This window comes from Paenibacillus aceti (assembly GCF_003614185.1).
GTDB classification, from domain to species: Bacteria; Bacillota; Bacilli; order Paenibacillales; family Paenibacillaceae; genus Fontibacillus; species Fontibacillus aceti.
On the sequence record NZ_KZ987724.1, the window covers coordinates 3,124,995 to 3,182,665 of the forward strand.

A 57,671-nucleotide genomic window follows, 5' to 3' on the forward strand; every position below is an offset into this window, starting at 1 on the left:
AGTCATCCAACTGCTCGGTATATTTGCCCACGATTGCTAACCCATTAATGAAAGATCCGGCAAATTTGTAACCCCTCGAGAAGGGAACTACTTCTTTCCCTCGATGATCCAAATATGCGTAGATACCGCTCTGATTCTCAACCCTAATCAAACCGTAATCAACCATCTGCAAGTTAAGATACTCGCATGGGATTATTAATTCGTCTTCCTCATTCACTAAGCCATACAGACCATACCAAGCCAGCCCTTCTTCATTGTCCTTGTTTACGACGATTCCTAACCCACCGATGCGATCAACTACTTCTCCGAACTTGGACTCTCGTTTTTCCATGCCATTCTTCCTCCTTGATATTTGTCATTAAAATTTGTTTCTACTCTTATGTCTACGACTCTTGAGCCAACTCCGTAAGTTGTTTTCAACTCACCCAATCAAAGAAGAAGTTCGCATGAAAAGATCGTGAAACCCCTATTGAAGTAGTACAACGCAAAAAAAAATCACACCTCGGTGAAGTGTGATTACCGTTGAGTCCGACTATCTAGTCGAGGATGGCGGGATGGAGGGGAATCGGAGAAGTCGTATAGATATCCTCAGGAGCTTACCTGTTCTGGATTGTTGTTCTTTCTCTGCTCGATCTTTGTTTGATTCTTTACAGTCGTTGTCTTGTTTATATGTTTTGTTTCTGCCATCATGTGCTGAAATTCATTTGAACTGTAGATTTATTAAAAATTCTTCAATGACCAACTATCTACCCGTCTTTTTTCTTAGGCAGATATTATGAAAAACTGGCTAAGAGCTTTAATCGATCAAGTAAAATAATCATCCGGCAAACGATAGATGAGGATTTTATCGACACCTTCAATTACCGGATAATTAGATTAAATGACCCCCATTCCAACAACCACTCTTCTCAATTGCATCCCGAACTCCATCGGTGCAGGGATGTTCAAATCCGACAAACTTATCAAATCGAATTCTTCCTTCCGTTTCCTTAGGTAATGTCTAATTTTTATAGCATCCTGTTTAATTGAAGGGCTAGTTGAAATTATGGGTAGTCCAGATGATGACATCGCAGTATAATTCTTGAGAACGTGATCCAAGGCATCAAAGATTGTTATCCAGTTTATCCTTACGTTCTCATTTGTTAATTCAATTACTTCCTTGAAATCCTTTTGGGTACGTATACAATTATGAAGCATGATACATAGATATCTGCTGTCCTCATAGTATTTTTGGAACCTCTCTTGATTGTTCAATAGATTTACATCGGGGCGGAACTCACTGTAGTTACCAACTAACGTTCCAGAATGACATCTCTGGTGCTTATCGATAAAAAGAGCTATCAGTAAATTATCGGGTCTTCCTTTCATTTCTGCGAACCCCTTTCTATAGATACTTCTTCTCGAACGAGAAAATCGGGCAACCATTACAAATAAAGATTTGCATTATCGTGTTCGGCTCAACTACATGTTTACAACACACTTTGCCGCATAATCGAATGAGATTCTGTAACCTTATAAAGTCCCATCCATCCATAAACCTTTTTATGTCATTATCCGTTCTGATTGATAAGACTCTTTCCTTTAATGCAGAAATATCGTACGGCTTGATTTCATCATTACTAATTCCAATTTCAAGTAATGACTCCAGCTTAGCTATTACGTTCAGGCACTCATCTTTGAACTCCTTTACACCACTTTCAGCCATAGTAACCTTCTCCCTTATTACGGTTTCATTTTGCTTCGTACTGCAGAACATTGATTTCAACGACCCCAAATTCATAAAAACTATCCGAATCAATATCCCCGCAATGAAGAATTACTCGGTACCGACCAGTCCTTGCATCCTCGAGTAGCCGGTTCCTTTCAGTCTCGCTTCCATCTCTTTCAATGTAAGAATCGATTAGGACGATGTTGTGCTGATCAGCGAAAGAATGTATCTGGTGGAGCTGCGCGGCGATAACTCGTTCAGCTTCCTCTCGATCCATGTTTACCACTGATATATAGACCGCCGCGGCGATTACTTCATTGTTTTTATGGAGTTGCCCCAACAAATTCATCCTTGATCACATCCCCTGTCACTGATAAGCCATTTAACATCTTGATAGCTTCAATATATTTAGCGCGAACGTCGAACTGCTCAACCAACATTTCATTTGCTCCAATGGCGTCCATAACTTTCTTACTCATCCCATCTTCAAGATGGTCTTTCCAGTACTCGATCATAGGTCGAGTGTACGTCAAATCTGGAATACGCCCTTTCAATCTGCCGAAGTGGAATTGAGCATTCTCGACCGAATTTTGGGTCAGGTACTTGATAAAAGAAAGGTAAATGATACTAACAACCTGTCCGAATGTAATCCCTACTAATTTTTGTAGGATCAACAGGCTATGAGCGATGCTCTCTTTATTTATCTCCAGCTCATAATCATCCTCTGCTTTCAAAATGTGATTGATTACCGTATCGCGAAACCTTTGTACAACATGGACGTCACCTTTATCAATACCGTAACCCCTCAGGGCTTTAACAATGCGCTCAAAATCAATCCGCATAACTACTTTGATAAATTCAGGACTCTTGATAAACTCATAACGGACACTCCGGCATACATTCTCAAATGACAGATACTGCGCCCACCCTGTCTTACAGTCTTCTGAAGCCTCATAAAATATCTGATGCCCTTTGTCGATTAAGTCGAACCCCCACTTGATAACCAAATTGATAGTAGGGATATACTTTTCAATAGCTTCAAAATCATTTTTATTAATGATCTGCTCTAACCGCTCAGTACGCTTTGCAACTACTATTTCATTCTTCAACTTGTTGAAATAATCCTGAAGGATACTTGAATCCATACTGTAGAATTGAGGACGAAGTGAAGTTCCAGACCACCAATCCTCTACATGAGGTTCGATGAAATGGTGAATCTGAATACCTTCTTCCTTAATTGCATCCAGTACTAATTCAGTTGGCTTTCTTGTCCTTTCAAGAAGATCCCACAGTTTTTCCACCGTGCATGAACAGTATGAAATATGCCGAAGTCTCGGAAAGCGAGTATTGTAATTCGTGTCTCCATCAAGCAGATCTTTGAGAAAAGTGTCACTGGAAAGCATTCTCTTGGGATATTCCTCAGTACAAAAAACGATCTCCTCAAGTGAAGAAAGAATACGCCCTGAGATAACCGAAGAAAGGATCGACTTGTATTTATGTGCTTCCGAATCTAATAACTCCTCATCCTTTTTACATACTGTTCTTAAATCAACACGTTCAATTAAAGTACGTGAACGCTGACTCGTAACAAAATGCTGAATAACTGCCCAGTCAAACCCAATGATGAGCCGACGAAAATTGTTCGGTGACCATTCATGTATGATCGGCTTAGGTTCAGTTGGTGAGGGCTTTTTGCGCTCGCCAGCTGCTATGCCTTTATTGATGGACTTTACAAGTTCTCGCAATCGATACATTGCCTTACCCCCTATCCAATCAAATTCACTCACCTCATCAACGCCCCGTTGTAATCAAGCTATCAAATAGGACTTCTCCTTCGTCGAAGCTCACGTTTCAGAGTACTTTCACTGATACGTGTTATGCCTACGACTTCATTCATGCTGTGGGTTTGGAGCAAATTAATCGCGTGATCCAACTGCAATTTAGTAAATTTAGGTGGACGACCTTCTCGAAAACCAACTTTCTGCTTAGCAATGGCTTTCCCTTCGGCAGTTCGCTCAATGATCATATTTCTTTCAAATTCAGCGAAAGCGAAGAATATGGTACGAATCAGAATACTAGTCGGTGTGTTGTCCAAAATCCCCATATTAAGAATGTGTATACGAACACCTCGCTCGATCAAATTCTTTACGATCTTTTCGCCTTCGACTGTGGAGCGAGCAAACCTATCCAGTTTGGTAACGACCAGAGTATCGCCAGCCTTTAAAATTTGTAAAAGCTTTGTGAATTGAGGGCGATCCATTTTCGAGCCAGTAAAATTATCTACAAAGATAAAGGATTGAGCGACCCCTTCCGATAGTAGTTGATTTACCTGATGCTCCAGACTATTACCATGCCTAGACTGACCAACGGTACTTACTCGGGCATACCCGTATTTCGGCATATTACAGACCACCACCTACAAGTTTTTAGATTTACTTATGACCCCCAGTTATGACACCGACTAAACCCGCATTCCACCGTCCAAAAATCGGGCGGAATTGAGAGGGGCAATACTCAAGAGTTATGACCCGAAGGACAAACCATTTTAATACGGCTCCGCTAACAAAGAAGGAAATGTGTTCTTTTAAAACAATCCTGATAACTATTGGCACGACCTGTTAGGAACGGAGAACGAATAACTTTCTTATATAGAAGAAAGATATTCGGGAGCCATCCCCCCCGAGGGGAGGGATCATTAGGATTGGGCAACCAAATGGCAATACCGCATCCATTACTTCTATATAGTTAATCTAGAAACCGATGCTGAATTCGGACTTGCCCTCGACCGTTCCAGCAATTATTTTTACGAGCTATAAAAGAAAGGCAGTATAAAACTCGATGAACGAGTCCTATACTGCCTTTTTCCAACTTATATGATATTTAACACTGACTCTTTTCAAATTCCTCGATTAACTCAAGCAAAGTAAGTTCAAGATCTTCGAGATCGGTTCGCTTAAGTGTGCGAACCGCATGATTCACATCAGTATCCATCAATATATTTTTCTCGTTTATTATTCTTAGACACGTCTCCCGGTACGGTTCCCATCGAAGCCCGTAGAACAAAGCCACTCTTTGTTTCAAGTCCACAGCGATCATCCTTTGCTCGATTCATACAATAGAAATTTGTTTGGTAATATAGCATGATTCGCTGGTTATTACCAACATAAAAGCCGACAGCGTCCCAACCGCAATTTAAACGCGTTCCTTCTATTGTAATGTAATCAGAGCCGAACCTGAACGACAACAAAGCAAAAAGCGATAAGCCTTACCCCATAATGAATTAAACGCCTTGTAATCGATTTAATTTCGATACCAAAGCCACCAGTACAAGAAAATCGATTTGTGAACCTCGTGGAGGAGACTTACAATTTTTGAAAATAAATTCTACAAGGCTACGTCGAGATCAGGAACTTTGAGCCGAGAAACCTTTCCAATTATTATGAAAGTGACTCATTGCACTTTGGATACCCCGAACCGTTTTTGCCCTATTTATATTTTCAATCGTCCTTTCGCCTACAAAGACGCGCATCTTATTATCGACTTCGGATAGGGTATTTCTTAATTGTTCTTCTGAAATGCGTAGCTGAGCTGCTGCAGCTTTAAGGTTACGCTTGTTTGAAATATAGCTTTTTACGCAAAGCTGAAATTGACCAGACAAGCGACTTGTGAAGTCATTAACCATAAAGAACGCAATAAATCTTAAGGCATTGAACTTTTCCGTAATGAGCGGTCTCAACATCGGATCAGCCCCACTTGAACTCATCAAATCCGAGTAGCGAATATAATTACTCTCAAGTCTCGATAAGAACTTCATTCGATCAAATCCTTTCTTCGGAAAAATATAGTAATTGAAGATCGAACCCCAAATGACGCAACAAAAGGGCATCGGCTACTTGTATAAGATTGATGTCGTAGCAACTGCCAAATTTGGATCAATGTCATGAATGAAAAATACACTTGCTAGAACAGTTATGCAGAAATAGAGTACCGTTTTAACATTTTATTGAAGCCCCTCATGGCTTTATGAATATCCCAAACAGTCCTAGCCCTGTTGATATTCTCGATTGTGCTTTTACCGACAGTCATCATCATTTCTACATCAACACTGGTTAGAATCTTCCTTAGTGTGTCCTCCGGCAAGTTGAGATCGGATGCCGATTCAGGAATACTGAATTTGTTCATTTGGAAAATCTCCACACACTTCTGATTATGAATTGTAGTGTTATCTAAGAAATCTCCGTACAGGAATATGATAATCCGTCGAAGGGCATTGTGCTTCTCACTGAGGATCATCTTCGTCCGTCGATCGATACCTTTTGAATGTAATAATCGCTTGTAACGCTTATAGCTCTTTTCTACGCTCATGAGGAACTTCATGGTTATCATCCTTCCTTACTCCAAGATTTGGAGGACAGTAATGTCCTGTACTTATAGGCTTAATGATTTATTAACTGCTAAATCAGAATCATCTCTGAGAATAAGAAAAAGCAGTACAGAACTCGACATGCGAATTCTGTACTGCTTTTCCAACTACTTTACCTGCAGTTACTACACTCGATTAAGGTTAGCTTTTCCTTGTAGCTAATATCGTAAATGTCTAGGGCTTCCTCTTTTGACCGAAACAGATTCCAGTTTCCTGACCCCTGTTGTTTCTTCCATCCAAGCTCGGTTCTCTGTTTCATTTCCGTGACATACTGACATAAATCATGGTCAAGGTGCACGGTGTACGTTTTCAATGGAATGTCGATATTTGCCCAGGCTTTCATCTACTCACCTTCTTTGATTTTACACTTCCTTCGATTAATTCTATGGCATGCTTAGCAAATGCATCGGTCAGTTGTATTCTGTCTGACCCACGTTGCAATGCTCTAAGTGTACTTCCGCCAACATTGGTTACAGGATTAACATGGTCATAAGATGCTACGACACTGGATATCGTATTATCAAATGTGACCCAAGATTCACTATACTCTGGACATAAGTTCTTTGCTTCTAATTCCCATGACCATCTGCTTGTGCTATCCCAAATGTAAGGATCGCTGACTACCTCAAAATAACCTAAGAGCTTCGTTGTGCCAACCCCATAACAGATTAAGATGTCTCCGATTCGGACAGGATTAGGTCTTCGAGCAAAATGCATTTTTTCTATACCGTTGTTCAGTTTCCTTGTTGTTGCGAATGGACGGTCGGAGTAACCGACAGGCTTAATGAAATACCGAACATCTGATTTAAGTTCCACAGTTTTCTTCTTAAAGAGATGACCCACCTCAAGGTCAATCTTTGTTTTCTGCTGAGCTGCTACATTTTCAGTATAGTTGTCAATCTTTTCTATGATGCCTTTAAGCTCCTCGTGAGTAAGAGCGTGGCTGCTAACATTGAAGATATCGGCAATAACCTTCTTCAACGATTCTTGATCCTCAATTAGTACGCCCCACTCATGATTTTTGTTTAGCCCACTATCTGTAAAGTTTGCAGAAGTGATAATACCCCTCAGAGGGATTCCATTCTTTCGTGCAATATAAATCTTCCCATGTAGCTTATTGTCTACATGAACTCGAAAAGCAATGGAATGAGTAACACAATTTAAAAGAAATGAATGTAAAGAATCAGCCTTTTTCAGCAGGTCAGGATCATTGTCCTTTAAGGTTGTTACCAGTACAACCCGCTTCACATCTGAAGAAGCGATAATCTCGTCAAAGAAAACATCAAATGATTCCATCAGGAACGGACTGACAATATGTAGCTCGTCCGTTCCATCTACAAGTTGCTTTAGCTCATCAAAATGTCTGGAATCAATGTTATTCAGAATCCTCATGTATCCTCTTCCTTTATGTTTGATTGTTCTAACCTACCTATGTATATTCCAGTCACTTTTGCATTATGACAAAACCTAATAAAATTTTATGAGACTCACTGAAAATCGGTACCTAACAACAAAAGTAGCAGTATAGATCCCATTAAAGAGTTCTATACTGCCTTTTATTTACCTTCTTGCTAAATAGATTACTTCTGAGGTTTGATGTCGAATAACTTATGAAAGATTTGAGCGCTTTTCGTAACGTACTCTTCCAACTTCACCAAAAGTGTGGCGGTGAATTTCAAATCATCTTCTTCTGCAAGCCAGTCAAACCGAAGATCAAAGTGATGATGTACATTGGCATAATCATAGAATGCCTTTACAGAAAGTTTATTTGTCTTTGGCAAATTAGCAAGGTATAAACGGGAACCAACCGGTAAAATCTTCTTGTCACCTGATTCCTTAAACTGACCTTTCAGTTCCGATGGAAGCTTCTTAAAATGATCCCCAATCTTCTTTAGAACATGGGTTTTACTATCTTCCTTTTCTTTGTTGAAGCTTACCCCTAACTGAGCATAATCTTCTCTATACTTTGAATCAATATCGTAATCCTCTGACATGAAATGCACCTGCATCGCTCGGGCATACTCTTTACCGAACTTCTCGATGTTATAAAGATTGATGTAGTCCTCGAGCATCGGCTTCAAGTAATATCTTTTAATCGAGTACAGGTCAGGCTCATCATGTAAGAGCGCACTGACTATATGAGATGAACTCCTTAATACCCCATCGTATAAGGAGCGACTGAAGGCTAACCGCTTGCATTCCATATTCTGCTTACTGTCAATATTCTTTTGAATAAACTCCGAATTTACTTCCATTAAAACTACCAATTCGCTTATTAGTTTCAATACCTGATTCGCCTTATCTCGCATAACCATCACCTCTCCTCACCCCATCCTAACATGATTTGGATGGTCATTCCACTTCGCTATCCTTTAGAAGAACTCCTTTTCAATTAACTCAGCTACTTCGTTAAACGGAATTACCCATAGGAATCCTGCTTCCTTATTCCCATTTGACAAAATACCGAGAAGTCTGAAAGGTGTCTCAGTATCCCGCCTATATGAATATGCAAAGGAACCGCTCATCCCATTGAAAGTGGGCAATTTATGCCCGTGTTGACCAAATTCGTTTATTCCATCCGTACCTGCTAGAAGCACGATCCTTTTAGATGCATCATCCACCCGTTCAATAAAAGTTGTATATGGTGTTGTTTCCATTTCAACAATGAAATCTTCATAGTTAATGTTAGTTTCTTCACCAGTAATACCGTGTAGAAAAACAACATCTGAGATTTTGTCAAAATAGCCCAGTGGATCTTCATCAATTAATGTATGATCTAAAAAACATTTTCTATTTTCTTGTTCCATTAACCGAGCCGATTGGGGATCTATCTCGATTACTGCAATATCGCTTTCTTTATCATCCACATGCTTAATAAGCGTCAAATACTTCGTTTCGATTCCATACTGATAGGGAATTACAACATCCGTCAGCCGTTCTTCTTCCGAGACTAAACTTAATACGTGACTTGCAGTTACCAAAAAATATCTATCTTGATATTTAAGAAAACCCGCTGACCCTAAAGAACCAAGTTCGAATCCTGGAACCCCAGTCTTATTAAATACGCGTGTGAGAATCGGTCCCGACCATTCTTTACACTCTACTGTTTTCTGTAACAGTTCTGCTTGCTCTATTATTTTTTCCATTCTGTGATGCTCCTTCTCGGTATAGCTTAATTAACCTCGCCATTTACAAGCTCGTTATTTACCCAAAGAATAGTACCTTTCTTATTCTCATGATCGAGTTGGCAGTCGAAACCATGTTTTCTGTAGAAATGTTCCGATCTATCGATATGATCCCAATCTACAGAGGAAATCCATCCTGTAATAACTTCGATTTGCATCTCATGGACAATCTTCATTAGCCCTTCCATCATGATCGACCCGTAACCCCTATTAACCCGCTCTCCTTCAATCTTTATATCCGCAATATCCATATGCTTGTTCTCAACATGCACGTGGACATTCGAATCAGGCACTTTTACCCCATCTTTAGATATGACCTTCACCTTAATATGAATGTTCACATCATCCATACCGTCATCATACATTAAGCGGTAAATCATGACGCTTTCCCCGAATCGGTTCTGGGCAACATGAATGACCTTATGCCCATCCTTTTCAAGATCAGCCGTGTGCCAGCTGACTTCATACTCAATATCGCCCTTTTTCTTCAACGGGAGCGGTTTGTACTCCCTTTTCAACACTGGAAACGGATCGCTGTCTCCAAACAAATCCTTAAATATATCGGTAAGCTGCTTTGAGCTCTTTTCATCAAGCGGGTCATTTCTCTTCATCATTTAATCACTCTTTTCTGCGTAGCTATTCATTGAATCTATAATAGTAAATATTCTCCACTTCCTTCTCGAACCCCTTCCTAATTTCGACTCGATTCTACATAAGGAAAAAGGTATGTGGCATTCAACTTTTACAACCATCTTGACTTTATAAAAACGTATTCTAAGCAGGCTAGTGGTTTATTAATTTTCAATTCGGAATTTATAAACCACTCATATTCCTAATAAATTTCTGTTCGGAGGATATAAAACACTCAAGACAAGTTAAAACCCCAAACCACATCGTGATTGGGGTTAATGTAAAGTTCCTTCCTGGGTAGACCGGGTAGGGTGGGTTCTGTGGTCAGACTGGACTATTTAATAATGTAGAAATCATTATCCGTTTTTACCACCGAAGTTCGATGATACTTCTTTATATAAGGTTACCAATACTTTCTTAACGGCTTCGTAAGCTTGGAATATCATATCCTCTGCAGACTGTCCAGAGTCTGAGAAGTTACCTATCAAAACGTAAAAACATACTATTAAAACGATACTGAAGAATCCCCATTTTAGCAAATTTCCGATTGAACTAAAGAAACTCTTTATTCCATTGTGTAATACTGTGAACACAACTTTTACTGGGTCTTTGACGAGTGTCCGAATCGTCCAATCTACTGCGATACCAACTCGGTCGGCTGCAGTTTTCTTGTTAGCTTCGACATGCTTCTCAACTTCAACCATTTTCTCTTTAACAGGAATGATCTTATCTTGGTACTCTTCCTCCAACTTCTCAAATTTTTGAAGGTCATCTATAAACAATGTGGGTTCAACATCATCATCAGCTATGTTATACAAGTCCTGGTTTGAAGGGGCTAATTTCTGAGCGATCATAGCGGAATCAATTCTTAAGCTGTCTACTACTAAACGAGAATCCACTGTATCCATTGCTTTACGCGTTTCAGCGAAAAGCTTGGTGCTCTTCTCGAAAATATTATCAGGTTCAGGCGGACTGGATTCAGTTTCTATTGACTCGTCAGAATGAATAATTAGTCCAGATGAGCGTTCTCTCTCCGGCTCTGCCGCGGGAGTGTCAGGTTCATCGGTTTGATGTTCGGGAGTATCGCTTTCTAATGTCGGTACAGCATCATCGACTTCGGCTACTTGAACGACTAATTCGGCATGGTCGTCAAATGGTTCAGTGTCACTCTTCTCCCGGTCAAAATTGTGACTCGGATCGATGCCCATCCCGATGCCAGCATTGATCTCGCTTTCGTCAGTGGAGAAGAACGAGAAGTGCAGGTCGTCAATTGTATCGGATTGTGGAGTATGCGTTTCGTCCTTTGTCTTGGTTAAGGTGCTTGCTTCATTCAGTGTAGCTGTCATTATCATCACCCTTTCCTCTTGTTGTTAATAAGATTTTTCTCACATCAACTCATGAAATCGTTAGAGGTCAAGAACGTATTGAAAAACTGTTGCCTATATAAAATACCAACTAGTTTCATCGGCTAATTATCGATGCTTTGTATTTCAAGAACACAAGAACATCGGTCAGACGATATTAACTCAAAAATTCTCGAAAACCTTCGCGCGGCGGGATCTATACCCCTGAACAGAAGAAAACACCTCGTTTAGCGCGAGGTGTTTCTGTATTGTTGTATTTAATTCTCTGGAGAAAACACGATGAAGTTTAGATCGTCTGCCAACTCGACTTGCGTAATGGTGTCGCCATATTTAATGTACAAATCAATATTCCTGAAGCTATTTGGCTTTCGGAAAACCACTTTGAATGCACTTGCAGCATAACCAGTAAGATCAATGACAGTTTCAGGCTTCGCCTTCACCCTAATCTTTTTAATCAGCAGATTAGCTCCGTTGTAAATCACCACATTCCTTCTTCTGGAATACGCCAGAAGAATTATGATTAGCGGGGGAGTCGCCACTATCGGAACGATAGGGAACTTCTTGTCAGGCGATACCGGTTCTGGTTGTTCAATGGCTTCAATAACGAAGTCAACCCGTTGAGTACTCATTGATTCATTTAATTCGATTGACCGTTTTACTTCTTCTGCTACTTGCACCGATTCAACCGTAGTCGAATCTGAGTCTCTGTAGTCCTTGTACGCAACAACGTTGATCCGAGAAATTTCTTTGTCGGTAAATGGATTTTTCAATATAACCGTATGCTTCCCAAGCTCGACATTCTCAAAGCGGTACTCGCCGTTCTCGTTGGTAAAAGTAATTCGTGGATCGGAATGAAGTTCGACTTTTACTCCCTGCATAGGATTACCGTTCGCGTCCTTCACAACCCCGTATACAACACCAAACAGTTCGTTCGGCTCAGCTTCTTTCAGATACCTGAAGGTAACTGTTAAAGATTCACCATTCTCGCTGATAAATACCGTTTGCTTATCCGATCCGATCAAAGAGTAGCCAGCGATAATGGGGGCTTTGACCTCATTCAAACCTAAGTGCAAGGTATCGATTTCCTCAGTTTGGAGAAACTCCTCGGACTCATGATCTACAGCTTCAACGAGCAAAGTATCCATTTTCTTTTCAACCACTGGAGCAGGCACTGTGCTCACATGGCTGCTTCCTTCTCGGTCTGGATTAAGATCCTGATCCTTTTCATTCGATTTTGTTTCAGGCTCCGGCTGTGACTCTACCTTTGGTAATTCCGTCTTGGGTGTCGGTTCAGGTTTCGGCTCTGGTTTCGGCTCTGGTTTCGGCTCTGGTTTCGGCTCTGGTTTTGGCTCAGGCTTCGGTTCCGGTGTTGGTTCTGGCTTCGGTTCTGGCTTCGGTTCTGGCTTCGGTTCCGGTTTCGGTTCTGGCGTTGGCTTTGGTTCAGGATCAGGGCTAGGTGTCGGTTCAGGATTTGGCTTCGGCTCTGGTTCAGGTGTCGGAATGACAACGTCTTTCTTATAGAAATAGGTCAGCTTTCCGAATGGCTCGGCTGCTGTTAGTACGACATTTTTAACAGCTTCTCCAATTAGCTTATATACCCCGATAAACGCATCAGCTCTATATGAATGATCACCTAACGGCAAATCCGACAGAATTACATCTTCTTTGAGCTTACTGTTCGTTTCCCAATCAACAAATTCAACTGCTATACTACCTTTCGGTTCTGGTGATGGAACGACTGGCTCGAAATAGGCTTGGACGATCTTGTCCTCATCCATCTTAAACGAGAGCGACTCTTCAACAATTTCCTGTCCATCCATCATCCATTTAGTGAATTTATGCCCCTTAACAAAATTCATTGATACGGATATTTCAGTGCCTTCCTTAAACTGTCCTACTGCGCCGCGCACATCTTGGAACACTTCTTTCGTTTCTTCATTTAGAACATTGACTGTACCTTCACCTACGACTTCAACGATCAGCTTGAATTCCTTGGGCGGTGATGTAATGGGGATGAAGTGCGCTATCGCTTCAACATTACGATCCATATACAAGGTGAGACTCTGATCGTCTGACTCTAGCCCATTCACGACCCATTTCTCGAACTTATATCCCGGCGAGGGATTAGCCATCAGGCTGACCGATTCAAACTCGGGAAAATTCGTAACACTGCCAGCTGCGAACGGAGTAACTGTTCCCATTCCAACTTGATTAACCGTTAGCGTATACCGTGTAGGCTGTGGTTGGTTTTGCTTGAAGTGAGCTATTGCTGTTTTGTCGCTGTCCATTTTCAAGCTTACCCCATAACCAAAGGCATCGAAGTAATCCTCGCCATCAATCACCCATTTTTCAAGTTCATATCCTGGTACTGTATTCCGAGCAGAGATGGAAACCCATTCTCCGTCATCGTATTCGTAAGTGCCAGTTGCAGGAAAGGTTGTACCTTGCCCTTCCATACCGACTGTTAACTTATGCTTCGCTAATGAAGCAGAAGATTGGTAATAGAAAACGATGACATTGTCCTTGCTTCCAAAGGTGTCGAAAGTGAGCGGATAAATGCCATGAGATACCCCTTCGCTATGAATATTAACCTCTGTAGTTCCTTTACCAACAATGTTGTATTCGCCCGCTGTATCGGTAGTGGTCAATATCCCTTCATCCGTAATTGAACTAGTCATATTATCTGGCAGTCCTACATTGGAGATCGATAACCCATTTCTTGAATTAACTAAGTGACGCTCTGTGCCGATTTTGGAAGTGAAAATATGATCTTTGTTTAAAACATACTTACCTGAATCACCAATGAGGGAATAACCTTCAAAATTCTTGGCATTGTACGTAATGGAAGCGTTCAAGTCCAAAGACTTGTCCGCTGTCGAATATTCCTCAAAAGATAGCAATTCATCTGTTCCTTTGACACGATGCTCGACTCTTAACGTGTCAGCACCTTTAACGAATCGATAATTGTATTGCGGAGTATTGGCTCGGTTGTCGCCCCTCGATAGACCGGATATTTCTAACCAATCGTTGTAGAACTGTTTACCTGCTGCCTGGTCGTCAATAAAAATATAATTGTAGTCGAACAGCAACTGAGGTTTTGCTACTTGGTCGAAAAGTTTGAACAGCTTCGATAAAGTGGGAATGTTACTATTGGTTAAGAAATTGTAACTGAAATCAACCTTATTTGCATTTAGTGTATCAAGCATGCTTACATTGTTTAGCCCCTCGATGTTGGAGAGCCGGTTATGACTGAAATCAAGAACACTGGTCGTTGTCGCCGCTGTCTGCGGCTCGATCAACCTTCTCAAATTATTCAAGCCATCTAGGTCGGTTAATTTGTTATTGGACACATCTAAGTGACTTAGCCTTTCAAGACCGCTTAGCCCGTCAATGTTCTCCAACTGATTATTACTGAGATCCAGAAAATTTACCCCATTCAGGAAGCTCAGGGCATTCACTTCACGAAGCTGATTGCCGCTAAACTGAAATACTGCATTGTCTGAGAACTTAGGGTCGCGAAGGATACTGTCCTTGAATAGCTGCAGACCCTCTAAGCTTGTGAATCCCTTGAAATCATCGGAGCCGAATGAGAAGTGTCCTTTATTCTGGTAAAACCTTTGCATCCTCATTTCGACATCACGCTTATTGATCGTATCGTTGATCGTCCCGTTCCAGACTGGTGTTGTCCATAGTCCCCAAAGCTCGCCCATCCAATGAACAAAATAATCTGCCAGCTCACTACTTTGGAACAGCTCGCTCACGACAACATCTTCACCTCGATGGAAGCGAGACATAGCATCTTGTGATCCATAGTCTGTTTCTGTAGTCCAAGGCTCATCAATACTCAAAAAATTGATGTTTCGTTTACGTGCAAAGCTTTCTGCGGTCGAATTGTTATGTCCGATAATTGTAGCTTGGTATGGGATCACAATGTCCCAATCAGACAAACCATTCTTGTCACCAATTATCGTATCAGGATTTTTAAATACAATACTTTTAATTCCATAGCTGTACGCAAACGCATTAACCTCGACTCGCTCAACACTTTCAGGTATAACTACGCTCGTAATACTTTGATTACCCAGAAATGCTGCTCCAAAAATCCTTGAAACGGGTCGCCCTTCGATTGTCGCGGGGATGACCACATCTCCACCTGGTCCGATATACTCTCGGATATAGGCATAAGGTTCATTCATCCATTCCGGATTTAACTCGTAAACGAAGTGACTCGGATCGGAAGCGTATACTGCATTCGTAACACTGGTTTCACCGTAAACGGCATCCGTTACGCTCACTTCATTTCCGTAGTCGCTGTCACTTGGTTGATCATCAGCAAGAGCACTCATTGGGAATAACCCGATGAGTAGAGCGATCACCAAGAGAACTGAGATGATCCTTTTTCTTTCCTGTTTACTGTTTGCCACATCCTTCATCTCCTTACTTGTGCTTATTCTTTTTCTCTTGGTCTTATAAATTTGCTCTTGCTGACTGTCTTGAAAATCATCTAATCTCCACAACATTTTGAAATTTTTCTAGTAACTAAATGCCAGCAAATCGTGCTTCGATTAGCATAAAAGAAAATGCAGTGACCCCTAACTGGGAGATCACTGCACACATAAAGAAAAGAGCCAGATGCTCAATGCATCTGACCCCAATTTGGAGAATTATTCTGATTTAATGATTGCAATAAAATTTGTTTGATCCCAACTTACTTCGGCTCCAATAGATTCACTAGCAAATCTTAAAGGTACATAGGTTGATGAGTTATTGATAAACGGTGCTGTCGAAAGTGTAATCGCCTTGCCATTGACATACGCAGTCTTACTGCCGATTGTCAGCTTAACTGTAGTACTTTCTCGAACAATAGTTACTTCTTGCTTGTCATTATTCCACTTTACTTCTGAGTTGAGCTTCTCGAAAACTCCACGAAGTGGGATGAAGGTGCTTCCGTTGACGATCTTCGCAGGAGGATTCAAACTTACCAAATCGCCATTAATTGTTACACCGACATTGTCCTTGTTAAAGTTACCCGTGATTGCAGAAGTTGAACCGCTCGGTGGAGGGTTTACATCTCCACCTCCAGTAGGAGGGGTAGTTACGTTCCCATTAGAGCCGCTTGCTACAGTTGTGAAAGACCAAGTCTTGTTGAGAGTTTTGCCTGCATACTCGTCCTCATACAACGGCTTGTAATTGACAGATACCGTGTAAGTTTCACTGTTTTTCAAAGGTTGCTTAGTGTAGAAGAACCAATAACCCATGTACCATTCAGAGAAGAAAGGTACACTAGCGCCCTTACTATCTTTGATAGTTGCATCAATATTTTTAGTGTCTAGTACATGGGGCGGATAGAACGAGATAACATAGCCCGATCTTTCAATACCAAACTTTCTTAGCGGGTTAGGGTCTTCATCTGCTCCGACAAACGTTGTAGGTACATTCTTTTGACCATTGTAAGGGTACATCGAAATATCCGTTGTATCCGAACTACGGGTTTTTGATACCATTGCGAATTTCTTTCCCTCAAGTCCCACGCCTACTTCCGATGCGTAAGGATCTAGGAACGGTGTTCTGTGGTACGCCGTATTGACTAGGGTATCAATTGCTGCCTTTACAGTGGAGTTATTAACTGTAAGAACTTCAACTAATCCTTGAGCCAATTGAGAATCCCCACCTACCGCAAGTACTCTGTCCTTGGGCGTTACACCAGTGAAGCCCTTCTTACCCTCAATTTCATCATGGTCATAGGGATTACCAGCATTGAGGTATTTCGCATGGTTTTCAGCCGCTTTCGTAAGGAATGGGTTCAGCTTTACTTCGCTGAGTCCTGCATCCTTGCGGATTTTGTTGATGTAATCTAAGGCTTCTTTTGCTTCTTTTGAGTAACCATCATTTGAATTCGATACTTTATTATCAGAACCACTGTTAGATGAGCTTCCTGCAGTTGTGAAAGACCAAGTTTTGTTGAGTGTTTTTCCTTCATACTCTTCCTCATAGAGAGGTTTATAGTTTACTGACACCGTATATTTTTCGCCATTTTTTAGCGGTTCTTTCGTGTAAAAGAACCAATAACCCATATACCACTCAGAAAAGAACGGTACATTGTTTCCCTTGCTGTCCTTTATAGTTGCGTCGATATTCTTTGAGTCGAGTACATGCGGAGGATAGATTGAAATCACATACCCCGATTTGCTAATACCGAACTTACTCAACGGGTTTGGATTTTCAGCTCCAGTAAACGTTGTTGGTACATTTTTCTGCCAGTCATATGGATAGACAGAAATCTTAGTCGAATTTCCAAAAGATGAGTCCAGCATAACGAAATTCTTACCAACCATGCCAATACCAATCTCAGTAGCGAATGGGTTGAGGAATGGAACCCTATGGTACGCCGTATCGACCATAAGATCGATAGAGCCTTCTACAGTTGTCTCCGAATACGAAATAACCTCACTAGCACCTTGTGCTATATTTGAACCTCCAACAGCAAGAACCCTATCTTTCGGTCCTTCACCAGTAAAGCCTTTCTTGCCCTTTACCTCATCGTGACCTGTTTCTCCATTCGCGTCTAAATATTTAGCATGATTCTCTGCGGCTTTTGTAAGGTAAGGATTAAGCTTAACCTCATCCAGTCCTGCCGACTTACGAATTTTATTGACGTGAGCCAAAGCATCTTTTGCTTCCTTGGAATAATCGAAGTCCGCAGAAGCAATTTGGACTGGTTTTTCAGACTGCGCCGCGAGTGCGCCTTGACCCCCTAAAATAATTGAGAATGCAAGTATTACTGCTGTTAACTTTTTCGTTTTCATATTGACCTCCGATCTACAGGATTCGCTAAACTTTAAAAGAAGGAACTGTGTATCTGTCCCTTATTCCCACTCCATTCCATTTAGAAGGCATCATCTTCATTATATAAAGAACCCGAATAATAGTCTGTTGTATTTAAGTCACATCGATCCTACAATTTCAAACTCTCGCTACTTACGTGATTAATACTCATGCGGAAGCATGAATGTATAATACTTCATCTTCCCCTCATCGCCGTATACTGCCCAAACTACTTCTGAAAATAACTTCTTGTTGTCGATAGTGAGTAAATGACCGTCATTCCCATTCGTAACTACCGTTTTCTTCCCAACAGTCTTAAAAGACAGAAACTCTTCTTTGCCATAAAAGTGCTTGATGATTAATGAAATAACCAGTTGCCAATCCCTACAGCCAATCTCTCGAACCCCATGAGTCATTACTATTTGTAGGCTCAAACACTTACCTCCTCCGTCTAGCTGTTCTATAACCTTCATAATAATCCGTGTCCCTATAATCGCTTTTAATAGCTGCAACAGAAAGGGGGCGAACATCAATGTTGTTCTGTTGGTAGCCTTCAAGAATAGTCTCATAGTATATCCGAGTAGGCGCCGATATTGGTCTTGATTCGGCATTCATGATATAAACCATCGCTCCTAGTTCAATTGGAAGATCACTTTCATTAAACACGTCATTTTTTACACTAATCGATTCTAACTTTATCTTAATGATCTCTTTTCTGTAGAGTCCAACTGAAACGCCTTCATAATGATCTAAAGCGATTTCATCCCTTTCGGAGATCATCCACAACACAACAGGTACAAATAGTCCGATATGTTTAGAGATGGTGGCTACGCGTTTAAACACTAGCTCATGATCTTCAATACACCCAATCCCGATGATATACGCATCAGGACAACGCATCTTCATTTGCTTAATGTGCATATTGCTCCCGTAAGCTACATAAGGCTTCATACTCGGTACCTCCAATATCAATAGTTAGTTGGTAAGTTTACCTTGGATTACGATTGGTTGTACAGTGTTCAATAACGGTCAGGATCGCCCAAGAATACCCCGAATGGGGCTTACTGCGCTTCGACGTCTGACAAGCCCCGAGCGTCATCATTCGTTGGCGGCTCCCTCCATGCAGAATTACCTTCAAGGTACTTAAGTAGGTGATAACGCATGGTTTTGAACTCATCACCAATACCACCAAGTCTGAGAAGCCATACACGAAATGAATACTTCTCATTCCCGTTGTCAGGCACTGTTACCCGACTGGTTGCTTTCTTTTGGTTAAGGGCTTGAGCCGCGATGAGCAAACTCAACTGGATACTTGCTTTCACTTTGCCGGCATGCAAAGTTCCATTGAATAAACGGAACTCTACTGTCTTTAATCTGCCGCTTAATAACTGGTGCAAATTCAGTATCCGGTACCTGGAGTCGTTATATCGATCGTTTCGACGGAAGGGTAAAGCATTGAATCCGTGATACCAAACTTCTGCAAACTCCCCCATCGTCTTCGGCTTCTTTTTATTCAGCTTCTTTATAAACTCATCCGAAAGATCCAAGCAGTATCTGCGCCGATCCTGTCTGCAATCCAATGCCTTGGTCAGCAAAGATTGTTTTGCGTAGATAATATTACAAAGAGTTCTCAAGTTATTTGGGGAGAATCTCTCAGCTCCTACATGTACATGTAATCCGCAACTCTTGTTTACTAATGCGCCGCTTTCCTTCAATTCTCGAATTAATCTCTGCAATAAAGGAATATCAGAATACCCCAAAACAGGGGATACAAGTTCACACTGATAATCATCCGATACGATTACTATTTCGGAGTTCTCTTGTCGAACCGCTTGAACTGATGCGTCCTTAACGACTCTCCATATCCGTCCGGATCGATCCTTTATTTCATAAGTATCATGACCCCATCCACCAATTTGTGTTGGTCTGCCTGTGTCGAAGAAGTCCGCAACAACATGAGCTGCCACTGAACGTTTTATCCCCGTGAATTCTAATTCAAAACCGAATGATAAACTTGTGTATTCAACATGCACTCCCTGAGCCTCCTAACCAACCACAATTAACTGGTTAGTTATGTAATTTTTCTCAGGTTTGAAGTTACTTTTTGACGCACTTTTCATAGGTTTTTTGAAAAAATGTTGAGCCTAATTTATCTAAAATCAAAAATAAAGATCACCTTAGTGAAAGGTGATCACTTTGTAAGCTATAGATTAGACCCATGCCCCCAATGCCCTTAAACGAACATCAACGGGAAATGCTGACGAATTTCTAAATCACATTGATTACAAACGATAAAGTTCTTTTCTCCTGTTCCTATAAATTTAATCTCAATCCGATAATCTACATCAGGCATCACTTTTTCAGGTAGAAAGCTGCCGCGGCAAACTCCGCATGATCCGTGTAGTTTCATGTAACACTCTACGCAAAGCGACCCAATATCATGAGTAAGGTGATTAAACAGTACTTCAGCTTCGCTAGAACAAAATGTACAACATTTCATAAGAATCATCCTCCAATTGTCATTGAACGCAAAAAACCGCAGACTACGCCCGTTAATAGGCTTGTCTGCGGTGCTTCCGCTTCCAAAGAATATTTTATTAGTTCCAATATACCCCATCCGCGCACAAAGGACAAGATATACCATTTCATCGAAATGAACGACTTAAATCAACTTTTACCTTCAAGAGCCAGAATAAAGAGTCACCTTAAGTCCCTTAGCTGGCTGTTTTTACTACTTCTCAAACAAAAAAAGTCGGAAACTCTTCTATTGAAAAATTTCCGACTGTTCCAATCTTTACTTCTCGGATTTCTTTTGCTGGCTTTGATCGGACTTTATATCTTTACCAACAGAATCACTTTTCTTAGTTTGCTTTCGCATCCCATCGTCTTTCCTATCAGTACTCTCTGCTCTTCGGGATGACAGATCATCAATATAATTCTCAAACTTACGATCTTTCTCATTAGGTAGTACGGCATTATTCGATTGCCCATCTCTGCCGTTCATCGAAGGGTTACTCTTTTCATTACCATCTGAATGGCTCAGGTTAAGCTGATCGTGGTTATACATAATTCCTTTTCCGAATCTCGATCTCAACCCTGAAGGCTTATTACCACCCATCGGTCCACCATTAACTGCATTTTCACCTTCTGTATCAAGAGCGTGACTTAGAGCTCCATCAAATGTCCTGCTCATCGATGAACGCATATATTGTTTAAATGCAGTCATTGCACCTACTGCAAGCCCTACAGTTGCAAAAACAGTTGAAATAACATGCGACTTCAATGATGCGATGAGTAACTTCGCAATTTTCCAAAGGATAAAGACGTACAAAACGTCAACAGCCACCATTAATAACATGACTATCGAAGGATCGCTAACTCCGAGTGATGGCGTTCTTCCTCCAACATATCCCGTTAACCCTTCACCCATGAATAGTGAGATCACAAATGCAAACCCAATACTCGCTGCCAAGAAGATCAGAGACGGTATAAACAAATTCTTACTAATGGTTCTTGTCAGTCTCTCTGGAGGAACCAACACACTTGATAAGCAAATCGCAATGGTTAAGAACAAAAGCAACAGCAATACGAATAACTTCGCTACTGGCACAACGATGACAGCCATCAAATCACACAGAATCAAAAGTAATCCTGAGAATATCGACGTCTTTTCAAGAACCCGTGCGTACAGGTCTTGATCGTCCATTAACGCTTCTCCAGTAGAATTCATTAAGATCAGTCTCATGAAAGCATCGTAATTAAAGTTTTTTAGCTCAAAATTTTGCGGGTACAACGTACTACTTTCTCCAAGGAGCCTATTTTCAGAGAATTCACGATTAAAGTTAAATGTCGCCATCATTGCTGCTGCAGTAATGAGAACCTCATTATCGAAATCGTAATAGTTCGTTAAATACATTAGATCCTTGTACGTTGATTTCAGTGTGGACTGGATTCTCCGTTCTACATCAGTAAGCTGAGAGTAATTATACCCCTTCGCATACATATCTGCCTCAGAAAAGATCATCGGTCTTCCGGCATCATCGTATGCACCTGGGTTAGCCGTATCAGTAACATACACTTTTTTATTGGCAATTGGAACTTGTTTCCCCATTACATCGAGAGAATAAATCTGGTCAACCCAAGGTGAGTACAACTTCCAAACAGCTTTTAAGTCTTCTTTACGTTTCGCTTCTTCGTTAAATTTTGCCTTCATCGCAGGATCGGAAGGCTCTAATGCGTTTTTGAAGTTAAAGGTATCGACACTCTTCCCATTCGTTGCCGTCCACCTATATACATAGTCATTTCCTTGGTATAAATACGGAATCACGTAAGTAAATAACCCCTCCAGATCGAGGAAATCCCTCATTGAATTATTTACCTTCAGGTTATCACTTGAAGCCCTGAACACTTCTTTGGAAAGTAAGGCTGATTTAAACTCTCCATCAACTCTTGAATATCTGCTCTTCAATGCATTGTAGAAGTAATAAAACGGACTTTCAGTTGATAACAGGAAGGCTTCGGAATGCTCATCTGTCGCGGCACGTAATCCTGCATTAGAGTTGATATCATTTCGGAAAATGGCTTTAGAAACATCGGAACTATTCAACGCCCAATACCTATAGCTCTCCTCCATTTCAGAATTATCGGTGACTGATAGTGTTGCACTCGATTTTATTAACTGATTTTGTTGATCAGAGTATTGAACTTTCTTATTGTCGTCCAATAAAGACTTAAATCTGTACTCAGGGAAAACGAAGGATGACTCTTTAGCGTTTAATAATTTGTTGGCAGACTCATTTCTTGATACTGCTTTTTCTGTAAGTTTGGAGTACGAATTTTTGGCTGCTGTAGCTATAGCGTTATATGGTCTATATAAGTAGGTGACCAGTGGATCATTGAAAACATACTCTTCTTGGTTAATAAAACTGCTGAATAACCACCTAAAGATGTTCAGATTTTCATTTAACGTTTGAGTTATTTTCCCTTTGTTAAACATATCATCGAAAACATCATCTTTCTTAGGTGACATCCATTTAACCCGAACTCCAACATCTGAGGAATATGCCTCCCTTGCTAACTCCATGTTTTGAGCAATAATATAGTTTTTCTCATCATCCATAAGCTTTACATTACGCATAGAAGACAGTGCTTGCTGATGCTGAGTAATTGCCCAATAATTAAACCTCCCAGAATACAGCTTATCTCCTGCAGTATTTGATAAATTTACTACACTTGAAATAAAGAACTGAGGAATTATCAGTACGAAAGCCATTACGATGAAGATTAATACCCCTTCTCTAATTGAACGCACATGTGTTATGACCATTATTATCACGATCATCGCAACAAATAAGATCAGCAACAAGTATATTGACATGTAATCGTCCAGTAACCAAGAAGTTATAGGTAACTCCGTCAGACTAGGCGTATTGATGTAACCAACAATCGAAGCATATGATTGGTTTCCGCCTGCACTTACACTTAAAATATTTCCGATCCACGAACCGGTAATGCTTCTATGGGTGGATATAATCCAGCTGTCTTGTGCAGATTTGATCAGCTTATCTCTGTACTGATTTGGACCGTCCGAGAGAAGACCATAAATCTTCTTAACGATATCGGTTTGCATTTCCTGCATGGTTTTTTCTTCGGAAGCAACAACCCCCGATCCTCCGATGATCGTAACAAGGTCTAATCCCCCACCCATCGTATTCAATATAATTGTGGGCAATAAATCATTCTCGAAACGTTTGCTATCCCATTTTTCCTCACCAGTTTTACTGTCTTTACTCTTTTCGATGCCGAGTAGTTGCACCATGTAACCCCAATAGATACCTGGGTAGTTATTGACATCATTCATGATCGCAGTCCGAGTAGTATATTTACCTAGAACGCCATCTACTTCTGTTCCAGCGTACATGTTGCTCGTTAATTGTCGGGTAAAGGTACTATTCATTCCAAATACCCGATACACCATAGAATTATAGAACAGAGTAGAAATTGCATTTTGTCCGTTTGTCCCAACAACCTTCTTACTCGATCCTTTGACAGTATCATGACCTACGATTTTTCCGCCATTTCCTGACTGAAAAAGACCAGCACCATTAAATTCAAAGTAAGAATAATCATCAAATCCGTTATATTGTTTAAAGAAAGCACTCTTTCTTATCGCAATTGAAATATACCCCAGAAAAGAATCATATTCAGTTAAACCAAAGCTAGTTGGAGATATAAGTTTTGGTTGGTACCAGTTTGATCGTATAAGATTATCCTCGACGAGTGTCGATGAGGGCAACACATTATAAACGAAATTATTACTGTCGAATTTCAATAGCTTTAGCGCGGCATTAATTGTATCAGGATCATCTGTCCCAAAACTTCCCGAATCCAAAAAACTCTTTAACGCTTTAAACTCAGCAGAAGTTGAATTTAAAGTTTTATTGGTCGTGTTATCTTGAAGCCATTTCACTAAAAAATCTACTTGATCCTGTTCGTTACCAGAACTCTTGCTATCGTAATAATAATGAAGAAAGCCGTTGAAGGGTGACGAGAAGTAAGAGCCTTGATAAAACTGATATTGACCCGATACTTCTTTGGCGAACATCTTCTGCCTCATCATCAAAGCATCATCATCGGTTTTCCAATCACCTTCACCGCCGCTGGCTCCAGTTGGTACGTTGAAATAGTACATATCGTCAGCTAATTCATCCAATGAAAAAACACTGCCACCGAATAAGTATTTGGACAAAGTATCCTTCTGATCACTGTTGAGTGCTTCTTCATCTACAAAATATTTTTGTCCATTGGTGAATTTACTTGCATCAATGGTCAAAAAGATAAACGAATTGTTACTTGAAAAAGTGCTAGATACGGTTTCGTTAATATACTTCTGAACATCTTGATACGGATTTGAGGTGACCTTATCACTGTTCATGATCAAAGTGTCTGAATCGCCCAGACTTCGGAATGCTGAACCCCCTGATAGCTTTGTCATACTGGAATGCGATTGAATACCAAAGATACTAAGCATATTACTTCTGTTCATTGTGCTTCCTGCCGAAGAACCGTTCGTAAAGTAATCCTTAATGTTATAGTACGGAGTCATGAAGGGTTTTCCGTCTAAAAAGTTTTCCGTAATCTTAACTATACCGCCCATAACAAATACGTTTGCGACCGGAAACTTACCCCCAGTAGCGGTTCCAGAGAACACAACCGGATTTAATGCTGCAGGAAGAATCAGTACATACTCTTCTATTGCGACATTATCGTAAGCCCCCCAAATGTTACCTAATCCATCGATATACATGGCGGTTAAAGCCCTAAGTCCTTTCTCCTTATCCAAAATCAACTCTGGCGAATAAGAGAACAGTACTTGAATAGCTGCTCTTGTTGCTTTATCGTTCAAGTCCATTACAACATTGTCGCCTGAACCATTCTTCGCATATATTTTTCGATTCGTGTCTACTCCTGCCAGTTTGTTGTAAAAATCTTCTCCTGACATTGGAAGTGACCCATCTTGAGGAACGGACTTAAACAAACCGAAGGATGACTTTGAGGATTGGAATACCTCCATGATCGCATTGTATAACTTCGTATTGACGTCCACGATCTGCTTATAATTATCAGGCGATCCAAAAAATTTATTGCTCACAATCCTTGGAATGGTGTCCTGCTTATCCGTTGAAGCATCGACCATATCACTTAACTTGGTCTTCCCTGGGATAAAGAAATTGGAAAGAAATACCCCATACACCATCAATTCATCTCTAGAAACCCTGTCTACAGCAAGCTCCGTTCTGTCTTTCCGGAAGAAGTCAATCATCGAACGTGCCATAGCATTTGGGGAGTCTGTTGAAGGAGTACCGACTGCAGAAGCCGAATTTAGCGGTATGGATGTTATTAGAAGAAATACGGCAATAAGCGCCGCTATAAATCGATTTATACGCTTAGGTTGCAACCTTTTCACCTCCATCCTTTTCCCTGGCTCTTATTTCGATTTTGAAGCTCGCTCCTCAGCCCAGTGCTGAACTCGATCCAACCATGCAGTTATTTTCTCTAAGCGATTTAGCCACTTTTCGGCTCGGATCATCTTTTTCTGAAACTTTAAAAACTCCTTGTCACTGAGTTCATCTGAATGCATATCTGCTTCGACACCTTCACCGTGATCAATAACGAACCCATTGACCTGACCGCTCTCAATACCCCTCATTCCCGTCATCTCCTTTTCTGAAAATCGTTTTATTTATGTGCTACTTTTGTAATCCTTCTGCAAAATCAGATGTCGAAGTTGTGTTAATCTCAAACGTCATACAAAGGTATTTCTAGGTTTCATGTGTTGCGGGGTGATAAATGAACCACTCGAGGCTTCTTAACTCGACGATTTCGGTATTACTGCTGCTTAATCTAAAAGAAAAATCCCCTCATGAAATGAGAGGATTAATGTTTTATACAACTCCACTTCCAAGACTCAGGAGCCATGCGATAAGTCCGCCAAGCTCTCCGCCGATCAGGTAGAGCAAACAGAGCGAGAGGATAATGTAGGTCAGAACCCTTCGTTTGAAGTAAAGCATGTACGCATTTTTATAGCTGCCTGTTGACTTTAATGAAGCTTCTGTTTCCCTAACAGCAGAAATAGCATCATTGCTAATTCCGAATGGCTTCTTTCGCCTTTTATTATTCGCCTTCATGTCCATTGACTCTCTTGCTACAGGTAGTCCAATGTAAAACAAATCGGCAATCGATGTTGCAATCAGATAAATTGTAAGTAAGATCGCCCCTATGCCGAAAACTACTCTAACGTAAGGCAAGATCGGATTGATCCATATCATTGCAGTATACATATCTGCTGAAGCACTTTCCGTAACTAAAGGGATCAGCAACATTGAAACTTCACTGTTCAAAGCAGATATTGAACTCATTATTACTTGTTGCGTTTGATCCGAGACTGCCGACCCCTGAAGCGCCTCAACGAATTCCCTTAGCACTCTTTTCCGTGATTTTTCAGTTGCATCCTGAAAATTGGTATTGTTGAATTTTACCGTTCCGCTCGTACCATCGTAGACAAGAAGCCGAGAATCGGGATGATCTCCTGTGTTAGCTTCAAAATCAAGGTTAAGACGACTTCCTGCATTCCCTAATTTGCCCCAAACGTCTTGCATATGCTTCTTATCGCCTGAAGGAATCTCAATAGATTTTATATCTGCATCTGCTGCGGCGATTACTCTAGAAGAACTTAAGCAGATGAATACGGCACAGATAATCAGAAATGAGACTCTTATCTTAAATTTCACTGTATCAACCCCCTTCGGTTTGAACATCGGAACGTGATCTGTATGATCATGTCACTAGTGGCTTATAGTTGTTGTAAGGTTTATCTGGTAACAACTCTTGAAATGAAAATGCTATATGCAAATGGGCAAAAAAAAAATTCCCCTCTGGAATTGAGGGGAGCGAATGACTTACTCAATATTAACTTGCTAGTCCAACACGAGCATACATTGTATAATCAAGTACTTTTGATTGTTTAAACGCCATTCCATGTTTCCCATCCAAAGCAAATACCTTTGTACCTAGCTGATCAATCCTCACTGTATCAATCACTGAACTCGGTTCTTCTGTAGTTTCTGCTGGCGACCAGTAGGTCTTGCCATCAGTTTTAATTCCAAGTGCAATTTCAGTTTCGGATTTTGAAGTAGGAAGCTTACCCCAATCTGGATACTTATCTGCATTTACAACCTTAGCTGTCGTTCCTTCTTTGGATTTGAATCCTAAAAATGCGATTTCTATAGGCGAGTTGGTCTGATTCTCTACACTAAATGGAGCACTGATAAACGGATCAGTTTCTGAATTAGTCTTGATTGCGAAGCTCAGTGTAGTAGGAACGGTTACCACAATTATCGACGCTGATACGCTTCCAGTAATATCAATATCTCGACTAGATTCAGAATCTGAATTTCCTTCATCCCCACCGCTTCCCATTAATGAAAATGTAGGGAAGCCGTTATTTGTGTTACTCGCTAATAACCATTCAGCCTCTAATGCACCTCGGTTACTATTTAACAATTGTGCAAAATCAGCTGATTTCATTTCAACAACCGTCTTTGCAATTGTCACAACATTGTCGCTGCCGACCCCAAGCTTTGGATTTTGAGGAATGTTACTCTCTTTTATGTCGCTATCTGAATTCCAATATGAGGACGTGATCCTCCCATATCCATCACTATTATATCCAGAAAAGCCGCCGATTTCCCCTTCTCCCGAAAGATTTCCTGTAGCATAAGAGTTAGAAATAAATCCGCCATTTACTCCGACAAAACCGCCCACACGGATTCCTCCTGTTACATTTCCAGTTGCATAGGAATTCCGAATGTCTGAATAATTATATCCCGTCAAACCACCGATATCTACGCTGCCTGAAACACTTCCCGTTGCAAATGAATTGTAAATTTGACCCCCGCTATTATATCCAACCAAGCCTCCAATATGCCTGTTCCCTGTGACAGTAGCTGTTGAATACGAATCATAGATTCTACGATTATTATCACCAATTAAACCGCCAATTTTGTCATTACCTGACACAATCCCAGTTACGTATGCATTTCTCACCTCTCCAAGTGTACGCCCGATTAGACCTCCTACGTTATCCTTTCCTGAGATGTTCGCATTTACAATCCCTATGTTCTTAATAGTAGCTAAACCACTCGAAACCCCGAATAAGCCAACATAATCAGATGAAGACTTATTGATCGTTAAGTTACTAATCTTGTGATTCTTACCGTCAAATGTCCCAGAAAACATTTTCGATTGGGTTCCGATTGGGGTAGCCTCCCAACCTGACGCATCAATATTCTGAGATAACTCCAAAAACTTATTTTCAAATGAGTTGCCCGAGTTAACTTGATTAGCAACCCATTCCAAATGACTTACTGAACTAATCGCATATGGATCACCTTCCGATCCCGAACCTGAAGGAACCACTGGAGCTGCGTGAGACTTCATCGGCGTAAACGATGCAATTACCATGAAACTGAACATTGACATAACGAGAAACTTTGCAATGGACTTCATTCTCTTCACCATCCAATTCAAATTTTCAATCAAAGTAAAATGTGACGGGATATACACTCCCGCCACGATTCGTTAACTCCATATTTTAGTTTTCAGTCAGTGCAACTCTCGTATAGAGCTTGTAATTCAAAGTCTTAGCCGAACCCCATGCGTTACCATGTTTCGCATCTACCATAATGTCCTCTGTGCTGTTCGGTTCGAGCTTGATTGTTCCGGCTACAGTTGATGGTGTGACTCCATCACTTTCGGCAGGCGACCAAATAGTTGTCCCATTTGATACCCCCTTAATACCGAGGGCGATTTGCGATTCTGTAGCTGCTTTACCTAAGCCCTGCCATTCTTGATCAATATGCATCGATTGATCTACAACCTTAACAGATGTACCTGGCTCAGAAATAATACCAAGAATCTGAAAATCAATTGGAGCATAAGTGCCATTAGTTACCGTTGCAGGAACGGATGTGAAAGGAGCCGGTGAGTTCGGATCGATGGCGAATGCTAAAGCTGTTGGTGTTGTTACCACAATAATAGTAGAATCGGCGGTACCTGATACGTCAATCGTAGATCCGTTCTCGGGATCGATCGTTTGGTCTGCCGCCGAAGCAACAGCTGAACTTAACAGCATCGTCATCAACATTGCACTAACTGTGAACTTCTTTAGCATTGATTTCATCATTGATTCTGCCTCCTGTATTTGTTTTAGGTTCACTTCTAACTTTTTGCTCTTGATTATTCAAGAGGTATCGAACCAAATTGGCATTCCTAGACCCCCTTAGATTTATTAACTGCTTGAATCGCAACCTCAACTACACCAATGATATTGTCCTGATAAACCTCGTTATACCGGACGATCAGCTTGTTTATGTCCTCAGATAGCACCTTGGAAAGCTCTGCACTTTGGATGTATTGCTTTGGTTTTAATAATGGGGAAGTGTAGATGACTTCTCCCGCGTCTACAATTTCGAAGTAGCAGTCCACTGAGTTCTTTTCAGGATTGGCAACCATCAGATTCAGTACATTGCTTCCAGTTTCAAAAGTGGCTTCCGCATTAACTGCAGTAGTAAAAAGTGAAGCATCTTGTTTCTTCTTTAAATACTCTCTAATTTGCTCGTCCGACATATTCGGAAGGTCGCCATCAAGTACTTCACCTACACCTGGTCTTGCAATAGGATCATTGCGTTCCACTGGAGCTACGGGATCAGAAGAACAACTCCGAATAATCATCAATAAAATCGCTATAAGAACAACGATTCCAATGAGTAAAGTGACCTTCTTTTTCTTCTTTTCTTTACTTTGATTTTGATCAGAATACTGTTCATTGTCTTTGCTCACCTTGATCATCCTTTCATATCTGTATTTGGTTCCCTCCATCATCCTTTGTGTTTCAAGAGCAATCATCAATTACTGTTGCAAACATCGATGAAGTGTTCTTTTAGAAACTTCCTAAAAGATCCCACATGCAGGAACTGCACATGGGCAAAGGAGATTGAAATGCGGCTAAGATATTGAAAATCGGACCAATGGCTAATCTGATGTTCAATATCCACTTAATATAAAATTGATCAGCTATCCACTCCTAAAATTCATTGGATCTCGAGACTAGTTTTCAAATTTTCCGTAAAAATAAAAAAGTGCATCATACCCCGAAGGGAGATGCACTTGAAGATTTAGCAACTAATGTGTGTTATTGAGCAAGATCAGTTTCAGGCTATTGAAACATACTCGCCAGAAGGAAACATAATACAAGCAAATCGGTTTAATTTACTTTGCAATGGAATTAAATCACTCACAAAAGCACAGATATTCTTGGCTTTAGGCGGAAGAACGACCATAAAATATACACCCTGTAGTCTTAAACTTCGAAAAATCATCCTAAGTCGGCTTATTAAAAACTAAACCTTGACCTGTATTGTTCGTGTTTAATATCTTTCACTTCTCTGCCGCTGAGTATCGCCTGGAAAAAATCAACTGGATTATAAAACAAGGTGGTCGTTACTTTACAGGATCTTATTTTTGCAACTGGAGGAAGTAATAGTTTCACTTGAGCAAAAGCAAGTTCCCATTTATCCGGCTTTACGACCGCTATGAGCAAACGATTGAAGGGATTGCCACTCTGGAGACAGTATCTTGCTATTGAGGTAATTGATCGTATCTTGTCTCCTGAAGTGCTATCAGAAGATAATTTAATCGTATATACCCCGATGCCCCCGAAGAAATGCTCTCCTGAAAAGAATTTGAATTCGCGTGAACAATCGCAAGTTCCTGGGGAACGGAACGAAGTGTCGAAATATAAGCAGTTTACAGACGATACCGCGTTGACTATCTTGCAATCCCCATAAGCGAATTGATCGACCGTTGACTTCCTCTCCACTATTTCTGCAAAGCTCTCATCAATATATGGACGAAAGGCTGTTATTGAAACAGAATATGCAAGCCTTACCCAGTTCTCATCTCGATATGGAGCTGCCGCTAACTCACTCATTTCATCATATTTCATTTGTTCAAGGTTGGTTTTGAGGAAATGAACAGAAGTATCAGCAGGTAATTTGTATAGCGGAATAGCCTTTAAATACATGTGCTTACCCCTCCTTGGAAGCCAACTCAAGCCCTGAACCGGCATCATGGAATATGTGTTGTCTCCGTACCTCATCGAGTGCTTTCTCGACTTGATACTTGTTACTTATGGGTTCACCATTGTCCGTCGTACTGAATTCTCCATTAAATAACTTCAAGATAGCTTGGCGTTCAATGGCTACTTTCTCACGGCTATGATGCCCATTCTCAAAATACGACTGAAGAACCTTATCATCGCCTGCTTCCTCAATCAATTTCTTAGAATTATCCGAAATCAGATAGAGAATATGTGCCAATTTCTCCTGATCACACTCCTCAATCGTGTTTTTCATTCCATGTTCTGTTAGAACATTTAAAAAACGAATCTCAGAACTGCATTCCTCTAGGGAACTGAACATTCGATACTTGGGTTCGGGCAAATACTTTGCCGCTTCCGGCAAGAAAAACCCCTTTGCTGATTCGTTTAATATCCCTGACCTGAATACTCTTAACGCCTCCGATACCTTATCTTGAAGTATCATGTCGATGGTCTCTTTACCGACAAGTGACTCTAACTGCCGCGAAACCCGTGATACCATAACATCAATCGAATTACGAGATGTCCCGAAGTGGGTCGCTGTTTCCTGATAATCATATTTGGATCGAAGGAAGAAGGAGAATTTCTCCTTTACCCTCGGACTTTTAATGTAATTCATCTGCTTTACAAAGTTCACGATCCCCATCAGAGCATCCAATTTACTTTGTTGGATTTGCGTTGTATCTGAGAAGGGGTCGCTCTCTGGCAGTTTATTTTTAACTGTAATAATTGCATTCTCCAGCTTTTTTGGGAAGATCACATAAACACGCCCTTTCTCTCCTTGGCATTTTGTATAAATTGATTCATTATTGCTACTAGCTGCTCTGCGGATGTAGCGGAAACTATTGAAGCAATAGTCTGATCACCCACCAAAACTCTGAGTTTGTTATCAAAGTAAATGATCTTGGATCGTAATGAGTCAGTCGTTATGCCGTACTTCGCTGCCTGTTTTGAAGAATTTCTGCCTGTGCTTTTGTTTATCCACATCTCGTACCTTAGTTTTGACTTCTCACTTAGATTGCTGAGTTCTCCTAATGATAAAATAATAGTTTGAATGGTCTTATACTTCTGAAACTCTAACTCCCTGTCTGCATCATTGAACTCCTTCGACTTTAGATTTTTCTCGATTGTCGAAACAGCTTCAGTTATCTGCCACCACAACATTTTCTTTGGCTGATCCATTCGATCAAATCCTTTCTTCATGTAATACTTTCGACTGGTATTCGGCTAAATCGGCGTGAAACGACATAATAAAAGCATCTTTCGTTAATTCCATACCGACTTACTTAAATTAGCCGCATATCGGGCTGACGTAAGTCCTCTGATTTTCTTTTGAAATGAAAAACCCTAGAGCCAGAGAGGAAAATCAGGGCTAAACTGAAAGCACAATCTGAATTTAAGTCAGTTTTGAGAAAGTGAGCTTGTAAGTACTGTAATTTTGCTTCATTTTCAATTCCTGAATGCGATCCTATTTCGTGAGTAAACCGAAATTATCTCAAGATTATTTTTGTTGCTGCACATTGGTTCGGATTAAATCAAATTATGTCAGGAAAGAGTAGAGGGATATTAATTCAACTGACGAGAAATCAACAGTTTTCCGAAGGGTTGGGAGGAAAATGGTTCTAGAAGGTCATGATTCAACTCTGGATTATATTTTTATTTCGACCTATCTAATAAACGGATCAGATAGAGACACACTAAAGCCTCGATTAAGAACATAATTTAGGGAACGAGTAGTCTAAACAAATCTTAGAACTGGTATTTGATGTGACAGCATAATAAAAAGACCTAGCTCTTCATATGCGTTTCTGACTCAGTTTTTGAACTGCTCATATCTTTTATAAAATTGTGTTCGGCTGGGTATATCGGCTCGACACTATATAAGGCTTCTGTTCGTTCCTTCTGAATCCACTTCGCCTTGTATAAAATTTCTGTTCGCTGTTCTAATTCCACTTCGCTTATTTATTCAATTTCTGTTCGGTTGGATAACCAAACTTCACTGTTTATGAAAAGTGGATTCGCTCTTCTAAATTAACTCAGTTATTTTCTCAGGAATTCACTTCAAATATCCCGTTCTTAAGCTACTCTTAAAAATCAAAGTTTTAATTAGAACCACGATAAAACCTTCGCGGCGGTGCATGTTAGTCCAGAATTTCCGATAAAGTTCGGTCAATACCCCTGAGAGGATAAAAATAGCGAGATCTCTGGATACGAGTCTCGCTACACTATAGACCATTTTCTTAACATTTAACTACTTCTCCTAATCATTCGTATATCTTAACCACACTGCTCATCTTCCGATTCGCCTAAACACCATTCAGCAAATACAACTTCTCCGTTACGAACTACTAACATTGGACGTTCTCTTAGATATTTTTCGTAATGTGTTTTATTATACGATCTAGTTCCGATCTCTAAGTTATCCAGTCGGCAGTTAGTTGGGTCACCATCAATATGATTAATATCAAATATCCGACCTTTTTGCCCCAGTGCATTGATTGCCATTTCCGATCCGAAACACATTAGAATGACCAATTGATGTATTCTGGGAATAAAATGTCCCCTCTTCCTAGTACCAAGTTTTATGCATTTGTATTTGTTGTTCCCTCCTGCTTTAGAATAGCCATTCAATAAAAAGCTTCTGTCAGTGGGATAAAAAACCCCATCTTTATAAACAACAAGAGATTTCTCTTTCTTAGCAAGTATCAATTTATTTTCCTCATATGTTGCTGAGTAGAGTCGATTGTTGAACCAATATGCTTCCCCGCTCTCCGGATGTACAAGAATTGTATAGTTTTCATATGTTGTCTGGGCAACTCCTGGAAAAACTTCAATTGCTCGGTTATATGCATATACCATCTTTTTCTGGCTCGGTTCCCACGAATGTCTAATTTTGATTTTCCTGCCGAGACATAAACCAGTTGATTTATAAGTTATGCTTCCATTCTCCATGTTAGTTATGATCACTTTTAACCCCTCCTCAACTATGAGTTAATCACATCAAGACAATCCAACAGCATCAGCTGCCTTTTTATTTGTAATGATATACCCTACTAAATCCCTTAAACTGTGTTCCTCCAAGTAGATGATTACTTTTTGAATCATGTTTGGGTTGATAAATGACTTGAAACACTCTTTATCTTGCGATACAAGCGGCAGTCTGCTAAAATCGTTGAATTCTTCAATCAATCTTCCAAGATAATCAATATCTTTTGATCTGCCTGTTCTTAAAGCAATTTCTATAACTAAGCGCAACCACTTTTTCTTATGGTTATATATCTCGGTCTCCACCAGTTCAAATACAGCCTTGATTACTTCGTAATCAGTGTCTAACGATTCAAGCCACCTGTCATTATCAGAAAAATCCTTTATCTTAAAGACTGCTTCCGATACCCCGCCTTTACGACCGGCTTCAATTTCATCAACCGTCAGAATCGGAACCTCCTTGCTGCTAATAGCCATTTTTGTATTTTTCTCAACCACATATCCAAATGCGCCTACTTTTATGGGCTGATCCAAATACCCATCAACCGTTTTAACAAAACCTTCGCTTATTCCTAAACTTTCAAAGCGACTGTAATGGGCTACAGGTTTCTTCCTAGGTACAACCCTTACTCCAGCATCTCCAATCCGCTCTTCTGTCGGATTCACACTAAAAGTTATCACCTCCAACTCTCTCCTTTCCAAATTAAAACCTAAATTCAAAAACAATAATCAAATCTCGAAATGTATTAACACTAATTTGTAACTTCTTTGCTGCTTCCAGCCTGTTATATTCCTTATTCCGATATCCCTTATATACTTCAAGGAAGTTGGGAGGGTAAGGTTGCACAGGTCTGCCTTTTCGCTTCTTCTTTTCCCGAATTTGTTCCTTTTCTTTTATGAAAGTATCTATTAACGTGAGGATCTTAAGTCCTTCATCCGAAAGGACACCTGTACTGACTGAGTTCAGAAGATGTAGTTCAGTACCTATATCACGCAAAGTCGCCATTAATGAACGTAATTCGGCTACGGTATCTGCCAGTTCACTCAACCCTCGAACAACAACCTCATCACCACTGACTAACTTTTCGAGCATTACTTCAAGCGAATTGTTCAAAGTAACACCGAATTCGTTAGCCAAATCAATAAATACTTCATCTGCCTGAGCTTGCTGCTCAAATTCTTCGATTTCCTGCTTGCGTTGACAGCGGATATAGGCAAGTCGTGCCATATTTTTACCCCTCTCTTATACATTAACCATGTACTTAGTCCCTTTTCTTAAATTGAAGCTGATGCCTTGAATGACTACATACCAATCATGGTCTAGCTCAAGCCGACATGGAACTTGATCACCACAAATGTAAAGCTCAAAGCCTTCACCGCAATGCATCCAGCATTTCTTATCATTGAGAATCACATACCACCGATCTGCATCAGCATCATATTGCATAGGAATTTTGTCTGCCATGAAGTTCGCTCCTCTCGTTCCATCTTGTTCTTTTACAAACTTCAAGTTCACTGTTGCAAATTACAAGATTAAAATCACGGCTAATATCCCAATCACTGCCGCTTCAATGATCAGTGCATATCCGGCAATGTGTCGATGAGTAATCGGCACTTCTCTGTTAATACCAATCTTCACAAGTTCCAAATTCAGAAGTACAAATGGCAGAAACAAAACAATCCCCAAAACCATCAAAGCTATAAACATCTTTATCATCCTCCCGATTATTTTTACTTAAATTTACTTTTTTAGTAAATTTAAGTTATTTAACGTGTATCAATAATAGCTTCATTTAGTGATTAATTCAAGTGTTTTTTGATCTTTTTTAGGGTTAATTTTTAGAACCAAAAAGCCCGAAAACCCTTGATACGACTGGAAAAACGAGAACCCCATACAGAGCGACAAGGCGACAACTGAGCAGGACGCCCTGAAAGCCCCTGTAAGCGACCGAAAGGGCAAAACTAAGGGGAATAGACCTGCCAAGGGAGTCGGCGGCTATACGAGCCGATTTAGACCGCCGAGCAAAAGCCGCCGCAGAAAGGAGCAGGGCGACCGATACTGGAATAGGTTTACATTCGGAGAAAATCAGGAGTTACGGAAAAACGGGATCACAGAATATCGAACTGATGTTGCTTAACTCAAAATTTCATCGACTCCTTCAACCGAACATGGAATCCCCTCGAAATCCCTTCTTCATCGTTCTTACTGACAGCTTTCGACACGAATTGCAAGAAATTCGCGTCAAATAAGGAGCGTAGTGTGTTTTAAGGCATACCTCGAGATAGTTCGAATGGTGTTCTGCTCAAAAAAGTGTGTTTATAGAAGGGTTTGCGACAACATGCTGTCAGTTGCAGCTCTCGTAATTGCAAAAATTACGCCCATTTTGTTCCTTTAGGCATAAGAAAAACACTCTCAGCACAGATTGCCTGGTCGAGAGTGTTTTCTGATCGTTACTGGTATAAGGCTGTCGTTATGCCGTTCTCAAGGATTATTGTGACAAATCAAGATAATTCAACAGAATCAGCATATTTCGAGTTCAACAGGTTGGAGGGATGGAGGAAGTTCAATCCTTCTACTCGGCATTATGTGTCCAGTCAAGAACCCAATCTGGAATCTTGATGTTACTCCAAATATACTCGGCAATCATCTTACCTATCCCTGAACTCGGGACGTGAACCGTTCCAACGAAATACCTGTAAAACCCATTCTGCTCAAGTCGCCTATAAGCATCATTTTTATAGCCACTTACAATAATCTTGTTCTTACATTCAGGTGACGTTATGTTGTCGATCATTAATTCATGATCCTCTTTAGTAAACGGATGGACATAACCGTTTGTAGCTTTTGTTTTCTTCCGATTACCCCTCTTCCCCTCAACAGCTTCCGTAGTCAGATACGGGGGATCTAACCACACAAGAAGGTCTTCCCGATGCTTATACTTATGGAACTGTTCTTTATAATCTCCACAGTAAATCTGAACATCGCCAATGATTTCATCGAAACCTACCAACTTGTCCAGACTAGAATGAATTAGTTTGGTTCCTACGTTTGCTTTGCAGAAATCCTGCCTATTTGTTGCCCTGCTATGCATGGTAACGATATACGTCAAAGCGCCTGAGATAATTTCATCGGTTTGCTCATCCAGCCTTATTTCACAAGCAGTTGTAAAGCGCTCCTCAGTATCAACATAATCCGCCAGCTTCCAAATTGAATCGATTAGTTGATCAGTCTTGTATGGGTCTTGCAAACATTTGAAAAAGGCGACAACCCCTCGATCGATCTCATTAGCCAGTTTGAACTTAATTTGGTCACAATCAAGGTGGAGGAAAAGCCGATTACCACCCATGAAATAATCGACTGCTCCTGTCAAACCATACTCTTCAATGCAATAATGGAAAATCTCAACCATTCGATCAATGATCTGCGATTTTCCGCCAAGGGTCGGGAACGGATCTGGTCTAGTTGCCATTACGCCAGTTCCCCCTTGAATAAAGATGGGTCAATACGAATCATAAAGAATTTCACTTCAACCCCTTTTGACAAGGTGCGTTCAAATGTGAATGCCTCCGACTTCTTTTTCTTTTTGCCTGAATTCGGAATCAGAACCCCAAGAGTATGCAAAGCATCAAGAATTTGATTGTACTCATTGTCATTCCTGACACTGAACAGACTCCTAAAGTCTTCGCGCAAAAACGCAATTGTCAGAACGCCTTCTTTGTCGACAGGGTACTCTACATCAAGGATTGCTCCTTCATGTTCCTCCGAATTGAAGGTGTTGCTGATCTTTGTAGGGAACTTCTCCTGGTTTTCCTGAAAGTGCCGATAAACAAGTCGATAATGCTGCAGGGCATTCAATGACCCCAAGTCAAATGGAACATACACATCGATACAGTCCATCAATTTCTGCTTCTTTTCCATGATCATTCCGTCAGCAACATCGACAAAGTGCTTAATGTAACTGCGCTTGATGAGAGCAATTGAACCAAGGCTCTTAATAACCAGATCCGTCTGCTTGATGTCTCGCAGGTCTTCGAGTAGATAATAGAACTTTTGACCGTCCAGCTTACAAGTGACTTCCACTACGTTCTTTTCACGACCAGATGCTGACTGCCATCCATAAAACACATCGACGCTCCATATAGCATCGGCTTCCTTAGCTGCACTTCCTTTGAACTCGGCAATCTTTTCATCGTTGCCTTGAACCTCATTTGAAACCGATAAGTCTTTCTCATTCATACCGCTTACCTCCAAGTGATTGAATTTTAATCACTTAGAAGCTGTTGACTCTTGAATCATGTGTTGAAGTTAAGTTATGTAAGCCCCTTGTCGTCCCAACTCCATACAAATGCTTGTAAATAATAGTTGTGCGAATCCCATTCAAAGGTTGGAGGGATGGCGGGGAATCAAAGGAACCTTATCCTGCTTGAATCGATTAGTAATAAGCTTCTACAGGAACCCCATTAAATCGAACTAAACAATCGAGCGCTTATAAAATAATCGTCACATAAAAAGAAGATGCCGATTTTCTCGACACCTTCCACAAAGTTAAAACAGGTTTTCGGATAGCTTCTTGTACTTCTCTACGATCAGGTAGACTTCCTGATGTGGACTGTACATCTCGACATGGAGCCGGTCGAATACTTCCCTGATTTCATAAATTGCCACTTCTACTGGCATGCTCCTTGAGGAAAAGAACTCTTCGATTTCAGCAAGCATCTGTTCAATCAGTTCCAGCACTGGCTCATCAAAATCCCAAGGCTTGGGATCACTAAAGAATCCCTCATCCTTTTTAACTGTGGGAACGACCGGAACCGCCCACTTGAATCTGGCATACAACGACAACTCGGATAATTTAGCCATAACATCACCTCATTTCAAGAATGGTAGGAAAATAAATGTATCTACTATAACTTGAAACGAAGGTGAATTGAACCCCAAAAATAAAGAAGGTGCCGATTTCTCGACACCTCCCATTAAGGTAGAGCTTTATTGAACTGTACTGAACGTGTCCATTATCGAAGTGTTACCCACTATGAAGTCAGTCGACCGTTTACCGCCAAAGTCGCCCTTGGAGCTGTCGAACACCATGCCGACATGACCAACTTTGTAGCTCAGCTTCGTATGCCCAGTGAAGCCCTTGCTGAAGAATTGATTCTTGTCGCCAGATACCTCAAGCCCTGGAATCTCCATCGGTATTTTGTCGACATACATATGGCTCGGCAATTCGAAGGTTGTTGTATAGACACGAATGACCAAGGTAGTCGTATCTTCTGCATACCATCCAGAACCAACCTTCAGATCATTCGAACCCCTTACCGCGTTACCGAGGGTCGCTACGGCTTGCTCAGTAAGCTTATCACCGTTGCCGCTCTCGAAGGAACTGAAGATGTTATCGTTACCGAGAATATGCATCCGAGTGAGAGCGTCCTTCAATTCTTGCGGAAGGCTGTCCAAGTTTCGATTGCCATCAACCCCGACCAATTTACCGCCGCGCACTTCCAATGTATGTTCGGTAACAGTTGATTTCGACTCTGTTGCTGTCAGCTTGGCAGATTGACCGCCATGCTCCTTATTGTCGATGACCAGTTTGCCATCAGCATCGAAGGTTACTTGCCATTTACCAGTAGCTTCATCCTTTGTAGCATACTCGCTCAAGTATGTTTCATTGATGGCATCCGTACTATAAGCCGAGGATGGATTCCAAGCGTTCTTAAGTGCGGAAGAACCGATGTCGAGAGCAAAGGTCTTCAACTCCAATTCGCCCGTCACTTCAAAGTTCGTGGTTATCGCTGACCCCTTATAGATGACCTGCTTACCTCCAGCGTTCAGATTCTTCGCTAGGGCTTTTGCATTTGCATCGGTCGCCGTACTTGCGCCGACTACTTCTGGCTTGACCCCGACATTAACGAATTGAGCCAGATTGTAGCTCACTGGACGAATTTCTCTCAGCTTGTCGCCCGCGGCGAAGGCAACACTTGTGTTTCCTGACGCATCATCGTAGGCGTATAGAACCTCTGGATTCACTTTTAAGGTTTCTTTGCCTTGTTTGGCTTGCCAGAACATACCGTTAGCTGAATCGGAAGCATCGGCAATCGCTTTTGGAGCCGAGCTATCTTTCGGAATGTAACGGTTAAAGCGGATGCTTGTTTCATAGTCTGCCGTCAGATACGACGGTGTTGCCGACCCCGACCAAGTATATGGAACATAATAACCACCATACTGCGTTGAAACCCAATTGTATCTCGTCTCGCTGTACGTATAGGAGGAATAAGGGCTTTTTACCCCATATTTAAAATCATGTGACTTCGATACAACTGGCTTATTCTCAGCTGCGCCTGTACTTGCTGAAGCGATCCTTCCATCAAATAAACTGAAATTGTTCAACCATGAAGCCAGTTTGATATTCGCTACCGAACTGTTGTCTCGAACAGCTAACAGATCGCCAGCTAAATTGAACGATGCTGCAGGGTTATATACCGAGATGTTCTTAGTTGGTGTATCATTAAACAGTTTCGCTCGGCTTAATGCCCAAGGTGTATTGCTCAAGTCTGGATCAACTAAGCTAAACAATGTGTTTCCAGAAGGACTAAGTTTAGGGTTCGTGAACGTGCTGATCGGTAAAGACAAATTGAACCTTGCTTTGTTGATACCCTTATCCGAGATGTTATCCCAATACTTCGAAAGTCTCCATTGAGGAACATCGTAGTTCGAAGCGATTGGCTCAATTGAGTCCTCTTTAGCTTTCACATACAAAGTGAGTTGAGCATTGGAGTAAGCATCCGAACCTTCATATTTGTTCTCGACTGTAGAAGAAGCTAACGAAGTCGTTCCTCCTAAATACTTATGCAGATCAAGTGGAAGCGGAGTGTCCCATCCAAGCTCAATTTCCCAAAGGTCTGAACCAGATGTAGGAATGGAGACTGTTCCTTCTTCACCGGCTGCTTCTTTCGTAAGCTGTCGCTTATTGATATTTTCTTTATCCTTCATATCGATAAGTTCGAATTTTGCTTTTTCGTCTGGAAGAATGTCGTAGGTCTTTCCGTTATGCCCTACAGACATACCCCCTGCGATGAATACATCGCTTGCTGACTTCAAATCACCCAAATACTTCTGGCTTTCTTCTGACCATCCATTGACTGGAACCGTGAACGAATCCTTTGTTGGGTTACCGTTTTTGTCAACTACCGTTACGTTCAACTCAGCCGTGATTGCAGGTTTTTTCGCAGCTTCTCCGTCTCCGTAACCCCAAGGTTGATAACCCCAACCGCCGAATCCATTGACCGAAGCGTCCGATGACATCGGGATTGCAGAACTTACTGGCTTCAACGTTCTGGCGTAGAAGTCTCGGGCATATGTTCTGAACGTATTCGGGAGGTTGCCGTTCTCCTTGTAGGGAGATTGGGAACCTTGCTCGGCAGAGGTAGCTCCACCTTTCGAGACAGCTTCAAATTCTCGATTTGCTGTTAACCCCTGCAGAACGGAATCGGTCGGACGAGCCTTTTGTCTTGTCCAGAGATACCAGTCCGTTGCATCGTGCATCGAGATAAAGGCATAGTCACGATCATATGCACTACGACTATCCTTGACCGAGATACCGATAACTGTTTGGGCGAAGAAGATCAGTTCATTCTTGTTGAACTTGTCACGCATCATTTGTTCGAAAGTGATGTAGTCCTCGCCTTTCAAGATTCCTTTTGACTTGATCAAGTCCAGATACCCCGAGAACATCAGACTGCCAATAACTTGGGCATCGAACTGCTCTCCTGCATCTTGGCTACCGTGACGGAGAATGTAGGCTTCGATCATCCCTTTCAAGGAATCACCAATCACCTTCACGTTACCTTCACCGGAAAGAGTACGGTTCGAATCGCTCGGAGCGATATTGTACAGCGTATCGGCAATGATTTGCTCGAAGTAGTTGATGTTGCTCGATTTGGCTATGGCTTTGTCGGCGTAATCCAAAGTACGCTTCATCAACTCGGCATGGCTCTGACCTTTAGGGCTATCTGGATAGAGTGGGTTGTTTCCGTAAAGAGTCGATACTCCAGTTCCTCGCTCAAAGGTGATTACGCCTGAGCCAGCTTTACGGAATAAGTTGTCCGAAGTCTTGCTCGGAGCCATGTAGAACAACAGGTCTTCATAATTGAACTTGAACGGATCTTCGAGATCAGCCTTCTTCGAATCAGGATTCAGAACCCCTTTACCATCCGATTTGACCTTGTTCGGGATGAAACCAAACTGCAAAACGGCGATCCGCTCGGAGGTTTGGAACGTTCCTGCCGCAGTTGATGAATTAGCACCGCCCGATGCAGGTGGAGTACCTCCCACGTTTGCATCCGATGAAGCTGCATGAACCCCTGAAGGGGCAAAAAGCGGAGCTACCAACGCGACCGCCAGCATAATACTCAATGCCGAAATCTTAGGTGAGGAATTTTTACGTTTTCTGTTGTAGAGAACAAAACATCCTGCCGCTACACTCAATGACAAGATAAAACCAATTACTAAATAGATAATGTCATCCCCTGTATGGGGTGTGCTTGCCGAACCGCCGAAAACGACTCCTGCACCTAAAACGACTCTAGTGATCGGGGAGTTGGCGTCGATGGCGACTGTCTCTACTTTACCTGTATCGTTATCCTTAATCATAAACGATTCTCCCGGCGTTACCGCGAATGAGATTGGATTAGTGCCTTTGTATTGCTTGTCCGCAACCTTCTCAACGTTGATGACAGAGAAGTTGAATGATTTGCCGTCCTTACTAATTTCGAGGAGATGCTTCGGCTTAACGATGCCCCCGATGCCCCCTTTACCATCATTCAGGGTAACAAGGGCATCGGAATTGAGCTTGACCTCTGCATACTTGGCTGTGACCGATGCCTTGTATTTGCCGTTTGCAATTCCTTCGATCTCAGTGGTGTCCAGACTCGCAGTGAAAGTGCTGGATACCCCATTAGGATCAGAAAGAGCAATATCGAATTCTGACCATGCTTTACTCAAGTCCGTATTGGCTTCGGTCGAGAAGTCTACCTTTAAGCTGCCGCTTGTTGACTCAGTTTCAAATACGATTGGGAAAGTCAGGACGCCCTTCTGCGTGTTGGCTATAACGGTTGAAGGAAGCTCGATTTCGGCTTTACCGTTCGAACCGTCTTTGACGATCTTTCCTTCCGCTGAAACGAGGAATTTCCAAGTTAGCTTGTTGCTGTCGAGCCATACCATACCGCTGTCATTTGACTTGGCTGTTAGGGTTCCCTTGCCTTCCAATAGCTTGATATTGACTGGTAGCTGCTTCAAGGGTGTGCCTGATTCAGATTGGAGCTGCAGTCCAATCTTTTTCCCGTTGGTCTTAAGCGAAGCCTCGATGGGGTTAAGCTTCGTGGCGGTCAGGTATTGGAAAACCTTCTCGTCATTTACCCCTTCATAATAAACGAATGGCTCAATGCCGAACTTGAAGTGGGTGTTTACCTTCACGCTGTAGCCATTGAAATTAATCTCATCAATGATACCGTCAGCACTTCTTAGGATTAGTGCGAACTGATCACCTAGCTTGAAGCCTGGGTGATTGAAAATCAGGCTGTACTTGCCGTTACTGAAGTTCTGGCTGTTGCCTACCGCGCTGCTAATTAATTTGTCTTCGGCTACATTCCATAGTTCCAACTTGAACTCGGGGATGTAGGAGTCTTGATCGGACTCGTAATAAACTACAACATGCAGACCGTCTGTTACTGTTCGGGCTGTGTTGTCGGAAGAGACTGTATTTGTGGTCTCTTCGGGTTGTGCGGTCTCATTGGGTTGAGTGGTCTGACTGGTTAAATCATTGGGTTCATCTTCGGTCGAGATGGCTTCATTGACTGAATCGCCCCCTTCGGGCTGTGTGCCTCCTTCTGCTTCAATTTCGCTCTGGACAATTTCGTTAGGCTCAACTTCACTCGCAAAGGCTGAAGCTGCGAATAACGAAAGAAGCAGGGCGAGGACTAAAATGCTGGAAACTATCCTTCTCATCCTTCATTTCCTCCCTTTTGCTGTTCTTGTTTTGCTCAACTGTTTTGGATGACAGTCTTTTGCTTGTATCTATAAGTTAAATGTCCCGCCAACTCTTGAAATTGGGCTTAAGTCTTGAAAAATTTTCACAAAATTAAAAAGACGATGCCGTGAATGACATCGCCTCATACTGAATTTATTATTTGCTTATCACTGATCCGAAGGTCGGCTGAGTATGAATACCCCGATCTGGATTCTCTTTCAGGAACTTTGAAATATCTCCACTAGTTCCTGCTTTAGTGAACGTGCCTGAAACGATTGAATACCAGATTCCATCAATCTCAACATAAGGATCAGCATGATTTGGACTGGAGCCAATCATCGTGTTATAGCCCATTGCGTCAAATACTGCTGAAAATACCTGGCTATCGGAATCGCAATCTGTCATGCGCGGGGAACGTGCAAGGGCATCAAAAGCAGATCTTGGAGAACCATCTTTAGGGTCTGGTACCCCTCGTAACAAGTCGTAGGCAATCGAAGCTATTGTGTCGACCTTTACGATCTCCTCTTTACTGACTCCAGCCTTTATTAAATCGCCAATTGAATTCTCTGCCGCATACAAGCCACGATTTCGGTCGGATCGATCCGATTTATCTCCTGTCCATCTGGCTCCATCGAGGTATTCGTAATAGTACTTCTGATATACCCCTCCAAAACCAGATTCGTCATAGCCGTTTACCGCATTCTCAACAATTTTCATTACTTGATCGTACTCACTCTGGTTTCGACTTGCGTATGTGTGTTTGCCGTGTTTTACAGAGATACCGTCAACTGCCTGGTGCTTAACCGAATCAGATACTTTTGCACTTTCAATATAAGCTGTCATTGTTTTCGAATCCCATTTAACCTCTCCCCCAAGGGCTTCGCTGACAAAGCGAAGCGGAACCATTGTTGCCCCATTTATAACCTCGCCTTTAGCGGCTAATAGGACTGCTTTCCCGTTAACATAAGCCGTTGGTTGTCCAATAGTTAGCTTAATGGTCGTACTTCCTTTTGTTGCTGTGGCTGTTTGAGTTGGCTGATCCCATTTCACATCTGCTTTTAACGCTTCAAATACCCCTCTCATAGGTACAAGAGTATTTCCATTCTTTACGATTGCTGACTGCGGGAAATTTTGCTTCACACCATCGATAAAGACTGTTACCTCGTCCTTGGCTACTGAAGCTATCCTTACCTCGTTCTTTTGAGCAACTGGCGCTAAATTAACATTATTCCGGTTGGACTTCATTCCAAGCATTTCCTGCATTCGATACAATCGTTCAGGAGCATCATTCTCGCGAAGGGTAGACAATCCATCAGCCCCATGAGCCGTAAACACTTTTTCAGTTTCGGCAAGAGCAGTTTTCAGAGGGCTTCTCAACTCCTCTTTGCCCTTGAAAATATTCCCTTCAAATAACCTGTCCTCAATCAAGGTTAATTGATCCATGATCTTGGTCAATCTTTCTATCGTCCAGCCCTCTTCCTTAATCGCTTTAACCGCCATGTTGAGATTGGCTATTAATGTCGCCTCATCTTCGAAATTGACTTGAACTTGTTGCGCGGCGATGGTTGGAGGGATGGAGGGATTGGGCGCTGCATTAGCCGGAACCCCTCCTGAAGCTATACCAGCAAGAAATGCTGCGCTTATTATCATACCTTTGATTACAAAACTGAAAGTCCGTTTAGAACTGCCCTTAGTGTATACAGTCGATGAATAAATCTTGGTATCCTCATTTACATAGGGTGGCATTGGTCGTTCCTCCTTTACGCTTGTTTTTCCTTTGCATGTAATATAAATTAGCTCGGATAACTTGTCCTGAAGTTCAGTGAATTTTCAATAGCATAAATTGAACAATCATCTATAAGCTCATGTACCGATTAGCTAAGTCAATTTTATTCGACAAGGTCATACTGCCAGTTCAAGGTCAGCGTCTAGTTCGCTTTGTCCCTTGGCGATATCTTGGGTCCTGAGTTTGCTGTTGCTGTTGCCATTGCCACTGACTTTGCCTTTGTTGTTGAGTTGGCATTTGCCCTTTAAGGTGTTTTGGCATTTGAGTTTGTTTATGTCCTTGGCGATTTCTTAGTTCCTGATATGCTTTATAACCTGCAAGACCTGCGAAGACGATACCCCAAGGACCGAGTAAGCTCGCTGCAAGCGTCATCCCCTTGAAGGCTAATGTCCAGCCTACCGCACTTCCCATGACTCTTACCGGCTTTGAATCCCAAACCCGCTCCATGTGAGAGGACGAAACCACATTTACCCCAAGACCGAATGCATTTCTCAACTTTTCCGTTAACGTGAATCCGCCGCGACCACGATTGTCATACTCTTTAGCCGTCTCCTCATCCGCAATAAGCTCTCCACCGATATACAGTTCACTAAGATGACGGAAATGGTCGAATAGCTTGAACCATGACTTTCTCTGATCCCAACCAATTTCGCGTCTTACACGCCCTTCTGCAAGACGGGCATTATCGATTCGAAGACAAACTAAATTTTTGAACCTAAAGATGTTTTTGAAATGGAATAGCTCTACGACATTCCCTTTCTCTGCCTTCACCCTTATTGCATATGGCATGGATTTCAATACTTCTTGACTGAATGTTGGTCTAAATGCAACATCGTTGATGATAAGACCATTACCAGTGACCTCAAAACTTTCAATCCTTTTCAAATCTCCAACCATTTGCTTAATCTGCTTCATAAGCATATCCGACATCATTCTGAATGCAGTCATAGATGAGAACGGATTGAGGTTATCTCGATTCTCAACTTTGAATACTTCAAATGGATTTACCTCGGGATCAATCTGAGCTTCATAAATTGCTGAAAAAGCATTCTGTTCTCTTGGTGAAACGTATGGATCTTGGAGGACGTGATTTTGATATACAGGTCGAGCATTCTTCAATTGCAAGTGGTCATCGGGTACTTCTCGTCTTTCGGTTAGAATCGTCCCACTAGATGTTTTCTCGAGTGGACGATTCTGCTCAACTACGTTGGTCGGGGTTGGACTCTTTTTAACAGAATCGGCTTCGTAAACATTCAATGCATCATCAAGTACGTCCGATGCGTCATTGTTATTTCCGCTCAATACACGTTCGGTGTAGTATTCAAATTCCTTTTGCGAGATAACCCCTAAATTACGAAGGGTTGCATACACAATGTTATTGGGTTTACCTAATGTAACTTCAAATGCATCAAAATAACCTTCAGCCAAAGCCAACCTTACGATTTTGTCCAATTCTTGCATGCCGCTGAGTGAAGAATTTAGGTCTCTGATTGCATCCAGACGTTCATCCTTCGAAACAAATAAACTTTTAACCAAATCCGTTTTCCCTTTCGGTCCCGCGTAAAATACCCCCTGGCTTAGGATTGGATTCGGATTATCGAGGGCACCATGCTTCTCCTCATAGCCTTGAACCGCTTGATTCTGAGTGACCCCGAAATACTCATAACGCTCGTCTGCCATCTTACCGAAGATATTGTAGTTATAGTTGCTTCGCTCATCACTGGCAATTAGCGTCTTACTCGGATCTTGACCACCTAATAACCAGTGAAAGCCGCTTGTTCTGGTCAACCTTGCTAAAATCAATCCTTTGTAAACACTCTGCGGAATTGCAGGATCACCTTTGATGCTTGCATAAAGAGAATTCAGCTCATCGACCAAAAAGAAGATGCGCGGAAGCCTTGTGATTCCCTTGTAATTGTGATTGCCTTTATTAAACTCGATAATGTCAGAACAGCCTGTCTCCTTGAGAATAACCTGAATCGTTTGATAAACCACTCTGGCAAAAAGGATACCCCCGATATAAGCATTGACCTTAAAGGGAATATTCTCGACTATTCTTTCCCCACGCTTGATGTCGACCCACTTCAATTCGGCAGAGTTCAGTACTTCTCCGTCAAAACCGTAAAACGGTACTCCTAAGCTGTTAAATACCTTCCTCCAAATCGGAACCCATTCTTCCTTTTGGTCGATGAGAACCACAGAGCCGTTTCCTTCAACCCCCTGCAGGGCAACTGATTGCACCAATAAACTGTCATACATTGCGGTTTTACCTGAACCGGCTCCTCCACCTACAATACCGCTCACATTGTATTTTCCTGTACAGTCAAATCGTTCGGCTTTCAAAGCTCCTAGCATAACACCGACAACGATCTTCTCACCTAAAGACAAATCATCGAATGAAGCAAAGTCGTTCTGTTCGCCCTGACAAGCTCTGATGTAATCCCGCAACGACCAATTGGCGTTTCGGAATGCCAGTAAGTCCTTGGATAAAACCATCTCGATACAATCGTAGGCTGCCGTAACTTTCCTCGTTGAGCCTAAGTTACAGACTCTCGGTTGTTTCATTAAGGAACTGGAATAGACGGTTCCCGCTGAAGGATTCATGTTGCTGAATAATAACGGGATAGCGTCCAATTCGCTGGACTTCCTCGAGAAATCAAAATTGGTGACTCCTACTGGTAGCTTTATCAGAACTGTGAATGAAATATCGTCTTCTTTAATGAATACTCGGAACATCAAATCTTCGTCCAGAGTGTATGTTGCTGCGTTCCAGATATCGACTCCTTTTGGGTTAGCACCTTTGGACTCCAAAAGGGATTGATTGACCATGTACACTTTATCCTTGAAGCCAAGACTACTAACTGGTGACTCCGAGTAGAACAGCTTGATTAAGCCAATCAGAGTGTCATGAATACCTGTTTTCCCTGCAACAGAAGTCTTATTATCCTTCGGGAAAAAACCCTTTGATGCAAGCTCTCTGATATAGGTTTGCTTGTCTTGTGTAGGTCTAGCGGCTCTTTCAGAAACAACCGATGAGTTTCCTGTTCCGACAGTGTTCAAGGCTTTCAATACCCCAAGCAAATCTGAAATGACTTCAAAATCACCCTTCTCTACGGAGCGGCGCTCTACTGCAACTGATCTTACAAAGTCGGTAATCGGAAAGACTTCGTTTTCAAAATAAACCGTAGTGTCACAAACTTGTTGGGTAACTCCTTGAAACTGCTTCGTATCGATTGACTTCGCCTTTACTTTATTCTCGATTTCGTTCCAAACAACTAATGACATTGCAACTGTAAGAAGCTCCTGTAAATATAGACGATTCTTTGAATGATCTACATTGTCCACCAACTTAGCCAAAGTCGGATATAGCTCACATACCAACGCTTTGTACTTATCATCTTCGTTGTTATGAGAAAGGATTATTTCGTCGGTCATTCCTTTCTTCGCAGCTAGTGGCAGTAATGTCCTTTCTATAAGATGGTGTCGCAATTGACTCGAACTAAGCCCAGTTAAAGCTGCAAAGTCCTGTGCCATTGCCGCTATAGCGTTCAAACTTAGCTCGGTAGGCACGGCGGCATCTTCGTCATCCATGTTCATAGGATACTCCTCGATCCATTCTGGTTCACTCAACTGTATCCCTCCGTTCTTTTAGTTTGCATTGTTTAAAAATTGTTCTTACTTAATATGTTTTTGGTCGACTTTCAGGTGTTGAAGTATCGAGAATTTTCAAGTCCCTAAAAATTTTTATTTGAAGAAATAGTCACTCGCAGTATGTTAAGTGCAAAAAATCAAGACAGCTTGAGGACTTAAGCTGCCTTGATTGTGTATTTCAATTTTCACTTTTCTGGAGTTCACCATATTTCATTATTACTTCTTGCTTTCTTTTGTAATGATCCATACCCCATATATCCCTGCATATAAAACCAAATCGACTTTCAGATGAATACCCAATTGGCTCTAGGAATTCAAGTGCCTTTACAGTTCCACTATTGATTGACTTACGTTTGACCATATTCATTAAAATGTCAGCGACACTAAGATCAGAAGGTTTGATCTCAGAAAGATCATCATCTCGAAAGGTAATTTGCTTTTTGCCTAAAAGTGATATTCTCTCATTCTGATGCCTCCAGTGAAATGTATCAATTATTTCTACATAAGGGTTGAACCAAATTAATAATCCTGTTCCGTTAGGAAAGAAAGCGATACCTTCTTCCTCCATATGTGTATAAATGATTTCTCCTTGGCTCCAGTAACCCGTAATATTTGCCACAATTCTCATTCCTCCAAATTACGTCCGGTTATCGTTTTTAATACATTAGCTTGAACGAGGTCGACTTGAAAAGAAAAACCTTAAATAAAAAAAAAAACAAAGCCCCACACTTAGTGTGAAGCCTTGCCAGTGATGTAGAAGGGAGTCACCCACGAATTCCTCGATACATTCTGCAGATCTTTATTAACGTTACCCACTTTCGAAGGATGGTAAAAAGCCATCGAAAATACCTATAATATTAGACATTCACCCTAATCCTACTCTTGCTTCTTCAATCCGCTTATCGTAACAGTCATCGCATAATGTTGTCCAGTAATGCACTCTCCGCTGAATGCTACTCTCAATACCACATCCCTCGCATATCTTTACCGAAATCTCTTGATACTTAACTATCAGTTCATTGACTTCGGGAAGTGCATCGTGAATATAAACTCTCAACTCTCCGAATTTTTGTTTGATTTGCCCAACAGTTAGTTTGATCTTGATTCCATTATTTTTATAGACTTCTTCTATTTCAGTGAACATGTCCCAGAGGATTTGATACCAGCCGTCCCCACATTCAAAAGTATATTGTGTCCAAGGACTCATGGTGTCAGATTTGTCTGGTATCGACCAAGGGAAGCGAGTGAACAACTTTTCTTTTAGCTCGAGCTTCATTGGAAATCACCGTCCTTCTGATGTTCTCTTAAACGCGTTAGTTCAGTTTCAACATAAGGTCGCATTTCGTGGTCGACCAACCCCCACGCCATAAAATATAAGTATTGTAAAGTTGTTGTGTATTCTAGCGTACTTGTTTAAATCGTACAAGTGTATCCAAATCCGAATTTCAAATTCTCTACAAAATAAAACACAGCTTATGGATTTCTCCTTTAGCTTTTTAAATGTGCTAACATTTTGTCCTTCAGATGAAACCCAAGTATATAAGGTCGAATACCACGAAAAAGGTGCTAAAAATTTTAGCACCTTCCGTTAGAAAAACTCTATTTTTCTTGAAATGGACTAATACCAAATTTCAGGAGCATTTGGTACAACAGGTTTAAGGGTAGCCCCATTATACTGAAAAAATCACCCTCAATTTTTTCAATAAAAACAGCGCCCAACCCCTGTGCCCCGTAACTTCCTGCCTTATCGAGTGGCTCACCAGTTTTTACATAAGCTTCGATTTCCGCGTCACTCATAGGTCTAAACGTTACTTTACTGACAGTATGTCCCACAATTACCTCTGGCTGTCCGCTTGGCGACTGAGATAATACACGATACTGACCAATGTCTCCAAGGTGCATTGTGGTGTCGTAGTCCCCAGCTTTGTCGAGCCCTTCGCCACTGGCCGCGTAAGCTTCAATTTCCTGCTCCGTCAGCTCCTTCATCGTGACGATCGTCGAGCGGTAGTCTACAAGACTCTCACCCGTCCGACTATCTATGCAAGCGACTCCCGTATACACGGTGTGGCTTCTGCCTTGAAGTGAGCGCAGCATGGATGCCGCTTCCTGCCTATTCTCCGGCTTACCTAGCACAATCTCATCTCTGACAACCACCGTATCGCTGCCGACGATAATTCCGGCAGAATCCTCATGGAATTGTCCGGAATGATATACCGCCTCGGCTTTCCGTCTGGCAAGCTCCTGTACAATTTGCACTGGTGTCCACGTCTTTGGTGTGCTCTCATCAGCATGGCTTGGAACAATGTCGAATGGAATTCCCAGGGAAGCTATCAATTCACGGCGACGCGGTGAGGTCGATGCCAATATGATATGGCGTGGTGCGTTGGATTCCAAGACCGGGTCTCTCCTTCTGGCAATAATATAGTAGTAAATGTCGAAAAAATCAAATGATGACGACAGCAATATACTAATCTGTTGTCAACCTCGCCATTTTTTGACACTTCATTATTATAAGGTTATTTCACCCGCAATACAAACACAAAAAAGGCAGGGGGAACTATTTCCAGTTCCGGCTCCTGCCCGTTTGATCGTTATTCCTTCACTTCACTGCTATTTTACCCTTGAAGCAGCTTCTGCTCCGTCAGAATGAAACGCATCAGCTCATTTTGCACTTCCCATAAGAGAGATTTGGAGGGCTTCTTGTTGTATTCAGACAAGGCTTCAATCGCACTATTCATCGCCTTCTCCATTTCGCCCGTCTCGGTTTCCATCCCCTGGGCGATCTTGCCCCGGATCGCGGCGGCACTCTCTGTCCATAGCTGGTGCTTCTGACTTAATTCCGCGATCTCGTCAGCGCTCTGAGGTCCTGGCTCCACCTCGCTTAATTTTGTAGCCGAGAATGTACTAAGCATGTCTACCAATTCTGCGCTCTGGGCCATATATTGCTCAAGTGGCTTGATATCCCCCGCATACTCCAACGCCGCTGAAGCGGGCAGAGAAATCTCATGCAGGATCAGATGAACCCCTGCTGACTTAAGCTGGCTGCTGAGCAGCTTGGCCTGTTCGCGGTCGACAGAGACCCCTGCGTAGACCCGCTTGGTATCCACCGTATCTCTAGCCGCTGCGACTCCCGACGACTGGAGCTCCTGCTGGGCAAGCTCGACGCCTTGGGACGTACTGAACACCCCATATTGGAGGAAATGATAGGTCCCCGAGGGCAGTGCAATGTTCACCAGTTCCTTCTGACTAGCGGCCCCCTGCTCTTCCTCACTGATCTGTCCCATGACGGGAATATCGGTGGATTGACTAGCTGCTGATTGCTTCGGTACGTTAATCCCGGGGATCGGCAATGTAATCTCTTGATTAAAAATAGAGAGCACCACAAAGCCGAATAGTGCACCGGTCACAATCGCGCCGGTTACGGAACCGACCATCTTCCACCAGGGGTTTCTAGGCGGACGGTCCGTATACGAAGGAATCACAACGCCACCGGCTCCTGTGTATTCCGAAAATGGATCACCGTAATCCAGCGCCGTCTCTACCGTACGATAAGTATCCTTTGTACGATCATAACCGTCATCCTCCGTTGCCGGATCGGTCGCTTCCGCTTCTACTATTTTCAATTGTTCTGGTGGTCCTGGTAGGACGTGATCTGCAGAATAGTCATAGTCTGCTTCTCCATGGCTGGGCCATCGGGGGTAGGATTCACTTGCGTCCCCTTGCTGATTATCGCTTGTTACTGAGGTATGCACATCCTGCTGCTTGTCCACATGGAAGGATCTCCATTCATAATCAGAGTCATAGCCAGCAGTCTTGATTATGGGCTGCTCCGCAGCGCCTATTTCCTTACCCTGCTTATCAAACCGGAAGGTCATCTTCGCCTTGTTCACGATCCGCACGCTCCTTGTCCATTCTCCTAACATACCTTATGTCTGGAAAGAGAAATATATGCTCTTCAAATGGAAAGAACCTTCATCTCCACAAATTCATAGAGATAAAGGTTCTGTATTACATCCAGGCATCTGCGGTCGTAAACCGTGCTTATATTACTGGGAGATTCGCTTCGCCAGCTCGTCTCCAACTCTCCATATGTCACCAGCGCCCATCGTCAGTACAAGGTCTCCGGATTCAAGCCGATTCTCAAGATCAGCGATGACATCCTGCTTGGTCGGCAGATATCTCGCTCCGGCATTACTATTCTCCTTGATCAATTCAACCAGCTTCGAGGAGTTTATGCCTTCGATTTGCTTCTCCCCGGCAGGGGAATAGATATCGGTGATAATGACCTCATCGGCCCCGCCAAACGCTCTACTGAAGGCATCCAGCAGGAAGAAGGTTCTCGTATAGCGCTGTGGTTGGAACACAGCGATGATTCTTTTACCTGTAGCTTTAGAGGCAGCAATCGTCGCTTCAATCTCTGTAGGATGGTGAGCATAATCATCGATAATCAGAATGCCCCGACTCTCGCCAAGCACCTGGAACCGCCGTTTGGCTCCATGGAATTGCTTGATCGCTGCAGCGATCTCCGCAAACGGAATGTCCGCTTCCAGACAGACGATCACAGCTGCCATGGAATTATAGACATTATGCTTGCCAGGAACTGATAACTCTATCGTTCCCAGCTTCTCATCGCCACGCTTCATGGTATAAGATACATGGCGATCCCCCAGTTCTATATCCTCAGCGGTATAATCGCAGACGGAATCAATCCCGTATGTGACGATATTGCAATTCAGCTTAGGCAGCAATTCGCCCAGAATATGATCATCACCGCATACGATAGCAGCTCCATCAGGCTTAATTTGATTCAGGAACTGCACATAGGCGTCCTTCAGCCGTCCGAAATCCCCGCCGTAATTCTCAAGATGATCCGCCTCGATATTCGTCACGATCCCCAGCGCCGGATGGTATTGGAGAAATGAGCCATCGCTCTCGTCCGCCTCGGCGACGACATACTTGCCTTTTCCTGCCTTGGCGTTCGTGCCCATGTCCATAATTTCCCCGCCGATAATATAAGTCGGATCAATTCCACACTGTTCCATAACTAACGCGATCATCGAAGAGGTCGTCGTCTTACCATGCGCTCCAGCAACAGCGACCCCAGTCCGTTCATTCAGCAGACGCGCCAGCATCTGCGAACGATGCAGAACCGGAATTCCCCGCTCCTGTGCTTCAACCCGTTCTACATTATCCTTCGGAAGAGCTGTCGAATATACGACCAGATCGGCACCGTCGATTTGCTCAGCCGTATGGCCGATATAGATTTTGGCCCCTTTCGCCTTCAGCTTCTCGATCAATTCCTGGGAAGCTACATCCGAGCCAGTCACCGTGTAGCCCATCTCCAGCATTACACGTGCGATGGCGCTCATTCCGTAACCGCCGATCCCAATAAAATGTACATGTTGTTCTCTAGTATTTAACAATATGGTCACCAGCCTTTTTCAGAATCGGTGTGATGTAAAAGGGTCGCGCGCACGTCAGAAATCATATACAACGTACCAGTAACCACTCCTAGATCCTCCCGTTCCGTCCGCGACATCAATAGCTCCAGAGCCTTTTTCCAGTCGCGTTCTACGATAATTTCCAAGTTTTCTTTTGCTCTTGCTGCTTTAAGTTGCTCCACAATATTGTAGAGCGCCTCCACATCCATTTTCCTGCGAAAATCAGGCTCGGTCAAAATAAGCGTATCCACTATTGGTAATATATGCTCCAAGTAGCCGCGATGATGCTTATTTGCCAGCATCCCCATCATCAAATTCAATTTGCGATATTTATAGATTTCCGGAATGCTCCTGGCGAGCGTCGCTGCTCCTTCAGGATTATGCGCTCCATCCAGAACGACCCGCGGCTCGCGGCTGACCTGCTCCAATCTTCCCGCCCAGGCCGTGCTGCGGAAGCCAGACAGAACGGCCTCATCCTCAAGCACAAAAGCCATATATTGACGAAGGACCTCAAGCACCATCATAACCCCGGCGGCATTCTTGCACTGATGCTCACCCAATAGGGAAATATTCAGCTTAAGCTCCCGGTATGGTCCGCGGAAGTTCATAGCCTGCTCGTGATCATTACCTTCAAGACGCTCGTAAGAGAACTGTTCCCCGAGCAAATACAAGGTTGAATGCTTGGCCTGGGCTGTCCTGCGCAGAACCTCGATCGCCTCCGGCTGCTCAACACAGCTCACGACCGGAACGCCAGGCTTGATAATCCCCGCCTTCTCCGTAGCGATTTGCTCAATCGTATCCCCCAGAACATCTGTATGATCCATGCCGATATTCGTAATCAGCGAGACGATAGGCGTAACAATATTTGTTACATCCATCCTTCCCCCGAGACCTGTCTCCCATACCACAACATCAGGATAACATTCTTCTGCAAAATATAAAATCGCCAGCGCCGTGCTAACCTCAAACATCGTGGGTGAGCCTAGCTCAGAGGCTGCGATTTCCTCGATCAAAGGGAGGAGACGGTTCGATAGCGATACCAGCGTATTCTCTGGAATATCTTGGCCATTATACTGGAATCGGTTCGTAAACTTAGTGATGTAAGGAGACGTAAAGGTTCCCACATCAAAGCCACTCTTCATCAGTGTCGATGTCAGAAAAGCGCAGGAGGAACCCTTGCCATTCGTTCCTGCCACATGGATAAACTTCAGCTTGCGATGCGGATTCCCAAGCCCCTCCATCAATCGTTCAATCCGTTCCAGTCCCGGCCGTATACCGAACGGGATCAGCCCATTGATCCATTCTACCGCCTCGTTATAATCTTGCAGCGTTGTCTTGCTATCTTCCCCAGTACGAGCCCACATGAAATTCACCTTCGTCTATTAGTCGTGTTCAAAAAGTCGAAGCCTTATCAAAATATTCCTGCCCAGCGCAGAGCAATCGGACTGTTACCATTGATAACAATCCGATTGCTCCCTGACTTGGACGTAGAAGCTAGGGTACTAAGCTTTTAATTCGTTAATCCGCGCAAGCACCTTGTCACGTTTGGCGGAGTAATCATTCATCTTGGCCCGTTCTTCCTCAATCACCTTGGCTGGTGCTTTGGAGACAAAGCCTTGATTGGACAATTTCTTCTCCACGCGCTCTACTTCTTTATTCAAATGGTCGATTTCTTTCTCCAGACGAGCGATTTCCTGACTGATATCGATCAGACCAGCCAGCGGCAGATACAGTTCTGCGCCGGTGACAATCGCCGTCATCGCTTTATCCGGTGCTTCCAACTCGAGCGAAGCGTCATATTCAGACGTGTTGCAGAAGCGGCGAACATAGTGCCCATTACGGCTAAGAATATCGAGTAATTCTGAGGAGCCCGGTTTTACGAGCAGCTCGATCTTCTTGCTCATAGGAACATTCACTTCGGCCCGAATATTGCG

44 protein-coding genes (2 of these 44 cut by a window edge) are annotated in these 57,671 nt (G+C 42.2%); all 44 read right to left on the reverse strand.

The genetic code is table 11. The features are described from left to right. Nucleotides 1–331: the start of a WG repeat-containing protein gene (locus tag BFJ94_RS13935; RefSeq protein WP_120463205.1), read on the reverse strand. It extends 482 nt beyond the left edge of the window; only the first 331 of its 813 coding nucleotides appear in the window; the start codon lies at nt 329–331; its stop codon lies beyond the left edge, outside the window. 545 nt (nt 332–876) lie between these two features. Beyond that, nucleotides 877–1,368: a hypothetical protein gene (locus tag BFJ94_RS13940; RefSeq protein WP_120463206.1), complete on the reverse strand. Its 492-nt coding sequence runs from the start codon at nt 1,366–1,368 to the stop codon at nt 877–879. A 16-nt stretch (nt 1,369–1,384) separates the two neighbouring features. Continuing rightward, nucleotides 1,385–1,705: a hypothetical protein gene (locus BFJ94_RS13945; protein WP_120463207.1), complete on the reverse strand. Its 321-nt coding sequence runs from the start codon at nt 1,703–1,705 to the stop codon at nt 1,385–1,387. A gap of 326 nt (nt 1,706–2,031) precedes the next feature. Then, a complete protein-coding gene (locus BFJ94_RS13955; RefSeq protein WP_120463209.1) occupies nt 2,032–3,462 on the reverse strand; it encodes a hypothetical protein in 1,431 nt (476 codons plus the stop codon). Nucleotides 3,463–3,524: 62 nt separating this feature from the next. Continuing rightward, complete coding sequence (locus BFJ94_RS13960; RefSeq protein WP_120463210.1) at nt 3,525–4,109, reverse strand: recombinase family protein; 585 nt, start codon at nt 4,107–4,109, stop codon at nt 3,525–3,527. A gap of 1,002 nt (nt 4,110–5,111) precedes the next feature. Continuing rightward, the gene (locus tag BFJ94_RS13970; RefSeq protein WP_120463212.1) at nt 5,112–5,522 is read right to left on the reverse strand and encodes a hypothetical protein; all 411 of its coding nucleotides are present in this window, start codon (nt 5,520–5,522) and stop codon (nt 5,112–5,114) included. A 155-nt stretch (nt 5,523–5,677) separates the two neighbouring features. After that, nucleotides 5,678–5,890, reverse strand: coding sequence for a hypothetical protein (locus BFJ94_RS25415; protein WP_162944282.1), 213 nt, complete (start codon nt 5,888–5,890; stop codon nt 5,678–5,680). 580 nt (nt 5,891–6,470) lie between these two features. Further along, complete coding sequence (locus tag BFJ94_RS13985; protein ID WP_120463215.1) at nt 6,471–7,523, reverse strand: phospholipase D family protein; 1,053 nt, start codon at nt 7,521–7,523, stop codon at nt 6,471–6,473. 188 nt (nt 7,524–7,711) lie between these two features. Beyond that, nucleotides 7,712–8,440, reverse strand: a complete 729-nt coding sequence (locus BFJ94_RS13990; protein WP_120463216.1) for a hypothetical protein — start codon at nt 8,438–8,440, stop codon at nt 7,712–7,714. 63 nt (nt 8,441–8,503) lie between these two features. Continuing rightward, entirely contained in the window at nt 8,504–9,277 is a 774-nt protein-coding gene (locus BFJ94_RS13995) for a hypothetical protein (protein ID WP_120463217.1), read from the reverse strand. 26 nt (nt 9,278–9,303) lie between these two features. Next, complete coding sequence (locus BFJ94_RS14000; RefSeq protein ID WP_120463218.1) at nt 9,304–9,930, reverse strand: GNAT family N-acetyltransferase; 627 nt, start codon at nt 9,928–9,930, stop codon at nt 9,304–9,306. 372 nt (nt 9,931–10,302) lie between these two features. Next, nucleotides 10,303–11,292: a hypothetical protein gene (locus BFJ94_RS14005; RefSeq protein WP_162944283.1), complete on the reverse strand. Its 990-nt coding sequence runs from the start codon at nt 11,290–11,292 to the stop codon at nt 10,303–10,305. Nucleotides 11,293–11,567: 275 nt separating this feature from the next. After that, the gene (locus BFJ94_RS14010) at nt 11,568–15,734 is read right to left on the reverse strand and encodes an InlB B-repeat-containing protein (protein ID WP_162944284.1); all 4,167 of its coding nucleotides are present in this window, start codon (nt 15,732–15,734) and stop codon (nt 11,568–11,570) included. 240 nt (nt 15,735–15,974) lie between these two features. Then, complete coding sequence (locus BFJ94_RS14015) at nt 15,975–18,116, reverse strand: stalk domain-containing protein (RefSeq protein ID WP_120463221.1); 2,142 nt, start codon at nt 18,114–18,116, stop codon at nt 15,975–15,977. A 180-nt stretch (nt 18,117–18,296) separates the two neighbouring features. Beyond that, nucleotides 18,297–18,569 (reverse strand): hypothetical protein, encoded by a 273-nt coding sequence (locus tag BFJ94_RS14020; protein ID WP_120463222.1) that lies wholly within the window; start codon nt 18,567–18,569, stop codon nt 18,297–18,299. A 4-nt stretch (nt 18,570–18,573) separates the two neighbouring features. Continuing rightward, entirely contained in the window at nt 18,574–19,086 is a 513-nt protein-coding gene (locus BFJ94_RS14025; RefSeq protein ID WP_120463223.1) for a gamma-glutamylcyclotransferase family protein, read from the reverse strand. A 110-nt stretch (nt 19,087–19,196) separates the two neighbouring features. Next, nucleotides 19,197–20,168 (reverse strand): amidoligase family protein, encoded by a 972-nt coding sequence (locus tag BFJ94_RS14030; protein WP_120463224.1) that lies wholly within the window; start codon nt 20,166–20,168, stop codon nt 19,197–19,199. Nucleotides 20,169–20,929: 761 nt separating this feature from the next. After that, on the reverse strand, nt 20,930–26,092 hold the full coding sequence (locus BFJ94_RS14035; RefSeq protein ID WP_120463225.1) for a flavodoxin family protein: 5,163 nt from the start codon (nt 26,090–26,092) through the stop codon (nt 20,930–20,932). Nucleotides 26,093–26,122: 30 nt separating this feature from the next. Continuing rightward, entirely contained in the window at nt 26,123–26,344 is a 222-nt protein-coding gene (locus BFJ94_RS14040; protein WP_120463226.1) for a hypothetical protein, read from the reverse strand. 235 nt (nt 26,345–26,579) lie between these two features. Continuing rightward, nucleotides 26,580–27,425 (reverse strand): hypothetical protein, encoded by an 846-nt coding sequence (locus BFJ94_RS14045; protein ID WP_120463227.1) that lies wholly within the window; start codon nt 27,423–27,425, stop codon nt 26,580–26,582. A 178-nt stretch (nt 27,426–27,603) separates the two neighbouring features. Beyond that, the gene (locus BFJ94_RS14050) at nt 27,604–29,268 is read right to left on the reverse strand and encodes a GLUG motif-containing protein (RefSeq protein ID WP_120463228.1); all 1,665 of its coding nucleotides are present in this window, start codon (nt 29,266–29,268) and stop codon (nt 27,604–27,606) included. A 19-nt stretch (nt 29,269–29,287) separates the two neighbouring features. Then, on the reverse strand, nt 29,288–29,878 hold the full coding sequence (locus BFJ94_RS14055; protein ID WP_120463229.1) for a hypothetical protein: 591 nt from the start codon (nt 29,876–29,878) through the stop codon (nt 29,288–29,290). A gap of 86 nt (nt 29,879–29,964) precedes the next feature. Beyond that, nucleotides 29,965–30,534, reverse strand: a complete 570-nt coding sequence (locus BFJ94_RS14060) for a hypothetical protein (RefSeq protein WP_162944285.1) — start codon at nt 30,532–30,534, stop codon at nt 29,965–29,967. Nucleotides 30,535–31,087: 553 nt separating this feature from the next. Further along, nucleotides 31,088–31,777, reverse strand: coding sequence for a hypothetical protein (locus BFJ94_RS14065; protein ID WP_120463231.1), 690 nt, complete (start codon nt 31,775–31,777; stop codon nt 31,088–31,090). Between the two features lie 4 nt (nt 31,778–31,781). Then, nucleotides 31,782–32,612 carry a hypothetical protein gene (locus tag BFJ94_RS14070; protein ID WP_120463232.1) on the reverse strand — a complete coding sequence of 277 codons (831 nt, stop codon included), beginning with the start codon at nt 32,610–32,612 and terminating at the stop codon, nt 31,782–31,784. Beyond that, nucleotides 32,609–33,034 (reverse strand): hypothetical protein, encoded by a 426-nt coding sequence (locus BFJ94_RS14075; RefSeq protein WP_120463233.1) that lies wholly within the window; start codon nt 33,032–33,034, stop codon nt 32,609–32,611. Before BFJ94_RS14075 ends, BFJ94_RS14070 begins: the two co-directional genes overlap by 4 nt. Nucleotides 33,035–34,129: 1,095 nt before the next feature. Continuing rightward, nucleotides 34,130–34,819 (reverse strand): HNH endonuclease, encoded by a 690-nt coding sequence (locus tag BFJ94_RS14080; RefSeq protein ID WP_120463234.1) that lies wholly within the window; start codon nt 34,817–34,819, stop codon nt 34,130–34,132. 33 nt (nt 34,820–34,852) lie between these two features. Beyond that, nucleotides 34,853–35,518: a hypothetical protein gene (locus tag BFJ94_RS14085; protein ID WP_120463235.1), complete on the reverse strand. Its 666-nt coding sequence runs from the start codon at nt 35,516–35,518 to the stop codon at nt 34,853–34,855. A gap of 22 nt (nt 35,519–35,540) precedes the next feature. Next, nucleotides 35,541–36,065 carry a recombinase family protein gene (locus BFJ94_RS14090; RefSeq protein ID WP_120463236.1) on the reverse strand — a complete coding sequence of 175 codons (525 nt, stop codon included), beginning with the start codon at nt 36,063–36,065 and terminating at the stop codon, nt 35,541–35,543. A 15-nt stretch (nt 36,066–36,080) separates the two neighbouring features. After that, on the reverse strand, nt 36,081–36,302 hold the full coding sequence (locus BFJ94_RS14095; protein ID WP_120463237.1) for a DUF5348 domain-containing protein: 222 nt from the start codon (nt 36,300–36,302) through the stop codon (nt 36,081–36,083). Between the two features lie 60 nt (nt 36,303–36,362). Further along, a complete protein-coding gene (locus BFJ94_RS14100; RefSeq protein ID WP_120463238.1) occupies nt 36,363–36,545 on the reverse strand; it encodes a hypothetical protein in 183 nt (60 codons plus the stop codon). A gap of 865 nt (nt 36,546–37,410) precedes the next feature. Then, entirely contained in the window at nt 37,411–38,307 is an 897-nt protein-coding gene (locus tag BFJ94_RS14105) for a DNA adenine methylase (RefSeq protein WP_120463239.1), read from the reverse strand. Then, on the reverse strand, nt 38,307–39,074 hold the full coding sequence (locus tag BFJ94_RS14110; protein WP_120463240.1) for a hypothetical protein: 768 nt from the start codon (nt 39,072–39,074) through the stop codon (nt 38,307–38,309). The genes BFJ94_RS14105 and BFJ94_RS14110 overlap by 1 nt, the downstream gene beginning before the upstream one ends. A 309-nt stretch (nt 39,075–39,383) precedes the next feature. Continuing rightward, complete coding sequence (locus tag BFJ94_RS14115; RefSeq protein ID WP_120463241.1) at nt 39,384–39,698, reverse strand: hypothetical protein; 315 nt, start codon at nt 39,696–39,698, stop codon at nt 39,384–39,386. A gap of 126 nt (nt 39,699–39,824) precedes the next feature. Further along, on the reverse strand, nt 39,825–44,837 hold the full coding sequence (locus tag BFJ94_RS14120) for a hypothetical protein (RefSeq protein WP_120463242.1): 5,013 nt from the start codon (nt 44,835–44,837) through the stop codon (nt 39,825–39,827). A gap of 178 nt (nt 44,838–45,015) precedes the next feature. Continuing rightward, a complete protein-coding gene (locus BFJ94_RS14125) occupies nt 45,016–46,605 on the reverse strand; it encodes a stalk domain-containing protein (protein WP_120463243.1) in 1,590 nt (529 codons plus the stop codon). Between the two features lie 175 nt (nt 46,606–46,780). Then, nucleotides 46,781–50,275, reverse strand: coding sequence for a hypothetical protein (locus BFJ94_RS14130; protein ID WP_120463244.1), 3,495 nt, complete (start codon nt 50,273–50,275; stop codon nt 46,781–46,783). Between the two features lie 199 nt (nt 50,276–50,474). Next, the gene (locus tag BFJ94_RS14135) at nt 50,475–50,915 is read right to left on the reverse strand and encodes a hypothetical protein (protein WP_120463245.1); all 441 of its coding nucleotides are present in this window, start codon (nt 50,913–50,915) and stop codon (nt 50,475–50,477) included. Nucleotides 50,916–51,161: 246 nt separating this feature from the next. Next, nucleotides 51,162–51,572 (reverse strand): hypothetical protein, encoded by a 411-nt coding sequence (locus BFJ94_RS14140; RefSeq protein WP_120463246.1) that lies wholly within the window; start codon nt 51,570–51,572, stop codon nt 51,162–51,164. A 323-nt stretch (nt 51,573–51,895) separates the two neighbouring features. Beyond that, entirely contained in the window at nt 51,896–52,690 is a 795-nt protein-coding gene (locus tag BFJ94_RS14145; protein ID WP_120463247.1) for a Maf family protein, read from the reverse strand. A 221-nt stretch (nt 52,691–52,911) separates the two neighbouring features. Beyond that, nucleotides 52,912–54,186 (reverse strand): SPOR domain-containing protein, encoded by a 1,275-nt coding sequence (locus BFJ94_RS14150; protein ID WP_120465239.1) that lies wholly within the window; start codon nt 54,184–54,186, stop codon nt 52,912–52,914. Between the two features lie 156 nt (nt 54,187–54,342). Beyond that, nucleotides 54,343–55,665 carry a UDP-N-acetylmuramate--L-alanine ligase gene (gene murC / locus BFJ94_RS14155; RefSeq protein WP_229716828.1) on the reverse strand — a complete coding sequence of 441 codons (1,323 nt, stop codon included), beginning with the start codon at nt 55,663–55,665 and terminating at the stop codon, nt 54,343–54,345. 59 nt (nt 55,666–55,724) lie between these two features. Then, nucleotides 55,725–57,101: a bifunctional folylpolyglutamate synthase/dihydrofolate synthase gene (locus BFJ94_RS14160; RefSeq protein WP_120463249.1), complete on the reverse strand. Its 1,377-nt coding sequence runs from the start codon at nt 57,099–57,101 to the stop codon at nt 55,725–55,727. A gap of 138 nt (nt 57,102–57,239) precedes the next feature. Beyond that, on the reverse strand, nt 57,240–57,671 hold the 3' portion of the coding sequence (locus BFJ94_RS14165) for a valine--tRNA ligase (RefSeq protein ID WP_120463250.1). Its footprint extends 2,241 nt past the window's final position; only the last 432 of its 2,673 coding nucleotides appear in the window; its start codon lies beyond the right edge, outside the window; the stop codon is at nt 57,240–57,242.

Coding starts and splice junctions, on each gene's coding strand:
- BFJ94_RS13970 (WP_120463212.1), bottom strand. CDS start 5,522: ATGAAGTTCTTATCGAGACTTGAGAGTAATTATATTCGCTACTCGGAT.
- BFJ94_RS13940 (WP_120463206.1), bottom strand. CDS start 1,368: ATGAAAGGAAGACCCGATAATTTACTGATAGCTCTTTTTATCGATAAG.
- BFJ94_RS14025 (WP_120463223.1), bottom strand. CDS start 19,086: ATGAAGCCTTATGTAGCTTACGGGAGCAATATGCACATTAAGCAAATG.
- BFJ94_RS14140 (WP_120463246.1), bottom strand. CDS start 51,572: ATGAAGCTCGAGCTAAAAGAAAAGTTGTTCACTCGCTTCCCTTGGTCG.
- BFJ94_RS14000 (WP_120463218.1), bottom strand. CDS start 9,930: ATGATGAAGAGAAATGACCCGCTTGATGAAAAGAGCTCAAAGCAGCTT.
- BFJ94_RS14115 (WP_120463241.1), bottom strand. CDS start 39,698: ATGGCTAAATTATCCGAGTTGTCGTTGTATGCCAGATTCAAGTGGGCG.
- BFJ94_RS14160 (WP_120463249.1), bottom strand. CDS start 57,101: ATGTGGGCTCGTACTGGGGAAGATAGCAAGACAACGCTGCAAGATTAT.
- BFJ94_RS14015 (WP_120463221.1), bottom strand. CDS start 18,116: ATGAAAACGAAAAAGTTAACAGCAGTAATACTTGCATTCTCAATTATT.
- BFJ94_RS14090 (WP_120463236.1), bottom strand. CDS start 36,065: ATGGCACGACTTGCCTATATCCGCTGTCAACGCAAGCAGGAAATCGAA.
- murC (WP_229716828.1), bottom strand. CDS start 55,665: ATGAGCGCCATCGCACGTGTAATGCTGGAGATGGGCTACACGGTGACT.
- BFJ94_RS25415 (WP_162944282.1), bottom strand. CDS start 5,890: ATGAACAAATTCAGTATTCCTGAATCGGCATCCGATCTCAACTTGCCG.
- BFJ94_RS14125 (WP_120463243.1), bottom strand. CDS start 46,605: ATGCCACCCTATGTAAATGAGGATACCAAGATTTATTCATCGACTGTA.
- BFJ94_RS13955 (WP_120463209.1), bottom strand. CDS start 3,462: ATGTATCGATTGCGAGAACTTGTAAAGTCCATCAATAAAGGCATAGCA.
- BFJ94_RS14055 (WP_120463229.1), bottom strand. CDS start 29,878: ATGATGAAATCAATGCTAAAGAAGTTCACAGTTAGTGCAATGTTGATG.
- BFJ94_RS13945 (WP_120463207.1), bottom strand. CDS start 1,705: ATGGCTGAAAGTGGTGTAAAGGAGTTCAAAGATGAGTGCCTGAACGTA.
- BFJ94_RS13990 (WP_120463216.1), bottom strand. CDS start 8,440: ATGCGAGATAAGGCGAATCAGGTATTGAAACTAATAAGCGAATTGGTA.
- BFJ94_RS13985 (WP_120463215.1), bottom strand. CDS start 7,523: ATGAGGATTCTGAATAACATTGATTCCAGACATTTTGATGAGCTAAAG.
- BFJ94_RS14040 (WP_120463226.1), bottom strand. CDS start 26,344: ATGAGGGGTATTGAGAGCGGTCAGGTCAATGGGTTCGTTATTGATCAC.
- BFJ94_RS14120 (WP_120463242.1), bottom strand. CDS start 44,837: ATGAGAAGGATAGTTTCCAGCATTTTAGTCCTCGCCCTGCTTCTTTCG.
- BFJ94_RS14110 (WP_120463240.1), bottom strand. CDS start 39,074: ATGAATGAGAAAGACTTATCGGTTTCAAATGAGGTTCAAGGCAACGAT.
- BFJ94_RS14095 (WP_120463237.1), bottom strand. CDS start 36,302: ATGGCAGACAAAATTCCTATGCAATATGATGCTGATGCAGATCGGTGG.
- BFJ94_RS14075 (WP_120463233.1), bottom strand. CDS start 33,034: ATGGATCAGCCAAAGAAAATGTTGTGGTGGCAGATAACTGAAGCTGTT.
- BFJ94_RS13960 (WP_120463210.1), bottom strand. CDS start 4,109: ATGCCGAAATACGGGTATGCCCGAGTAAGTACCGTTGGTCAGTCTAGG.
- BFJ94_RS14100 (WP_120463238.1), bottom strand. CDS start 36,545: ATGTTTATAGCTTTGATGGTTTTGGGGATTGTTTTGTTTCTGCCATTT.
- BFJ94_RS14105 (WP_120463239.1), bottom strand. CDS start 38,307: ATGGCAACTAGACCAGATCCGTTCCCGACCCTTGGCGGAAAATCGCAG.
- BFJ94_RS13995 (WP_120463217.1), bottom strand. CDS start 9,277: ATGGAAAAAATAATAGAGCAAGCAGAACTGTTACAGAAAACAGTAGAG.
- BFJ94_RS14005 (WP_162944283.1), bottom strand. CDS start 11,292: ATGACAGCTACACTGAATGAAGCAAGCACCTTAACCAAGACAAAGGAC.
- BFJ94_RS14065 (WP_120463231.1), bottom strand. CDS start 31,777: ATGTATTTAAAGGCTATTCCGCTATACAAATTACCTGCTGATACTTCT.